Below are 54946 nucleotides of genomic sequence, written 5' to 3' on the forward strand. Positions count from 1 at the left end.
CGGTATAAACACCACCGTTTTGCATCATTGGGCCGGAAGCTGTCCATGTACCGGCCAGAAATTTGCGGAAGGCTGCAACACGTGCGGCTTTCTCTTCCTCGGCTTTGGCGATGGCTGCTTGGCGTTCTTCCTCGGCTTTTACAAGCGCGTCTTCATAGGCTTTCTTGAACTCAGCAGCTTCGTCTGTGCCCTCAAAGGCATAAGACCCCTCAGCATATTGGCTCAGCGCATTGCCTTGCACACGAGGGATATCAAACCGATCGGAGCTGACAGTCCAGCTTTCGCCTTTTAGCCGGGCCGATGAGATAAGCGTGCCTTTAAGCTCTTGGCCTTTCTCATACAGCTTTTTCAGGACGACTTTGTCGTCATAGCGCTCAACCGGCATGACAAAATCGTCGATGAATTCGAGTGTGATATTGGACCGGTTGCGGATCAGCGGCTCCACTTGCGAGCCCGCATTTTCCGTCACAAGAATTTCAACATCCGCAACTTCAAGGCCGCTTGGCAGGTTGAAAGCCACGGCGTTTTTGATGTCATCTTCACTTGGTTGATCACTGCCACCGGAACATGCGGCAAGGGTGATTAGGATCAAAGTGCTCAGAGCGGCCTTTGACCGTTTCATCCACTGGTTCATGATTTCCCCCATACTTCGCTTCATAGGTCTTCAAGTTAAAGCCGCCCCTGCTGAACCAAAAATGAACACGGACGGCGCTTGTGTATTCATGTTGCACAAATGTGCATGCAACTGCCTAATTTCACATATGAATTTCTACGATAGCACCTGTGACACCAATGGCAACCCAAAGTAGGGAGCGCGCCAACCACGGTACATGTTTTCGCGGTGCGTTGCCCGATTGTAGGGTGCTGTCCGGGGTCTGGCGGGCAGGGATGACAAGTCCGTTATGCACCGTCCAGAAAAGAAAAGGGCCCAGGAAATGTATCCTGAGCCCTCGGAATTCTTGGTGGAGCCGATCGGGATCGAACCGACGACCTCTACACTGCCAGTGTAGCGCTCTCCCAGCTGAGCTACGGCCCCATGTTAAAGAGGCCGCTGGAACATTCTGGCCTCTTGTAAATCTGGCGGCGAAATATCGCCGCCGGAACGGCGCGGACTATAGGCGGAGGCCCTAGTGCGCGCAAGCAAAAATTTGCCTCATATAGTGCTTCAATCGGCGCGTTGATCGCCGCTTGAAATCAAGGCTTAGCTGTCGTCATCCGACAGGGATGTATCAACGATGCCAGATACTTCGTCATCATCGTCGTCATCAAGGCTTACATCGCCGAGAACATCATCATCATCGTCGTCGAGGTCGATATCGTCGTCTGAATCCGTATCGTCGCCGTCTTCGTCGACTTTAGCCTTTTCTTCAACAACAATCGGCTGTTTGGCCTTCAGAACAGGCTCGGGAGCCCACTGGTTGCCACAGTCGATACAGGTTGCTGGATCGTCTTTTTGCAGATCATAAAAGCGTGTGCCACATTTCGGGCAGGTCCGCTTTGTGCCCCATTCGGGTTTCGCCACATCTCTCTCCTTGCGTTTGACCGCACTCATCAGGCCTTGCGCTCTGTGCACTTTTCGGCCAAGAATTCGGCGCATCCCTTGCCATGATCGGTAGCGCCTGTCAAAGCATTACTGTTCATATTACCTTCTAAAGCTGGAAATCTCCCTGTGCCAAGTCTTATTTCATCATCTCACACCGCTTTAACCGGAACCGCCCGTGTGCCGGGCGACAAGTCTATCTCTCACCGTGCCATCATGCTTTCGGCCCTAGCGGTGGGGAAAAGTGAGGTTACAGGCCTCCTTGAAGGTGAAGATGTTTTGGCCACAGCGGCTGCCATGCGGGCGATGGGCGCGCGCGTTGAGCGACTCGGCGCCGGGCACTGGGTGGTTGAGGGTGTGGGCGTGGGCGGTCTGATGACGCCCGATAATATTATCGACCTGGGCAACTCCGGCACCAGCACGCGGCTGATCATGGGCTTGATAGCGAGCCATGGCATCACAGTCACCATGACGGGAGATGCAAGTTTGCGTGGCCGCCCCATGGGACGGGTGATGGTGCCACTTGCCGGTGTGGGGGCAGAATTTAAGGCGCGGGATGACAAGTTCCTGCCGCTGACAATGACCGGCACCATGGACGCGATGCCTATCGATTACACAACGCCTATGGCAAGCGCGCAGGTGAAGTCTGCCGTGCTGCTGGCGGGGCTTAACGCGCCGGGCATCACCACTGTGCGGGAACGTGTGGCAACACGAGACCATACGGAGCGCATGTTGCGTGCCATGGGAGCAGAGGTTCAGACCACAGAAGAGGACGGACACTTTGTGGTGCGCCTCAAGGGCCAGCCTGAATTGAAGCCGGTAAACTTTGAGGTGCCAGGCGATATATCCTCAAGCGCGTTTCTTCTGGTGGCGGCAAGCATCATTCCAGGCTCAGATATCACGGTTGAAAATGTGGGCATGAACCCGCTCCGCACCGGTATTGTTTTTGCCCTGCAGGCCATGGGCGCTGATATTGAGGTACAAAACGAGCGAACCCTTGGGGGAGAGCCGGTTGCTGACCTGAGGGTGCGGGCCTCTGCACTGAAGGGCGTAACCAGCCTGCCGGTGGACCCTTCTACCATGATTGATGAGTTTCCGGTGCTTTTCTGTGCGGCTGCGGTGGCAGAAGGCACAAGCAGGTTTGAAGGGCTTGAAGAACTCCGGGTGAAGGAATCGGACCGCTTGGCCGTTATGGCATCCGGCCTCAAGGCATGTGGTGTTGACCTTACCGAATTTGACGACGGTATCGAGATCAGGGGCTGCGGCGGACAGGTGCCGGGCGGCGCAACGGTCGCAACCCACCTTGATCACCGCATCGCCATGAGCTTTTCCGTTCTGGGCCAGATGGCAGAGAGCAGCATCACCATTGACGATGCCGCCCCCATACAAACCAGCTTCCCGGTGTTTGTTGATTTGATGAAAAGCCTTGGCGCGGGCCTTGAGCTTGAGGGCTGATCAGCCTACGGCCTCTTCAGCAAACTGGGCAAAGGTCACCACATGCCCGCCGGGCTCACGGTAGCCAATCTCCCGCGCACCATAAAATGTGGTGCGCTCGGTCATGATCATATTGAAGCCTGCGAGCGCTTCCGCAATGGCATCAAGATCTGATACCGTGATGTAGATAAGCGCAGGCGTTCCGTCAGTCGCGTTCGGCAGCACGTCATGGTCGTCTTTGATGCTGGTGCGGGTCTGATACATGATCTGTATCTCCCCGTTCGCCAGAATAACAAAACCGAGATGATCGCCTTCAGGTACTTCGGTAATTTTCTCAAAACCGACACGTTCAAAAAACGCCATACTTGGTTCAATACGGTCCACCGGCAAAACCGGCGTCAGGCTGTTAATCATTGTCCCGTCTCCTCTTGTCATGACTTCATAATGTTCACTATTTGTTCTCATTTATCATGGGCGGAAAGAAGAGTCGAATCCTTTTCGGCTGGCGCTGGCGGGTGCAAATTTCTATAAGGCTGACAAGGACAGATGAAGGTGATTCGCAGTGATTATTGCAATTGATGGCCCTGCCGCCGCAGGCAAAGGTACATTGGCGCGCCGCCTGGCGGACGAGTTCGGTTTTGCCTATCTCGACACGGGCGGGCTCTACCGTGCAGTGGGCCTGAGTGTGCTGCGATCGGGCGGCAACCCGGCCGATGCAGGTGCTGCTGAGGTTGCGTCTGCCAACCTTGATCTCGCGCTCCTTGATGATCCTGCGCTTAGGGCTGAGGAAACCGGGAACGCGGCGTCCAAGGTTGCGGTCCTACCTGTTGTTAGGTCTAACTTATTGGATTTTCAAAGGAATTTTGCATCCAATCCGCCGGGCGATGCGGCGGGCGCAGTGCTTGATGGCCGGGATATCGGCACTGTGGTGTGCCCAGGAGCCGACCTCAAGCTCTTTGTCACGGCCAGCGCAGAGGTGCGTGCGAAGCGCCGCTACCGGGAATTGGAAGAGCGTGGCCTCGAGCCGGAATTCCATGTTATACTCACCGATGTTCGCGAGCGAGACGAGCGGGATATGAACCGCAAGGATGCGCCGCTTCGCCCCGCTGAAGATGCCCTCTTGCTTGATACGAGCAATTTGGATATAGACGCCGTGTTTTTAAGGGCGGCGGCACTTGTGAACGAGCACCGTTCGCCCCAATAACCGATGACGCTTTACGAGAGCGGCTCCCGGACCGGGTTTAACCTCGGCGCCGTGGGGCCAGAATTTGTTGGTGTTTGAGGCTTCCGGACCACAGAAAAGTGTGGGGTGGTCCCACGCTTGAGAAACCCGGAGGAAGACCGCCGGAGCCAACCGGCTGGCACGAATAGATATATACTTGAAAGGAAGACATACATGTCTGAAGCGGCAAAAATGCCGAGCCTCGAAGATTTTGAGGCACTGCTTAACGAAACTCTGCCTTCTGAAGACGACGGTTTTGAAGGCCGCGTTGTAAAAGGCACCGTCGTTTCCGTAGAAAACGACTTTGCGATTGTGGATATCGGGCTCAAAGCTGAGGGCCGTGTACCACTTAAAGAATTTGCGCCTGCTGGCAAAACGGCTGAGATCAAAGTTGGTGATACAGTTGAGGTATTTGTTGACCGCGTAGAGAACGCACTCGGCGAAGCCATCCTGTCCCGCGATAAAGCTCGCCGTGAAGAAGCTTGGGAGCTTCTCGAGAAAGCCTTCGAAGGCGACGCTCGTGTTGACGGTGTTATCTTCGGCCGTGTTAAAGGCGGCTTCACGGTTGACCTTTCCGGCGCTGTGGCATTCCTGCCGGGCAGCCAGGTTGACATCCGTCCGATCCGTGACGTGACCCCGCTCATGAACATCGAACAGCCATTCCAGATCCTGAAGATGGACCGCCGCCGCGGTAACATCGTGGTATCTCGTCGTGCGGTTCTCGAAGAAGACCGTGCTGAGCAACGTGCTGAGCTTATGGGTCAAATCCAGGAAGGCGACGCGGTTGATGGCGTGGTTAAAAACATCACCGATTACGGTGCGTTTGTTGACCTCGGCGGCATCGACGGCCTCCTGCACGTGACAGACATCAGCTGGCGCCGTGTGAACCACCCATCTGAAGTTCTCTCCATCGGTGAGACAGTGAAGGTACAGGTTGTTCGCATCAACCCAGAAACTCAGCGTATCAGCCTTGGCATGAAGCAGCTTGCTGCTGACCCATGGGACGGTATCGAGGCGAAATACCCTGTTGGCGCGAAATTCTCCGGCACAGTAACAAACATCACCGACTACGGTGCGTTTGTTGAGCTCGAGAGCGGCGTTGAAGGCCTCGTGCACGTATCTGAGATGAGCTGGGTGAAGAAAAACGTACACCCTGGCAAGATCGTATCCACCAGCCAGGAAGTTGACGTGATGGTTCTGGAAGTTGATCCTTCCAAGCGTCGTATCTCCCTCGGTCTCAAGCAGTGTGGTGAGAACCCATGGGAAGCGTTTGCTTCCAAGTTCCCACAGAACACGGAAATCGAAGGCGAAGTCAAAAACATCACCGAATTTGGCCTGTTCATTGGCCTCGACGGCGATGTGGACGGTATGGTTCACCTGTCCGATCTCGATTGGGAACGGTCCGGCGAAGATGCGATCCAGGACTACAAAAAAGGCGACATGGTCAAAGCTGTTGTCCTCGACGTCGACACCAAGAAAGAGCGCATCAGCCTCGGCATCAAGCAACTGGCTGGCGATCCTTTCTCCAACGTGTCCGCGAAGAAAAAAGGCGAGCAGGTTACCTGTGTTGTTAAAGCCGTTAACGAGAACGGTATCGAAGTTGAAGTTGGCGACACCGGCGTTACAGCCTTTATCCGCCGCTCAGACCTCGCCCGTGATCGTGGCGACCAGCGCCCAGAGCGTTTCGCTGAAGGCGACAAGGTTGACGCAATGGTAACCGGCATGGACAAAGGCAGCCGCAAGCTCAACCTGTCCATCAAGGCTCTTGAAGTTGCAGAAGAAAAAGCCGCTGTTGAGCAGTATGGCTCCGCCGATTCGGGCGCGAGCCTCGGCGATATTCTCGGTGCAGCTCTCGAGAAAGCCAAAGAAGACAAATAATCTGTTGATGCAGGTTAGAAATGCGAAAGGCCGTCCCATTTTGGGGCGGCCTTTTTGTATTCCGGCACAAAATTGACACGTAAAGGTCATGCCTTTTCCGCAAGCGCGATAAAACTTCTGTTAAAAGCCCTTTCCTTTGAAAGGCTTATCTTGACGTGGGCGTGATCAGGTGGCACGCTTGGCTTTCTGGACACGGGTAGCTTCGTTTAGAGTGATGCTGACAAAATTGCCCCGAGGGGAGGACATCGATGATAAAGTCCGAGTTGATTGCAAAAATTTCTGAAGCCAATCCCCACCTGTATTACCGGGATGTTGAGCGCATTGTTTCGAAGATTTTTGATGAAATCACCGCAGCACTCTCACGAGGAGATCGGGTTGAACTCCGCGGTTTTGGTGCCTTTTCAGTGAAAGAACGACCAGCTCGGGTCGGGCGCAATCCGCGCACCGGCGAGAAGGTCGAGGTTGCAGAAAAGCGCGTGCCTTACTTTAAAACCGGAAAAGACCTGAGAGAGCGCCTGAACAAATAAGCAATGCGGGCTTTACCGCCCGTTTCGCTGCCATCGCGCATCAGTAATTTTTTGAAAGAGTGTCATGGCAAAGTCGCTCATGTTGATGATTCGCCGCCTTTTCTGGCTTTTGCTGGCGGCGGTTCTCGTTATTTTTTCCATTGATAATCGCGCATGGTTGCCGCTTTCGTTCGAGCCGTTCGGCTTTTCGCTTGAATTGCCCGTGTACGGTATCCTCTTTCTTGGCATCTTCATTGGTCTATTGGTGGCGGCGGGTGTTACCGGTTGGTTGAGGCTCAAGGGTTTTGCCGCGAGGCGGCAGGCGGAGCGCCGCGCCGGTTACCTGGAAGATCAGGTTTCCGCGCTTTCGGAAGATGCACACAAGGCGCACGCCGATGTCGCACACGCGAGTGTGCGCGCAGCCACCGAGGTCTTGCCAAACAGCACCAAAGAGGGCTAATTGCTGGCAAGTTGAGGTTCACACCTGTGAGCCAGTCTCCAGAATGAAGGAAGCCCGCATGCAGCCCACGGCATCTCACCCAAAAGAGCGAATTTATTGTGCCCTTGATACGGTTGATGTGGCGGCCGCTGCAAAGCTTGCAAGAAAGCTTAAAGGAACCGTGGGCGGTATCAAGCTGGGGCTGGAGTTTTACTGCGCCAATGGTGCGGACGGATACAAGCGCGTGGCGGAAGAAGGCTTGCCCATCTTTCTTGACCTCAAGTTTCACGACATTCCCAATACTGTCGCGGGTGCTATTCGCGCGGTTGCGCCGCTCGCACCAAAGCTCTTTACCATCCACACCCAGGGCGGGCCTGAGATGATGCGCCGTGCGGCAGAGGCTGCACGGGAAGAGGCAGAGAAACACGGGCACACAAAACCCTGGGTGATTGGGGTGAGCGTGCTCACGAGCCTGGATGGCAGCGACCTGAATGCGATTGGTGTTAGGGATGCGGTCCCTGACCAGGTGGCTCGGTTGGCGGCCTTGGCTAAGGACTGCGGTATCGACGGCCTCGTGTGTAGCCCGAAAGAAATTACGCTGGCGCGCGCGGCTGCGGGTGCGGACTTCAAGCTGATTGTGCCGGGTATTCGGCCTGCGGGCGCGGTAATCGGTGACCAAAAGCGGGTGATGACCCCCTTGGACGCAGTGACGGCAGGCGCGGATGTTCTGGTGATTGGCCGCCCGATTACGCAAGCTGATGACCCTGCGGCGGCGGCAATGGCGATTGCGGAAAGCCTGAACGCCTAAATAACAGGAAGGCGGCCGATGTTTAAAACCTGCTATCTGCACATCGGCGGCGAGAAAACCGGCTCAACAACTATTCAGAAGTTTCTGGCTGACAATCGGGGGCGGCTCAGGGACCTTGGTGTGGTTTATCCCAAAGTGCCGGGGGAGCACACCCATATCCGCCTCGCAGCCTACGCGCAGCCGGATTTCGAAAATGCGGACTTTTTGCGCGGTGTGGGGGTGAAGGATGAAGCCGACCTCGCGCGTGTTCATGCGCGATTCCCTGAGCGATTCAGGGCGGAACTCACCTCTGTTGTCAGGCCGATGAGCGTTCTTTTGCTCTCAAATGAGCATTGCCAAACACAGGTTACCACGGAAGCTGGCGTCCGGCGGTTGCAGGAGCTGCTGCGCACAGTCGCAGAGAAAGTCCGGATTATCTATTATGTGAGGCGGCAGGACCATGCGGCGGTTAGCTTATATTCAACCGCGCTGCGGCGCGGTATGGCGATCCCGGCACCCGACCTTTCAGCCCCTGAGACATCTCATAGGTTCAATCATCTGCGCGTTTGTAAACTATACGCCGGTGTCTTTGGTGAGCAGGCGTTGGACGTTCGCCTCTTCGATGAAACCCGGTTTGCAGGAGGGAGCCTGATATCCGATTTCTGCGCTGCCACAGCCATTGACGGGAAAAATTGGCCCCGCGCCAGTGCTGAGAACACAGCGCTTGGTTCTGACGCGCAGCGGCTGCTGGTTTTTCTGAACAGCCTTCATGATGCCCCGTTCGCGCCCTTTGACGGTGAAAATCGCGATGCGCTAATCGCAGCACTTGAAAACGAAAAGTGCGACGGTGGGATAGTGCCCAGTTGCGCTGCGGCGATGGCTTTTGTCGAACGCTTTTCCGAGAGTAATGAAGCGGTGCGCGCGCAGTACTTCCCTCACATAGAAGGTCCGCTGTTTGGCGACGATTTCTCACGTTACCCTCAGGTGGCTGGTGATGCTGCTATGGAAAAGGTGGAAGCGATAGCCTATCTACGCCGTATACTGCCAACGCACAGTAGTGCGATCGACGTGCTGGAAGCGAGCCTAACGTAGCTCTTTGCGGATCACCAGCTTGAGGCCTGACCAGACCTCGTCAACGGCACATACTTTGACATCCACAAGCCCAAGCGGTAGCGCCACCTCGCGCACCACGTCTTCGGTCATGCTGGTTGGTACTTTGGACGCCCTTTTGGGCCAGGATATCCAGATCATGCCGTCACGTTTGATGGCATTCATCAGGCTTTGTATCTCTGAGGCGAAATCTGACCTTTCAATATAGAAGGCATGGATAAAATTGCAGCCTGTTTCTGCGTTTGTAACGCCGACCGGCAACGGCCCAAGAAGCTCGCCATAGTGCGCGGGTTCGTTGCGGGTCTGGATGTGAAAGCCATCCTTGATGCCAAGCTTCTTGATCAGGGGTGTGCCAGAGTAACCTGCCATCTCACGTGTCCCCTCAACGGCTATTGGATGCGGCTGATAACCGCGCCGCTCTTCTGTAGTAGGTCAATCACAGAGTTTTCGCCTACCAGATGGCCTGCCCCAACGGCCACGAAGTATCGCCCTGGCTGATCTAGCACCTGTGCGAGTTTTGAAGCCCAGTCTCGGTTCCGGTTTATGAGAAGGTGTTCTTCAAGTCCCGGCGCCAGTGAGAGCGAATCGTTTATGATCTGATCCAGAAGCTCAGTGTTGCCATAAAGCCAGGCCCCCTGCATCTGGGCATAGTAGACATCAAGTTCCGCGTTCTGTTTGAGGGTATCAACCAGAAGCGCTTTTTCCTGCAAGGGGTTCAGGGATGAAAAAAGGGCGACTTGCTGCTCTGCCACTTCAAGACCATAAACGGGCTTTCCGTCCGCTTCTGCCTGTGCAATGAAATATTTATCGGCGCCGCTTGCGGGATCAAAGCCGGCTTTCACGAGACCGATAACAGCCAGAGACATGCCCGCAAACCACGGTTTGCTTTGTGCAAAAGTCCCCGCTGGCACGTTGAGTTTTCTGCACAGGCGCTCCACATCGTTATAGATGCCGTTACCAACAAACGCGCGCAGGCTCTGGCCGTCCGGCAAACTCCCGGCTTCCGTAAACAAAGGACCAGCGCGGGAGATTTCGTCACCGCTCAGCTCCACGATCAATGCTTTTGAGCCCTCAAAGGCGGCCTTGGTTTCTATAGTCAGCCACTTGGTGTCAGCGCTCAAGACATGTAGCGTGCCGTATATATAGACCTCGGTATCGCTGTCGGCCATGCGCCACAGTGCGGGGTTCGCTGCCGCTGTGTGTGCGTGCGCGCCGTGCAATACCAGAACGGCCACAAAAACCCTAATAAAGGCAAGGGCTTGGCATCTGAGCGCGCTATGTAAAATTGATCTCATAACAGCACTTTCCCACGGAGGCACCCATGATGCAATATGCGTGACCTCGCGGACCCTCGAATCTGCTTGCAAACGGCGGCATCCGGCGCTATACACCCCACTTCATCGAACCGTCCGGCTATTTTAGGGCTGCCGCGCCGGTTCAAAAATGTCGAACTTGCAAGTAATAAGTGAGGACAAAATGCCCAAGATGAAAACGAAATCGAGCGTGAAGAAACGCTTCAGCTTGACCGCTTCTGGTAAAGTGCGTGCCAACCAAGCCAACAAACAGCATGGCATGATCAAGCGCACCAACAAGCAAATCCGTAACCAACGTGGCACAACTATCCTTGCAGATTGTGACGCTACGATCGTCAAGAAGTTCATGCCTTACGGCGGCTAAGCCCCGTTTAGGTCTTCAAGGTTAAGGAGAAAATACCATGGCACGTGTCACGCGCGGACTTACATCACACGCCCGTCACAAAAAGGTTCTCGAGCAAGCCAAAGGCTATCGGGGCCGTCGTAAGAATACAATCAAGGTTGCTCGTCAGGCTGTTGAAAAAGCCGGTCAGTATGCATACCGCGACCGTAAAGCTCGCAAGCGCACTTTCCGCGCTCTGTGGATCCAGCGTATCAACGCCGGTTCACGCGCTCTCGGTCTGCAGTACGGCCAGTTCATGCACGGCCTCAAGCTCGCTGGTGTTGAGCTTGACCGTAAGGTGCTGAGCGACCTCGCGATCACTGAACCAGCTGCTTTTGAAGCACTTGTCGAACAGGCTAAGGCCGCCCTCGCCAAGTAACGCTGGTTTCGCGACCACATCGCGACCACAAGATAATTGGGGGCCTGGCCGTCGGCGGGGCCCCTTTTTATTTGCGCCGCGCGTATTCCCTAGACATATTGTCGGCGCAGATATCACCAAATACATACTCGATCTGACCATCCCAAAGCGGAAGAGACATGCAGGAACAAATCTCAGCCCTCAGAGAGGACATCACAGCGCGCATCAAGGCTGCAGGCGATCTCGCCGCCCTTGAGGACATTCGTGTTGGTGCGCTTGGCAAAAAAGGTAGCGTTTCCGAGCTGATGAAAGGCCTTGGCCGCATGAGCCCTGAGGAGCGCAAGGAGATGGGCCCTGCGCTCAATGGCCTTAAGGCCGATGTGGCGAATGAGATCGCCAAAGCCAAGGAAGTGCTTGAGGAAGCAGCTCTTGAAGCACGGCTCAAGTCAGAGAAAGTGGATATCACCCTGCCGGTGTTTGATCACCCGGTGGGCAGCATCCACCCGATCAGCCAGGTGATGGACGAGATTGCAGAAATTTTTGCGGGCCTCGGGTTTGACGTTGCCGAAGGGCCGGATATCGAGAATGATTTCCATAATTTTACCGCACTCAATATCCCCGAAGAGCACCCTGCCCGGCAGGACCATGACACCTTCTACCTGAAGCCGGATGCAAACGGTGAGCGGAAGGTGCTACGCACGCATACAAGCCCCGTGCAGGTGCGGACCATGCTTTCAAAAGAGCCGCCTATTCGTATCATCGCGCCGGGCCGAACGTACCGCTCCGACTGGGATGCGACCCACACACCCATGTTCCACCAGCTTGAGGGACTTGTGATTGACCGGGACACGCACCTTGGGCACCTCAAGGGCACGCTTGAGGCCTTCCTTAAGGCTTTCTTCGAGGTGGACGCGGTAACGCTTCGCCTGCGCCCCAGCTATTTCCCGTTCACTGAACCCTCGATGGAAGTGGATGTGCAGTGCAGCTTTGAAGGCGGTACGCTCAAAATCGGTGACGGCAACGACTGGCTGGAGATTTTGGGCTCAGGCATGGTGCACCCTAAGGTGCTAACAGCCTGTAACCTTGATCCAAGTGTATACCAAGGCTTTGCTTTTGGTGTCGGCATTGACCGGCTGGCCATGCTGAAATATGGCATCAATGACCTGCGTGCTGTGTTCGATAGCGACCTCAGGTGGCTCAAACACTATGGTTTCCGCGCACTGGACTTGCCGACGATCGCAGGAGGGCTCAGCCGATGAAATTCACCCTAAGCTGGCTCAAGGACTATCTGGATACAGACGCAAGCCTTGAGGATATCCTCGCGAAACTGAACGCTATTGGCCTTGAAGTTGAAGATGTTGAAAACCCGGCTGAGGCGCTCGCGCCTTTCACCGTGGCACAGATCATTTCTGCAGAAAAACACCCGGACGCCGACAAGCTGAAGGTTTGCAAGGTGTCGGACGGCACAAATGAGATGCAGATTGTTTGCGGTGCACCCAATGCGCGTACGGGCATCAAGGTTGTGCTTGGGCAGCCGGGCGACTATGTGCCCGGGCTTGATGTAACGCTCAAAAAGGCGAAAATTCGCGGTGTCGAATCGTCTGGCATGATGTGCTCCTATCGGGAGCTTGAGCTTGGTGATGACCATGACGGCATTATCGAGCTTGCGGAAGACGCGCCGGTGGGTACGTCTTTTGTTGAGTATGCCAAACTTGATGAGCCAGTGATCGATATCGCCATCACACCAAACAGGCAGGACTGTCTGGGTGTTTATGGTGTCGCGCGCGATCTTGCCGCAGCGGGGCTTGGCGCGCTCAAGCACCCGTCGGATGAGAAGGTTGCGGGCACATTTAAAAGCGATGTTTCTGTTTCCATCAACCTGCCAGCGGGTCATGAAGCAGCGTGCCCTCATTTTGTTGGCCGCCGCTTCAAAGGTGTTAAAAACGGCCCGAGCCCGAAGTGGATGCAGGACCGGCTGAAAGCTATCGGCCTTCGTCCGATCTCTGCGCTCGTGGATGTTACCAACTATGTGTCCTACGACCTTGGGCGGCCGCTTCACGTCTATGACGCCACCAAGCTCAACGGCAACCTGCAGGCACGTTTGGCCGAAAAGGGCGAGAGCTTCCTGGCGCTTGACGGCAAAACCCATACCTGCAACGGCGGTGAAACCGTTATCGCTGACGACAAGGCTGTGCTTGGTTTTGGTGGTGTGATCGGCGGCGAGGATTCGGGCTGTGATGAAAACACCACGGACCTTGTGCTTGAGGCCGCGCTTTTTGACCCGATCTCAACCGCGATGACCGGCCGTACGCACGGCATCAACACTGATGCGCGCTACCGTTTTGAGCGCGGTGTGGATAGCCAGTTTGTGCGGCAGGGTATTGAGATTGCAACGCGTTTGATCCTCGATCTGTGTGGCGGTGAGGCAAGCGAGCCGTTTGAGGCTGGCGCCGTACCCACATGGGACCGCACGGTTCCCTTCCGCTCAGAGCGGGTGAAAACCCTTGGTGGTGTGGACCTGCGCGCGGAAACCAGCCTTGCGATCCTCGCGAAACTGGGCTTTACGGTCGTGGGCAATGATCCCTACACCGTGCATGTGCCGTCCTGGCGCGTGGATGTGGAAGGTGAGGCCGACATTGTTGAGGAAGTGCTGCGTATTCACGGGTACGACAATATCCCGAGCGTACAGCTTCCCGCCACCAACCATAAAGCAGGCACAACGCTAAGCCCAAGGCAGAAACAAAGCCGTGCGGCGAAACGTGCGCTTGCGGCGGCAGGCATGTGTGAAGCCGTGACATGGTCTTTCATGAAGCGTGAAGATGCCGTGTTGTTTGGTGGTGGTGATGAGATCCTCGTGGTTGATAACCCCATTTCAAGCGAGCTGGATTGCATGAGGCCCACGATTCTGGCCAATTTGATTTCCGCTGCTGGTCGCAACGCCGACCGTGGGGCATCAAGTGTGGCGCTCTTTGAAGTAGGCGGTATATACCGTGATGATACTGAGAAGGGTCAGCTTCTGACAGCAACGGGCATCCGCGCGGGCGACGCCATGGCGCGTCATTGGGAGCTTCAAAGCCGCAAGGTGAATGTATTCGACGCCAAGCGGGATGCTCTCGCGGCACTTGAGGCTGTGGGCGCGCCTGTAGCCAACCTGCAGGCGTTTGATGAAGCACCGGATTACTATCATCCGGGCCGGTCGGGCACCTTACGTCTTGGCCCCAAGAATATCTTGGCGAGCTTTGGCGAATTGCACCCGCGTATCCTGAAAGCGCTTGATGTGGATGGCCCTGTGGTGGGCTTTGAGGTTTTCCTCGATAATGTTCCTGCCGGGCGCAAGTCGGGCGCGGCGAAGGGTGCGCTTGAGGTTTCAAACCTGCAGTCGGTTGAGCGGGACTTTGCATTCCTTGTTTCAAAGGATGCCAAGGCGGGTGACCTTATTCGTGCGATCAAGGGTGCCGATAAGGTCCATATCGCTGACGTGCAGATATTCGACCTCTATGAGGGCAAGGGCGTGCCAGAGGGGCAGCGTTCTGTGGCGGTGTCGGTTCTTCTTGAACCAAAGGCCGAAACCTTCGCGGACAAGGACATTGAAGCCATTGCCGCTAAAGTGGTTGCTGCGGCTGAAAAGGCGGTCGGAGCGACGCTTCGGGGCTGATATGAGCCAATTTTACTAAAATTTTAATCGATCATGCTTGCAAAATGTTTCTGATCGGTTTTCATATCTAGGAGAGAAGAGACAGGACCCGATGGGGTGTGGTCCTGTTTCCATTGCGTGGGTGTGAGCATTGGCAGTTAAGCAGAAACCAAAAAAAGGTGCAGATGTACCGCTGAAATTGCGCTTGAAGGCCTGGTGGGAAGGCTATGATACGGAAGATATCAAAAAGCGTATCAGCAGCCGTGCGCCTGAAGCGCCAGCTGAGGAGCCAGCGAAAGCTGATGTGGCGCCGCCTAAAGCTGCGACTGCGGAAAACCTCGACCCTTGGGATACTGCGACCGTTGATATCGCCCAGTATATCTGGGGCAAGGGTTTTTGTGGCCCTGGAGGCCCGGACTATATCGTCTCCCTGTCCAAACTTCTGGCGCTGAGCCCTGAGATGTCCATGTTGCAGATCGGTGCGGGCCTTGGTGGGCCTGCGCGGGTGCTTGTGGACCGTTTTGGTGTCTGGATCACTGGTTTCGAAGAATCGCAAATGCTGGTGGACAAGGGCCGCAAGCTCTCGAAAATGTCCGGGCTCGAGAAAAAGGCGCAGCTTGAACAGTATAACCCTGAAGAATTTGACGGTTTCGACCGAAAGTATGACCGCGCCCTCTCTAAAGAAGCGCTCTACACCATCGAAGACAAAAATGCGATGGTGGCCAAGATTGAAGACAAGCTCAAACCCGGTGGGCTTTTCCTGCTGACGGAATATGTCATCTCAAGCGATGCTGTGTTGGGGAAAGACCGCTATAAAGAGTGGGTGGTGGGTGAGCGGCATCATCCTTATCCCGTTTTGTCGGACGATCTTGTTGAGATCCTGAAGAAGAACCGCCTGCAAGTGCGAGTCTCGGAAGATATCAGCATGCAATATGTTGAAATGATCAACAAGGCATGGGCGGGGGCAGATGAAGTCGCAGCCGCGCTTGCGAAGCGTGACGACGGCACCATGATGATCCAGACGCTGATGCGGGAAGCCGAGTTCTGGACCCGCCGCAAAAAGATGCTTGAGACGGGTGATCTGAAGCTGTGGCGGATCGTGTGCAACAAAAAATCCGGTGGCCCATCCATGATGTCTGACTGGTAGGCCTCAAGAACCAATCACATCCCTAGAATCGTGAAAATGACATCGTTGCCATAGTAGAGCTTGCAACGATTGCCTTCTGCCGTCATGATCCCCTCGGTTAACTGGCTCAGTTAATTGGAGGGAGTAAAGGTCATGAGCGAAGATTTAACGTTTCCGGTGCCACCAGCGGCACTTGATGGTACCCGTTGCACCAACGAAAAATATCTGGAGATGTATGAGCGTTCGCTTGTTGATCCGGAAGGTTTCTGGCGCGAAGAGGGAAAACGTATCGACTGGATCACTCCCTACACCCGCATCAAGAATACGAGCTTTGAGGGCGATGTTTCCATTCGCTGGTTTGAGGACGGCACGCTCAATGCTTCTGTGAACTGTATTGACCGGCACCTGCCGGAGCGCGCGGAAGACGTGGCCATCATTTGGGAAGGTGATGATCCGGCAGACCATAAACACATCACTTATGGTGAGCTATATAGCGAGGTTTGCCGGTTCGCGAATGTGCTGAAGGCACGTGGTGCCAAGAAAGGCGACCGCGTTACGATTTACATGCCGATGATCCCGGAGGCGGTATATGCCATGCTGGCTTGCGCGCGCATCGGTGCGGTGCATTCGGTAGTGTTTGGCGGCTTCTCCCCTGATGCGCTGGCGGGCCGTATCCTTGACTGCGAATCGACCCTTGTGGTCACCGCAGACGAAGGCCTGCGCGGCGCGAAGAAGGTACCGCTTAAAGCGAATGTGGATGCAGCACTTGAGAAATGCCCGAATGTGGCGAGCGTGGTGGTCGTGCGCCGCACCGGTGGTGCGGTTGAATGGACCAAGGGGCGTGACCTTTGGTATCATGAAGCGGCTGCAGGTGTGGACGCGGAGTGCGCGCCTGAGGAGATGAGCGCGGAAGACCCGCTCTTCATCCTCTATACCTCCGGTTCAACCGGTAAGCCGAAGGGTGTGTTGCATACCACGGGCGGCTATATGGTTTGGGCGTCGATGACACACGACTATGTGTTCGACTATAAGAAGGGCGAAGTTTACTGGTGCACGGCTGACGTGGGCTGGGTTACGGGCCACAGTTATATCGTCTATGGCCCCCTCGCGAACGGCGCCACAACGCTTGTGTTTGAAGGCGTACCAACCTATCCGGATGCGGGTCGTTTCTGGCAGGTGTGTGACAAGCACAAGGTCAATATCTTCTATACTGCACCAACGGCGATCCGGGCGCTTGAGCGTTTGGGCGATGAGCCTGTATTGAAGCATGACCTTTCATCCATACGCTTGCTGGGTAGCGTGGGCGAGCCAATCAACCCGGAGGCCTGGCATTGGTATCACCGTGTTGTGGGCAAGGAAAAATGTCCCATCGTGGATACGTGGTGGCAGACTGAAACCGGCGGGGTGATGATCTCACCACTTCCGGGCGCGACCGCCCTCAAGCCTGGCTCAGCCACCCGCCCGTTTTTTGGCATTCAGCCCGCGCTCGTGAATGAGAAGGGAGCGTACCTTGACGGGGCAACATCCGGCAATCTGGTGATCAAGGATAGCTGGCCTGGGCAGGCGCGCACGCTTTATGGGGACCATGACCGGTTCATTCAGACTTATTTCTCCACCTATAAGGGGCTCTATTTCACCGGTGATGGCTGTCGTCGCGATGAAGACGGCTACTACTGGATTACAGGCCGTGTAGATGACGTGATCAACGTGTCCGGCCACCGTATGGGCACAGCCGAGATTGAAGCCGCGCTTGATGAGCATGAGGCGGTTGTTGAAGCGGCCGTTGTTGGTTTCCCGCACGATATCAAAGGTCAGGGCATCTATGCCTATGTGACACCGCCGCACGGCGTGGAACCAAGTGAAGAGCTTCGGGCGGCGCTTGTGGCTTTTGTGCGCAAGGAAATTGGCCCGGTGGCAACACCCGATCATATCCAGTTTGCGCCCAGTTTGCCCAAAACCCGGTCAGGCAAGATTATGCGACGTATCCTGCGCAAAATTGCGGAGAATGATTTCAGCAACCTTGGTGACACATCAACGCTCGCCGACCCCAGTGTTGTTGATGACCTGATTGAAAACAGGTTGAATAGGTGAGGGTTTAAGGGGGCGCAAAAGCGCCCCTTGTTCTTTCTGGTTGAGTAGCTCAGCGATTAATCTGTACTGGTGTGCGCAGAAATTTCACGGATCAAGATATCGAACTTGATCGGTTTACTGACAAAACCGTTTATGCCAGCTTCTTTGGCCATCTGGCGCGTTTCAACAGATGTGCTCGCGGTCAGGGCAATCACCGGGGTTTGTTTCGCGAGGCCAAGCCCGGCTTTTTGCCTATTAAATTCAAAACCATCCATATCTGGCAGGTTGATATCCAGCAGAATCACGCCGAATGTGTCTGTTTTCAACTTCTCCAGCGCGGATTTGCCGTCACCCGCAAAATCAAGCCGGGTTATGCCCGCTTTCATGAGCATGCGGCGGACAATTTCCTGATTGAGCTCGATATCCTCAACGCACAGCACCTTGATGTCCTTGAGGTGTGAGGAATCTATGCTAGAGCCAACCTCTTTCTTGACCGGTTTTTCAACTGCTTCTGCTGAAAGATGTAGAGGCAGGCGAAACCAGAAACGACTGCCCGCGCCGAGCGTGCTTTTGACCCCGATCTCACCATCGAGGGCTTCGACAATCTTGCGTGAAAAAGCGAGGCCAATGCCAGAGCCTTCAACTTCGCTTTGTTCTGCGCCGAGCCGGGTGAACGGCTCCCACAGTTTGCTCATGTCTTCCTCTGCGATGCCGCGACCGCTGTCTTCTACGCTGAAGAAAGCATACTTCGCTTCAAGCGTGACCTTCACTGTCACTGTGCCGCCGCGCCGATTGTATTTTACGGCGTTGGACAGCAGGTTGAGCAGAACCTGCCGCAGTCTCGTGACATCCGTCCAGATTTGAGGCATCTCTTCAAAGGCGGCACCTCGATACTCGATTGTGACATGCCGGTCGGCGGCCAATTTTTCGACCATTTTGATTGTGCTTGCTACCACTTCCCCGACGTGGGTACGGCCGTAGTTAAAAGACAATGCACCAAGATCCAGCTTTGCAAACTCAAGCACTTCATCGACAAGCGCCAAAAGGTGCTCCCCGCTTGTGTGAATATGTTTGATCTGTTCCCTGTGCTCAGGGTTGCCTTGCACGGTTTTCTCGTCCAGTAGCAGTTGCGAAAACCCGATAACAGCATTGAGCGGTGTCCGCAGTTCATGGCTCATGGAAGACAGGAACACCATCTTGGCCTGATTAGCCTGTTCTGCCTGATCCAGTGCTTTGAGGACTTCAAGTTCCTGCGTCTGCCGTTTGCGGCGATTTCGGTGCTGCGCATAGGCCAAAAGCATAATCATGACTACGGTACAGGCTGCAAAAGTGCGGATAGTTGCCACGCTGGCTTCAAGCACGCCGTATGCCTCATCACTCGCCATTTCCGTTGCGATGCCAATGCCGAGGTCATCGTCCCATGCCCAGGTGCCAATAACATTCAGGCCATAATAGTTGCGGTAAGGTGTAAGGCTGGTGCCCGCATTGCCTTCTAGTGCACTTGCCGCCATCAGTGTGGGAGGTTTCGCAGCCATGTTGACCTCGCCGGAGCCGTCAAAAGCATTAAAACCGGGGTCGTGCACCAAGACGTTAAGCGTGCTGGTCTCGTTCGTGCTGACAAGCCCCAGGAACCGTAATCGGTCGATCGCACGGCTCTCGCTCAGCATGGTGCCGTTTCTATCAAATGCATAGGTTTCACCGGTCAGGCCGGTTTGGCCGCGTGCGAAAATAGGCGAAAACTCGGTCAGCGGGTTCATACGCAAGGTGAAAACCGCAATCACGTCGCCGGCTCTGTTGCGAATGGGCGCGAGCGAAAACATGGTTGGCGCCGCTTTGGAAACCACGCCACCTGCGCCTACGACAGGCACGTCTGTTTGCAATGGATGGGTGATGGTTGCTGAGCCGCTAACGGCTTGTTCAAACCGCTCGCGCGCGAGGGTTGCGATCAGGTTGGTCGTGCCGATGTTGCTGTCTCGCATGGACGCGAGGCTTGCGCCATCAGGCGTGATGATAAAAAAGCCAAGATAACCATAATTGGTAAGCAGCCGGGACAGATGCGAGCGTAGATTGGAAAGGGCTGAGGACTGCAGAATTTCCTCAGTAGTACTGAGCCTCATAAGAGCCTCGGTGCCTTCCAGAATTTCGATATTCTGGGCAATTGCCGATATCTGTGCGGTGTGGGTTTGATGCCATTTTCGCGCGGCAAGTTGGCTATCTTTAAGGGTGTTCTCAAGCGTTCCTTGAACCTGCCCCTGAAGGACCTTGGTCAGGTTATTTTCCTGCCACGCCGCAAAGATAGCGACAATAACAGCGAGTATGAGTGGCGGCAGTACTGCCCGCCAACTACGCTTGGTCATAAAATCTCTTTTTATTTCCACGCTACAACTCAACTATATCGCAAATAAGATGAAAGTATAGATTGTCCTTATACGTGACCGCATCGATCGCTTTTCAGAGAGGCTTCTAGGCGGCTATTGATGCCAGAAATGTTATCGTGTGTGACCTTTAATTCACCTGCAATACGGCTATCTTATCCACGCCTAAGCTTTTTTCTTAAACTCAGGAAGGCCCAAAACCATGATCACGCTTTATACAGCGGCAACGCCAAACGGGTACAAAGCCTCAATCGCGCTTGAGGAAATGGGCGTGCCTTATGAATTGAAGGTTCTGAGCCTGAGCGACGGGGAGCAGAAGAAGGACGCTTATCTCAAGATTAACCCAAATGGCCGGATTCCAGCCATTGTCGACCATGAAAACGATGATTTTGCGGTGTTCGAATCGGGCGCCATTCTGGTTTATCTCGCAGAGAAATACGGCAAGCTTATGCCGCAGGATGCTAAAGGCCGCTCAGTGGTCATGCAGTGGCTGATGTTCCAGATGGGCGGGGTGGGGCCGATGCAGGGGCAAGCCAATGTGTTTTACCGGTATTTCCCGGAGAAGATTCCTGCGGTGATCGAGCGATATCAGAACGAAACACGTCGGCTATACGGTGTGCTTGATAAACGCTTGCAGGCAAGCCCGTACCTTGCCGGGGAAGACTATAGCATCGCCGATATTGCCAATTGGTGCTGGGTACGTGCGCATGCCTGGGCAGGTGTTGAGCTGGATGGCCTTGATGCGCTGAAAGCCTGGCTTGATAAAATTGGTGAGCGTGAGGCCGTGAAGGCGGGCCTGAATAAGCCGCCGCGCCCTGACCTGGGCCAGAAGGATGCGAGTGAGAAGTTTGTAAAAGCCGCCCAGCAGATGCTGCAGCGGTAGACGTAATATTGAGGGATAAGGGAGAGACCTGATGAAACAGATGATGAAATGGGCCGTTGGCGCTGCCACAGCTGTTAGTTTATCCGTAGCGGCCTTCGCAGACGGGCATGAAAAAGATGCCATCTGGAAGGCAGTGCATGAAAACCCGGCGCGTGCGGAAGGTGAAGCCGCCCGTGACACCGCGCGTCACCCTGAAGAGTTGCTGCGGTTTTTGGGTATCACGCCCGAGATGACAGTGGCTGAGGTGAACCCGGGTGGCGGCTGGTATAGCCGTATCCTTGGCCCACTTCTCAAGGACAATGGTCGCTACGTTGGCCTTGAGCACCACCCGGAAGAATATAAGGAATACGCCAACTATTCTGCGAACTTGCGGGCCTATCCGGAGAAATTTGAAGCCCAGCGTGAAGTGTTTGGCCCAAACGCTGTTGCAACATGGATTCCGGCACAGGAGGGACTGCCTGTTGAGGCGGAGAGCCTTGACGCTATTATTATCGTGCGTGCTCTTCATAACTGGTTGCGGCGGGACTTTTTCGACCGTGGTTTTGATCAGGCTTGGTCCATGCTGAAGCCGGGCGGTGTTATTGGCGTGGTGCAGCACCGTATCGGTGAAGACTTTGACGGTGACCGTTTGGCGGCGGCTGGCAAAGGCCGCTGGAAACAAAGCGAGCTGGTCGCGGCAATTGAAGCCCATGGCTTCAAGCTGGTGGAATCGTCCGAGATGAATGCCAACCCGAAGGATGAAGCCAATTATCCGCAAGGTGTCTGGACATTGCCACCTGTACTTGCCCTCAAAGAGGTGGACAAGGAAAAATATGAAGCCATTGGTGAAAGCGACCGCATGACCCTCAAGTTCATGAAGGTGGCGAAATAAATTTTTAGCTGAAATGGGCGGCGATGGCATCCATCGCCGCGTTCCAGTTGCTTTCAGCCGTATGGCCCGATGCTTTTCTGGGGCTCAGGTCATGGTTACCATCTGGCGCCCAGTGCAGTTGGAAGTTTTTGGGTAAGTCTAAGCCGTTAACAAGGGCGCGGCCTCCAAAGGGGTCGCGCTCTCCTTGTATGATGAGGGTCGGCGCAGCAATATCGGCCAAGTGATCGGTGCGCAATTTTTCAGGCTTGCCTGGCGGATGGAAAGGGTAGCCAAGGCACAAGAGCCCGTCACAGAGGCCAGCCTCTTCGGCCGCGAGCATGCTGGCGATACGTCCGCCCATTGATTTGCCGCCGATGATAAGCTTACGGGTATTGGATGCCTGCGAAATCGCGGCTCGGAACGCTTCCATCAGTTTTGGCGCGCGGTCTGGGGGTCTTTTTTTCCCGTCTACCCTGCGCGCCGCCATATAGGGAAATTCGAATCGCACGACCCGAAAGCCACGGGCTGCAAGGCCAGCGGCGAAAAATTTCATAAACGGGCTTTCCATGCCAGCCCCTGCGCCATGGGCAAAAAGGAAGGTGGCTTTTTCCCCAGTGCCGTCGATCAAAAAATCTGTCATCATAGGAAAGCTCCGTCACCAAGGGTGGCATGTTGGGCGCGAACAATGAGACAGGAGATGGGCATTGGCAAATCTTTATTTGTTGCGGCACGCGAAGTCTGATTGGGAGGACATGAGCCTTTCGGATCATGACCGTCCGCTTAGCCCGCGCGGCGAGAAGGCCGCCGCGAACATGGGGCGTACGTTGGCCCGCCAAGGGCTTGCGCCGGAGATTGTTCTTTGCTCAACAGCCCTTAGAGCGCGTGCAACGCTTGATTTGGTGATGGAAGCGGGTGATTTTTCCTGGCCGGTACAGTTTGAACCAGCGCTTTACGGCGCGAGCGTGCAGGCGATCCTCAGTATCATCCGTGCGGATGCCGGGCCGTTCAGCCGCGCGCTTCTGGTGGGGCATAACCCGGGGTTCCACTATGTTGCAAAACATCTGGTTTACACAGGCGAGAGCGAACTTCTGACAGCGCTTGATTATAAATATCCAACCGGAACGTTTGCGGATATCGAATTTCCGGACGCTAGGCTCAACGATGTTTCACCTTCAACTGGTGTATTGAAACAGTTTTTGCGTCCAAGGGACCAAACCAACGCTTAGTTGCCTCACAACCAAAATGGTTATAGTGTAACCATTGCGCGATACTGTGCGCCACAAACATGAGCCAGATGCACGAACGGGGAAATAGTGCTATAGTGATGGTGTGCGTGGGGCGAGGAAGTGCGGGGAGCAGTGAAGTGGAGGTCCTTATGTACCAATTAATTCGTCCGGTCCTTTTTGCGGCTTGTGCGCTGGGTTTTGCCACGGCGGCGAACGCAGACAGGTTAGATTCTGGCAGTGCAATGAAGTTTGAAATCGTGATGCGGGCTTCAGAAAGCCTTGCGCGGGCTCACGATCTGATTCTGACTGGAGATAGCGCCGGCGCGCGGAAGATCTACGAACGTACGCTCGACAATAACCTGACCACAATGCAGCTCGCCCGCGTTCACAACGGTCTTTGTGTGACCTATATCATGGACGAGGAATGGGAAAGCGCGATGAAACATTGCGATAACGCCATCCGCATCGTTCCCAACAACTGGCGCTTCTACAATAACCGCGGCAACATCTATCTAGAGACCGGTGATTTTGACCGCGCTTATGAGCAGTATAAAGAAGGCCTGCGCTTTGCGCCCCGGTCTATGGTTATTCAACACAATATTGATCTGGCTGATGGCCGTCGTGCTGGGAACCAGTCGGGCAAACCGCAAGACGCCAGGCCGACCTAAAAGCTGACGCCCAAACAGAAAAAGAGCCGTGCCTGATCAAGCACGGCTCTTCCCACTTATAAGAATGGGTGATATGACGGGCATGAGGATAGATTGGGAGACAACCGCGTGCCTATGGTAACGCGCCTTTGTGTGGCTTTAACATTGGTGTTTCTGGCAGCGTGCGACCCGGTTGCGCGCGCCCCTGCTACGCCGAGCGCAATCGTCGGCACAAGGGCTGTCATCCAGCGTCACGGGCAGGAGCTTTTCGCCGAGGTCACCAAGGTTGCCGACAAGCTTGTCACCACCGAATATTTCTGGAACGACGAACGGGTAGTTGTGCACAACTATTATCGCGGGCTTTATAATGTCAGCGGTATCGAGTTTGGTTATCAATATGAAGCCGATTTTGATTACAGCACGCTCGAGAAACTGTTTCCGCTCAAGGTTGGTAAGGAAGTCAGCTTCAGCGGCAATACCAAGAATATCAACCGTGGCACCGCCATCGATTTCTGGGCCAATATCCATGTGATTGGTGAAAAAACCATTTCGCTCTCAAGCGGGGATCGGAAGGTTTTTGTGGTGGATATTGTGACGGAATACAAGAAGGGTAACGAAGCGAAGCGCAAAACCAACACGGTTTATTATGACCCTGAATTCTCCATGGTGCTGAAGTCTGTGATTCATGAAGACGGCTATCAGAGCTATTGGCGGGCGGTGTCTGTTGAACTGCCGGGCAATGCCCGCAAGCCCTCACCCACACAACAGCGTCGTGCTGGCACGGTGATGATCTAAACCCAATATTCGCTACAGGCTGTAAATAGCCCCGTCTCTGATCTCAATAGCCACAGCCCGAAGGTGGTCGCCCTTACAGGGGCCGCGTACGCAGCGGCCATCCTCAATCTCAAACAGTGCACCATGCGTGCGGCACAGAAGCCTTCTGCCGGTTATATCAACAAACTTGTCGTCAAACATATTGAGCGGCGTGCCCGCGTGCGGGCAGCGGTTCTCATACACGACCGCGCCGCCACCAAAACGTTGCACCAGAAGCCTGAGCACAAGGGTACCGTCTTTGAACACAAGCTCCTTGCCGCCATGCGCGGGTAGATCCTCAAGGCGGGCGAGCAGGGTCCCAGCCGGTGGCCCAGCGGGCACATCCTCGAGCTCTAAAGGGGAAGGTTTTAGCATGAAGCGTCCGGCCTAAAGGCCACCCTTTGCACAGATCAACTTCCAACTCTCTGCATCAATTTCAGAAACCGAAAGCCTGGATTGGCGCACGAGCGCAAGGTGGTGCAAACGGTCATCGGCTTTAATGTCGGCAAGGCTGACGGGTGCGGGCATTGGCTTCACGGCCTTGAGGTCCACAAGGCAAAAACGGCCTTTTTCATCGGATGGGTCATCATAAGGACCAACCGCAACCGTGCAGATGCCGACAATTTCACGCGCTTTGCCGGAGTGATAAAAAAACACCTCATCACCCGCTTTCATGGCACGCATGTTTTTTTGCGCCTGATGATTCTTAACCCCAGTCCAGGGTTCTTTATCCACGCTCAACTGGTCCTGCCAGGACCAATCCTCGGGTTCCGATTTCACCAGCCAGTAAGCCATGCCTGCCTCCTGTTTTGTGCCGATTATGCTTTTTTAGGGACCCAGTCGCCAAGCACGCCCAGCCAGTGTTGAATTTCAACGCTTTCAAAAAGCCCGGCAGTTGCGTATGGGTCATTGTCAGCAAAAAGGCGCACCGCACCTTCCGATGCCGCATCAATCACAATCATGCTGCCGATTGGTTTGGGCTCATCTGCGCCGTCAAGAAGGGGACCCGCAGCTTTCACTCTGTCGCCCGCGCCGCCCAGATACTTCAGGTGTGCTTCCCGGTTGGCCATGCGTACATCAAGGCTACCCGGTTTGTCTTTCGCCAGAATAACGAACAGCATGGCTGTCTCCTCGTGGTTAGGTGTTTTCACTTGTGAAGGGGCGCGCCATCAGGTCATCCATCACCTGACGCACATCCTTGCCTTCCTTCAAAATACGGTAAACGGCAGTGGTAATCGGCATGTCGAGCTTCTTCTCCGCCGCGATTTTATAGACAATCTCAACCGTATGAGCGCCTTCCGCGACCGACCGTCGGCCAGCCATAATCTCTTCAAGCGTTTGCCCCTCGCCAATGGCTTTGCCGAGCGACATGTTGCGAGACTGGGTGCTTGAGCAAGTGAGGATCAGGTCACCAAGGCCCGAGAGGCCCATCAGGGTTTCTTCCCGCGCACCATAGAGTTTGCCAAAGCGGATAATTTCGGCCAAGCCGCGTGTGATCACGGCCGCACGGGCATTTTCACCCACACCTAATCCGGCTGAAATACCGGTCGCGATTGCGAGCACATTTTTCACCGCGCCACCGATCTGCGCGCCAACAATATCGGCATTATAATAAGGGCGGAAGGTGGGACGCCCAAGCGCTTCCACAAGTTTCATGCCGGTAGTTTTGTCTTCGGTCGCAAGCGTCAGCGCACAGGGCAGGCCGCGCGCCACTTCAATCGCGAACGTCGGGCCAGAGAGAACCGCCACAGGGTTTCCCTGCGCTTCTTCCGCAACGGCCTGGCTCAGCAATTTGCCAGTCGCCACCTCAATACCTTTGGAGCAGATCACCAGCGGCACACCGTCCGGCACATGCTCCTTCAGGTCCCGCACCATGGTGCGCAGATGCTGCGCGGGTGAAACGAGCAAAATGGCGTCACGGTCCGCGAGGTCACTGAGTTCGCCGGTTGCTTTAAGCTTTGGGTCGAGCGTCACACCGGGCAGGAACGGTGTGTTCTCATGGGTCTTGGTGATGGCATCGACAACCTCAGCCTCCCGCGCCCACAGTACCGTGTCGCGGCCAGCGGCGGCTGCCGCAGCGGCGAGCGCTGTACCCCAGGCACCGGCCCCTAAAACACCAATTTTCTGCACGCTTGCTCTCCTGCCTGAATTCTTGTTCTAGATTGCCCGCAACGGACCGCGCGGGCAAGGGTGCTTATGCCTTTGCCCCTTTTTTTCCTTTGCCCACCATGGGTTTGGCGTCACCGTCCAGCGGCCAGCGTGGGCGGACAGAAACGTCCATGTCGTTGATCATGGGGTCCATCATAAAACGCTCTAATCCTGCCCATGCGATCATGGCCCCGTTGTCGGTGCAAAGTGCCATGGGCGGCGCGAAGAACTTAAGGTTTTCACGGTTCGCGAGCGCTTCCAGCTCGCCCCGCAGGTAGCTGTTCGCGGCCACGCCACCCGCCACCACAAACGGGAGTTCACCCGACCCCGCTTCTTCGCGGAAAAGCGCAATCGCTCGGGTGAGGCGGTCAACAAGGCAGGCGGCCAGCGTTTTCTGGAACGCGGCACAAATATCGGCTCTGTCTTTGTGGGTCAGCACACCCTCATGGGCCACACAGTCTTCCGCCAACCGGCGCACCGCTGTTTTAAGGCCCGAGAAAGAGAAGTCACACCCCGGTTTGCCAACCATGGGTCTAGGGAGCGTGAACCGCTCTGCATCACCCTCGCGCGCGGCGGCCTCAACGGCGGGGCCACCCGGGTAACCAAGCCCCAGAAGCTTCGCGGTTTTGTCAAATGCCTCGCCTGCGGCATCATCAATGGTGGTGCCAAGCCGCCGGTAGTTGCCGACCCCGGTGACGGACAAGATCTGGCAGTGCCCGCCGGAGACCAGCAACAACAGGTACGGGAACGGTACATCGTCAGCCAGCCGAACTGTGAGCGCGTGCCCTTCCAGATGATTGACGGAGACAAAAGGTTTGCCCGTCGCCTTGGCGATGGCTTTGGCGGTCATCACCCCCACCATCAGGCCCCCGACCAGCCCCGGGCCGGTGGTGGCTGCAACCGCATCCAGCTGTCCAAAGGTGAGGCCCGCGTCTTTCATCAGGGCGTCAAGCAGATGATCCAGGTGTGAGATATGCTGCCGTGCGGCGATCTCTGGCACCACACCGCCAAACTCCGCATGGTCATCAATTTGCGAGAGTACCCGGTGCGCGAGCAAGGTTTTATCAGCCGCAACGATGGCGGCGGCGGTTTCGTCGCAGCTTGTTTCAATCCCCAGCACAATAGGGCGGGCGAACGCCTTGGCATTTTGGCTTGGGGGTTGGGTCATGCGAATTCCTGTGTTTGGGGCTTGGGCGTCACGCTCTTACGCTCTATAAGCCATATCTTGAAGAGCATCAAAGAGAAGCGGCACCTGTTTGCCGCGTCCGATACCACTGAGAGAGGGTCTCGTGCAACAAAGCATTAAAATCGGTACAAGGGGTAGCCCACTGGCGCTTGCGCAAGCGAATGACGTGAAAGCACGGCTTCTCGGCGCGCATGACGACCTTACGGACAGTGACATTGAGATCGTGGTGATCAAAACCACAGGCGACCGTATCCTTGACCGGCACTTGATGAACGCGGGCGGCAAAGGCCTTTTCACCAAAGAGATTGAAGACCAGCTACTGGACGGCAGTATCGACTGTGCCGTGCATTCCTCAAAAGATATGCCGACCAAATTGCCTGATGGGCTTGAGCTTAAGGCTTTCCTGCCGCGTGAAGATGCCCGGGATGTGTTTATCAGCACCCAGTATGGCTCGTTTGATGACCTGCCACAGGGGGCAAACCTGGGCACTGCGTCGCTCAGGCGGCGCGCAATGGCGCTGAGGCTCAGGCCGGACCTCAAGGTGGTGACCTTCAGGGGCAATGTACAAACCCGGCTGAGGAAGCTGGGGGATGGTGAGGCGGACGCCACTTTCCTCGCGCTCGCGGGCCTCAACCGGCTTGATATGCGCGATGCTGCCACTGAAATCCTGCCACTGGATAATTTCCTGCCTGCACCAGCACAAGGGGCTGTGACGGTTGAGATCAGAAGCGCAGATGATGTGATGGCTTCGCGCCTTGCCCCGCTTCATTGCAGTAAAACGGCGCTGGCGGTAACGGCGGAACGGGCCTTCCTTGCCGCACTTGACGGCTCCTGCCGTACACCCATCGCGGCCTATGCCGAGATGCAAGGCGGTAGGCTCGCGATGCGCGCGATGCTGCTTTCCCTTGATGGCCGCACGGTGTTTGAGAAATCAGGCACATGCGAGCCAGAGCTTGATGCCGCCCGCGCTCTCGGGCAGGATATGGGAACCGCGATCCGGGGGGATGCGGGCGAGGCATTTTTCAAAGACCTCGCAAGCGCAATTGAAGCGGAGATCGAATGAGCACCGTACTTGTCACAAGACCGATCGATGAAGCCAATCCAACGGCTGAGAAGCTCGAAGCGATGGGCCACACGGTTATCATCGCGCCCATGATCCAGATCGATCCGGTTTCGTTTGAAATCCCGTCAGAAGATCGCAGCCTGATTGTCACCAGCAAAAACGGCGCGCGGCTTGGCCTCGCCAACATCGGCAACAAGGGGCGCCCCATCTTTGCGGTGGGTGAGCAAACCGCTGAGGAAGCGCGGGCGCTTGGGTTCACCAACGTCACCGTCGGCCCCGGCACCGCACGCCAGATGGTGCCGATCCTGCTGGAGTGTGGTGTTAGTGAAAAGCGCAAATATACTCATCTTGGCGGTACCAATATCTCCTATAACATCGCGGACGTGCTTCGCGGCGAAGGCATAGACGCCGAATATACCGTGACCTATCAGGCGCGGCCCATGCGCAGCTTCTCAGCCGGGGTGCAGGAAGCCATGGAAGAAGGCGAAATTGACATGGCACTCTTTTATTCGCCGCGCACAGCCACCATCTTTGAGGAAGCGGCAGCGGAATATGGCCGCTCGGACTGGCTGAACAAGATGGACGCCGCGTGCCTTTCAACGCGGGTGGCGGAAAACCTCATCGGGCCATGGCGGTCTGTGCGCTATGCCATTATTCCGACGGAAAAAGCGCTGTTTTCCCTGCTCAGCTAAGGCCGGGTAGATATCAGGATCAAGGGAGCTTTCTGTGGTCACAGAGCCCAAAAACACATCATCCGATCAGGAAACACCAGAGGCCCGCGAGCCGGAAACCGGCAAGCCAGAGCCCGAGTTTATCGACGCGGAAGTGATCGCGGAGCATGAACCGCCAAACCCTGCTGCCAAGCCAAAAAAGACAGGCATGTCCTGGGGCGCGAAGGCTGGTTGGCTCACCGCACTTGGCCTCAGCACCTTTATGGCGGGGGTGTATGTTGCGCCCACGTTCGACCCCGGCCTTACGTATCTTGGCCTCCGGCATGAACCGCCGCCACCACCGGCAAATGCAGCGGATACGGCCGGGCTGCAGCAAGGCGTTGAAGCCCTGACAGATGGCCTGAAGCGGCATCAGGAGATACTGGCCCAGCATGAGGAGGCGCTTCAGGCCGCGGATGACGCGCGGGCGCAACTGCGGGCGGATATATCTCAAGTGGCGGCGAGTGCAGCGGGCACTGGTGCGCCCAGCATGGCACCGGAGGAAATCGCCTCCCTTCAGGCGGATATCGCGCGCCTGCAGGGGGATATCACGCGGCTCTCCGATATTAGCACAACAGACGACCCAAAAGTTGAGGAGCTGAGCGGTGCGCTCGCACTCGCGCGGGCGGAAAGTACACACCTCAAAAACCGGCTGCAAGCGCTTGAGGGCGCGATGAAAGCGGTGGAAGCGGGTGCGTTGGAAGCCAACCCGCGGGGGCGGCTTGTGCTATCGCTCGGGCGGCTCAAGGACAGGGCCATCGCGGGCCTGTCGTTTGGTAGCGGGCTGGACGCGCTTAAAAGCGATTTTGCCGCCCTTCCGGCGCTTGACCAGCAACGCATTGGCGCTGACCTCGTAACGCTGGAGCGCTTGGGCGCGGGCATTGTGCCTTATACCCAGCTGGTGAGCGACTTTGACGCCATGGCCGCCGCCGCCCTTAAGGCGACCGAAAAGGCAGACGGCAATTTCCTCACCAAGCTTTTCACCGTGCGCCGCACGGATGCGGGCGCCACCGGGCTTGACGCTGCCCTTTTGAAGGCGGAGCGCGCGCTGGCCGCCCGCAATATCACCGGTGCGGTTGAAATTCTTGAGGGTTTAGAAGGCCCTGCCCTTGGCGCGAGCGAGCCTTGGCGCCATGCTGCCAAAGCGCATATCGAGACGCTTACGGCGTTTGATAACCTCATCGCGGGTGTGGCGGACGTGGGGCCAATGCGGGGCGAAGGTGTGGCGGTGCCAAATGCGGAAGGAAATGGCGCGTGACAAGGCTTTTGCTGTTGTTTGTGGGCATTTTGGCTGTGGCGGCAGGTGCGGCGTGGCTTGCGGACCACCCCGGCAATGTCACGATCGACTTTCAGGGCATGCGTTTTTACACCAGTTTTGCTGCCCTCACCGGCTTTGCGGCGGGGCTGATGGCGCTCGCGGCCCTTACCGTGTGGTTATATGGCTGGCTCAAGCGCGATATGCCGTTTTTTGGCAGCAACTCGGTGATCAAACGCCAGGGCCGTGGGCTCAAGATGCTGAACCAGTCGCTGGTAGCACTCTCTGCCGGAGACCACAAGCTCGCCGCCAAACTGGTGGAGCAGGCGGAGGTACTGCTGCCGCCCCAACCCATGGTGCATCTGATCGCCGCCGAAGCAGCCTCCCGCGCGGGCGATTACGCACGCGCCGCAAAACGCTATCAGGCGCTTGAAGCCTCAGACGACGGGCGTTTCCTTGGCCTGCGCGGCCTTGTGGGCGAAGCCCAGCGGCTGGGCCGGGAAAGCGAAGCCCTGCACCTTGCCCGCACTGCGTTTCAGGAAAACCGCAAAAGCCCATGGGTTCTAAAAACCCTGTTCTCGCTTGAGGTTGCCGCGGGCAACTGGGCTGAGGCAACCGCCGCCCTTGATAAAGTGGCCAAAGAAAAACTGATGAACGACAGCCGCGTTAAGAAACACCGCGGTGCGCTCGCGTTTGCGGAGGCCACGGAAGCTAACCTCAAGGGCGATGCTGCGACTGCTAAAAAAGGCTTCAAACGGGTGCTGTCGCTCCGGCCGGATTTTGCGCCCGCCACAGCCGCGCTCGTGAAGCTTGAGATGGCCTCGGGCAACAAGAAGCGCGCCACCAAGCTTATTGAGGATGCCTGGGCCGCGTGCCCGCACCCAACCCTTGCCCGCGTGTTCAAGGAGCTGGACGCCGCCGAAAGCGCAACAGACTGGCTCAAACGCGTGAGCACGCTCACCGCCCGCAAGCCGGATGATAGCCAGTCCATGCTGCTGCTGACCGACGCGTTGATGGACGCACGGCAATATGACGCCGCCAAACCGGTGCTGGAGAAGCTTATCAAGCTCGCACCCACCCGTGCTGCGTGGCAATACCGCCTGGCCCTTGCCCATGCTTTGGGTGAAAACCCTGACCCTATCGAAAGCGCGCTCAACCACGCTGAAGAGGGCGAAGGCTGGCTTTGTGAACCTTGCGGGCACACACCGCACGCATGGTCGCCGCTCTGCCCCAACTGCGGGGGGTTTGATACCGTTGACTGGCACGCCCGCACCGGCCACGCGGGCCCGCGCAAAAGCTATACGGCGGAGCAAACAATCTCGCTTCTCGCCAGCAGCGGGAGCGATACTGAGCCCATGGGCCGGGACACCCACACCCGGGATGAATAAGGTGGCTTTGAGCCGCTGAATTCTGCGCTTCCAGCGCACCTTTGGGGCAGCTTTCCAGCGGCTTTTGCGGGCGCGGCTGATGCCAAAAAACGCTTGCCCACACCCCGGCCATCCGGTATACAGCCCGCCTGTAGCGGCCCTCGCGCCGCCGCCTTCCCGTTCGGGACGCCGCTTTAGCTCAGTTGGTAGAGCACATCATTCGTAATGATGGGGTCACGTGTTCGAGTCACGTAAGCGGCACCACTTACCTGTGATTGTACTTGTAGCTATGGATTTATCTTCTTATATATCAATAGCTTACGATGCCGCAGTATGCAGAAATAACGCAAGTTTCGGTTATTTTTGGCCTGTTAGCCTTGACCAAAATAGATACTTTTCCACGAATTTCCGCTTTTGTACCTGAATTGTACCTTAAATTGGCCCTTGATACTGGTCCATATATTGTTCTGGTATGACAGTTCTAGCAAGAAAAAGGCCCATTATGTGGGCCTGCGGGAAATGTTCACTCAACAGGTCCTTTGCCGCCCGAAAGTGACTCCCCATAGACAGAACGTCATCCACGATCATTATGGTTGTAGGGGTGGGATGAATGAGTTCATGGTCAATGGTATATATATTTCGGAGCTCGTCCGGCCGTAGGCGCCGGGCGCCTTGTTCGTGCGATGCTGCGGTACTTTGGGTTTGGCGAATGAGGTTTCGCACGTCGATTGGAAACTCTTTCTGAATACCGTTCAAGACGGTTGACATTCTTTCGTCGTACTCGGGGTGGTCCGACGCTTTCGACGGCGGAATAGGAACGTAGGTTACTACTCGATGCCATTCGTCAGGAATAAGTTCTGAAATCAGCTTTGTAGCAAGGCGCATGGCACGAACTTTATGCTGCCATTGGTTTGTACCACGCGTGTTGGGCTTTTTTTTCAGATTTGTAATGAAGCGGTTACCTTGGCTGAAGTTCCAGGTGAGGCCATTAGTGTGCCTAAAAGGCGTGTACTCATACATATAACCGCATTCGTCATCCTCACCTAAATAGTGGTGAATATTTACGGTCTGGAGTGAGAGCCTAATAATGCGCATTTATTTTAAAGGTGTTTCCAGATATCGCTAAAATCTCTCACCCGAATTGCACCTTGTTTCAAGAAGCGCTCGGGCCACGAAATATCATCCCGCTCAAAACAGGAATTCAGAATAAATAATTTACGTTTTTGGTGTAACGCTTCGCGTGCTTGTACCAACGTGCCCGATGTATCGCTGGCTTCGACAATAATGGTTGCTTGAGAGATAGCGCTCATCGTCGCATTTCGTTCGGGAAAGAATATGCGATTGGATGCCCAGTGTTGCTCATAATACCGCAAGACCGGTACTTGGGAGATCAATAGGTGCTCGGTGGCAATTTTCTCCTGCAAGCTACGGCTTTCTTTCGGGTAGTAATCGCATATGGGGGTGCCGATTACTCCTACAACCCGACCGCCACATCCCATCGCGGCATCTAAGGCGGCTGAATCGATGCCAAGTGCTAGGCCCGATACGACGGTATAGCCTCGCTCCACCAATCCATGAGCTAATCGGCGTGCGCGCGCTTTCCCAGCATCGCTAGCTTTTCTACTGCCAACAACGGCTATGGATTTGGAATCCATGAGTTCCCATAGGCCCCGGAAATACAGTAGTTCCAATGGGTGTCTGGCTTCTCTTAGTCGAGGTGGGTAGTTAAGTGTTTGATTGAGCCTGACACCAAAAGCATGCAGCTCCTTCTTCTCGAAAATCTCTAAGATCTTCTTAAAACATTCCATAGCCTCAGACCGACTAACAAAATCGCTAGGAAGTGCTGTGGGATCATTGCGAAAACGATCAGCGATCTTTTTGAATGTAGCGCCCTGCTGCAGCCATAGAGCTTCATAAGCTCCGAGTTCTAAATCGGGTTCGACAGCTGCCTCAAAGGGCGAGTTTGTAGGTGGCGCAATTAGGTTCATTTAAACAGTATATACCGCCCGTATAAGTTATCAATTGGTTGCTGGTGGCCAAGGTAGATTGCCGGCCATCCGAGTCATTCCTGACGCACCATATGCTTTGCGACCTACTTTACAAACTGACCTGTGCCACTCACAATGTGTACAGAGTTTTGTTCCGAAACTCGGTTTTCGAAAAAGCGCGGAAAACCATATAAGCATTTGATAAACAATGATTTTCCGCAAAGTCGTTGCTATACCTAAATTGTACCAGAAAGGCTGTAAATCATTGAAAGTAAAGGGAGGTCTGCTGCACGTAAGCGGCACCACCTTCTTACCTCCCCCTCAGCAGCCAAACGCTTTCGGTTGACGGGCAGCGGCCTTTGAGGCCGCCGGGCACGTCTGCGCTGGTGAGTAGTTTGATCTCATAGGCTCCGCCATAATGCTGGGCGATTTCCGTACTGCTTACGGAAAACGGTGGACCGTCCATTCGGGCTTGGTCATATTCATAACTGATGAGCAGTTGCGGGGCTTTGTTTGTGATCATGCTCAGGTGCCCAGTATAGCGCGTGCGGGTGTCTTTCGGGAGCGCCACCAGCGCTGCGCGGTCGTATACCGCGTCAACGGCCCCAAGAAGCTCAGCGTTCAGGTTGAAGATATCCCCCACGTAAATGTCGATATCCTTCGCGCTATAGCGCGTGAGCGCGCCGTGGTTCGAGATGGTGGGCTGTATGCCAAGCTCAGCAAAAAGCTGGTCAACGGCGGTGCCGACAAGCTCAACTCCCGCAACCCTATATCGGCGCGCCAGCAGCCAGGCGATATCCCGCGTTTTACCGCACAGCGGCACAAACACACGGGCGGGCGCGGGCAAGGCGAGCGTATCAAAATACCCGGCCAGGAACCGGTTCGGGTTGCCTTCATGAAAGGCGATCTCGCCCGTTTGCCATTTGTTTACCCAGAAATCTGCTTCCATCATGCCACCAATCATTTGTTCATTTTTGCGAGTGTGATTAGGATACAAATTCAAGTTAACTTGAGGTCAAGCGTTAAATGAAGGCACAGCAAAATCTGGATATCGGGCAGGTGGTGAAGCGCTCGGGCCTGCCAGCTTCCACCCTGCGGTTTTATGAAGAGCGCGGGCTTATTCGCGCGGTTGGCCGGCATGGCCTCAGGCGTGTGTTCAGCACGGGCGTGGTGGATGAGCTGGCGCTTATCACCCTTGGGCGCAACGCGGGCTTCACGCTCGATGAAATCGGGGAGATGTTCAAGGCGGGCGAGGGGTTGGCGATTGACCGCACCATGCTGCGCACCAAAGCCGATGAGCTTGACCATAAAATCAAACAGCTTACCGCCATGCGCGATGGGCTGCGCCACGCAGCAGACTGTGGAGCCCCCAGCCACCTAGAATGCCCCACCTTCCGCCGGTTTATGGCGCTCGCGAGCAAACGCAACAAAGCGCGGCCGGGGCGAGCGCCCAAAAAGTAACACCCCCGCGAGCGGTCAGCACGCGAGGGTGTTTGAGGAGGAATGGGGAGAGGTTTTGGGGGTTGCTCAGCCTTGCTGTGGCTTAGGCCGCTTCCGCGTAGCGCTTGAAGCTGTTGAGGATGGCTTGCCAGCCGTCCCGCTGCATCTCAAGCGGGTTTTCGCTTTCCGGGTCAAACACGGTTTTCACCGTGGTAGCGCCGGAGGCCCCTTCAAACGTGGTGGTCACCACCCGGCCGTCGGGCATGGTGTAGGTCATGCTTTTCTCGGGTGTCACCTCGTCATAGGTGGCTTCAAAATCGAAACCGAAGCTGCCGTCTTTTGCTTCCATGCGGGCAGAATATCTGCCGCCTACACGAAGGTCGTTTGAGGCACTTGGGCAGCACCAGTCATCTGCCGCGAAGTTCCATTTGGTGATGTGGGCCGGGTCTGTCCATGCGGCCCAAACCTTCGCAGCCGGGGCGGCGATGGTGGTTTCAATGGTAATGGGTGTCGTGCTCGGGGTCATTTGTCGTTCCTTTATTTATTGAGTAGTTCGAGAAGCTCATCAAGCCGCTCGAGCGTGGATTTCAGGCCTTCTTCCATGCCCATGCCGATCACGGTTTCAAGGTCCTGAAGCGAGCCATATTGCACGAGGGTTTCCACCACGGTGCGCTCGGCTTTATCCTTGAACTGTGTGTCCCATGTTGCGCGCGGCAGGTCGGGGTTGATAGCGCCGGTCTCGTCCGAGAAACCGTCATAGGCCGTGTACCCGTCGATCGCGCTGATGGTTTTATAGTCCATGCGGCACCAGTATTCTGTGCCCTCCGGGTCTACCATCGCATAGTGCCAGTGCCCGCCCTCACTAAAGTCCATCGACTTGGTTTTGGTGGTGAAAGGCTTTGGGGCGAACCACCGGTCCAGAAGCTCGCTTTTTGTGTAGCAGTCCCACACCATCTGGCGCTCTGCATCAAATTCGCGCGTGACGGTGATGGTGTTTTTTGCCTTGTCTGCGACAAAGTCAAATTGAAGATCAGGTCTCATTTTTTTCCGCTTTCATTTCGGCCAACAGGCCATCTAGTTGGTTGAAACGGTTCTCCCAAAGCTTTCGAAATTGTTCTAGCCACATGTCTATCTCGCTCATCTTTTCAAGCTTGAGTTTGTAGTAGATTTCCCGTCCCGCCTTTTCCTGGTCCAGAAGCCCGCATTCATTGAGGATGCGGATATGCTTCGATGTTGCCTGACGGGTTATCTCAAAATGATCCGCCAGCGCGTTGGGTGTCATGGCGTTGATGGCTATCAGCACCATGATGGCTCTTCTTGTTGGGTCGGCTATCGCCTGGAATATATCTCGTTTCATGGGTCAAACTCACTTTACGCAACCAATTGGTTTCTTATAAATACATGAAACCGTTCGGTTGCGCAATAACTTTTTTTGCGAAAACGCAGATTGTGAGATTTGTTAGGCTGGCTTACAGTCCGCCCATGATTGAAATTGCAGGGCATATCCAGATTGATGAAGCTGAAATTCAGCTGAGCGCCAAGCGGGCATCGGGCCCCGGCGGACAGCATGTGAACAAGGTTTCGACCGCCATTGAGCTAAGGTTTGATGCGAGCGCCAGCCCCGCCATCAGCGCGGAGATGCTTGTGCGCCTTCGCAGTGTTGCGGGCAGCCGCATGACCCAGGCAGGTGTGATTGTGCTGACAGCCGACAGCAGCCGCAGCCAGATCGACAACAAACGCGCGGTGACAAAACGCCTTGTTGAGCTTTTGCGCGCCGCGACCAAGAAGCCCAAGTTTCGGGTGGGTACAAAACCCACCAAAGGCGCCAAGGAGCGCCGCCTGACCACCAAGAAGACCATGGGCGAGCGCAAGAAGATGCGCGGCAAGCTGAAACTGATCGATTGAGTGCCCACACGCCAGTTTTTTGGCGCATGCGCTTGACAGGCGCGGCCGCTTTCCTCATTACCCCCCGTAACGATTGTGCCTGCGAAGACATGCGGGCGTTTTGCTGACGGAGGTGAGGCAAGTGACAGACTGGCCTATTTATGCGCCGATCAAGGGTGCGCTCGTGATTGTTGGTTTTGGCTCTATCGGGCAGGGTGTGCTGCCGCTGATCCTTCGGCATTTTGATATTGAGCCCACGCGCATCACCATTATCAGCGCTGACGAAAGTGGCCGGTCGGTTGCGGAAGAATATGGTGTCTGTTTTGTGCATCAGGCGATTACGCCGGATAATCTGGAACAGATTCTGTCTCCGCTCTTTACCCGCGAGGGCGGTTTCCTTGTGAACCTGTCGGTTGATGTATCGTCCCTTGCGCTGGTGCGTTTCTGCCGCACGGTTGGTGCCTTCTATCTTGATACCTGTATTGAGCCGTGGAGCGGCGGGTACACCGACCCGGACAAGGAGATGTCTCACCGCACCAATTACTGGTTGCGGGAAAAATCGCTTCGCCTCGCGGAAGAGCTTGGGGCCGGGCCAACAGCGGTGATGGCGCACGGTGCCAACCCGGGCCTTGTGAGCCATTTTGTGAAACAGGCGCTGGTGAATATCGCCAAAGACACTGGTGTGGATGTGGATACACCCCGGACCCGTACTGAGTGGGCTGCGCTTGCATCAAAGCTGAACGTGCAGGGCATCCATATTGCGGAGCGTGATACGCAGGTGTCTGATATCCCCAAGGTGCCGGGTGAATTTGTGAATACATGGTCGATTGACGGTTTCCTCTCGGAAGGTATGCAGCCGGCGGAGCTTGGCTGGGGCACGTTCGAGGATACACTGCCCGAGGATGGTGGTGAGCATGAAGAAGGCTGCGGTGCGGCCATTTACCTCAAGCGACCCGGCGCCAATACGCGCGTGCGTACCTGGACCCCGCTTGCGGGCCCTATCCTCGGTTATCTGATCACCCACAATGAAGCGATCTCCATCGCTGATTATTTCACGGCGCGCGAGGAAGATGGCACGGTGGCGTACCGGCCAACGTGCCACTATGCTTATCATCCGTGCGACGACGCGGTGCTATCGCTGCATGAATTTGTCGGGGGCGGTTTTGTGCCACAGGCAAACTTCCGCCTGATGGGGGATGAGATTACCAAGGGGTTGGATGAGTTGGGCGTGCTGCTTTATGGGCACGCAAAAAACGCTTACTGGTTTGGCTCCCAGCTTGATATCCATGAAACGCGCGAATTGGTGCCTTACCAGAATGCAACAGGCCTGCAGGTGAGTGCGGCGGTGCTTGCGGGTATGGTGTGGGCGCTTGAAAACCCGAATGAAGGCATGGTGGAAGCGGAAGCCATGAACCATGAGCGCATTCTGGACGTGGCGGCTCCTTACCTAGGCCCTGTGGTGGGCAGCTATACGGACTGGACGCCGGTGACAGGCCGCACCGATGATCTCTTCCCCGCCGACTATGACACCAGCGAGCCATGGCTCTTCAAGAATGTAATCTGCCGCTGATCGTACCGTTTGGCGCGGTGATTTAATCGCGCCAGAAATGCGGGTCAAACAGCAAGAGAAGCGTGAAGATCTCAAGCCGCCCCAGAAGCATGGCGAAGCACAGGATCCACTTGGCCGCATCCGGCAACGGGGCGAAGTTGCCAGCGGGGCCGATGATGGGGCCAAGCCCCGGGCCTACGTTGGTGATCGCAGTTGCGCTGGCGGTCAGTGCCGTCACAAAATCGATATCGAGGGCGGCGAGCAACACGGTGATGACAGCCACAGAGGCCAGAAACACCGCCAGAAACGCCAGCACAGAAACAGGCAGTTCCGGCGGCAGGCGGCTGCCGTGATAGCGCATGACCACCACCCGGTTTGGGCTCCTGAGCTTTGAGAGTTGCTCCCTGATCGTGACCCAAAGTACCTGAAAGCGGTATATCTTGATGGCGCCTGAGGTTGAGCCCGCGCAGCCGCCCACGAAGGTGAGCATGAAAAATACGGCTGCAACCGCTGGCCCCCATGTGGTGTAGTCAGCGGAGGCAAAGCCGGTGGTGGTGACAACCGACACCACGTTGAAGGCTGTGAGCGTCAGCGCTTCAAAGAGATACATATCCTCTTCAAGCATCAGCCAAAGCGTGAGGGCAGAGATGGTGAAGGCGAGGAACTTGAGGAAGGTCCGAATTTGGGGGTCGGCCAAAAACGGTTTGCGGTGCCCGCGCACCACCTTGATGTAGCTGATAAAAGGCAAAGCACCCGCGAGCATAAAGATGGTGCCCGCCCACTGTGTTGCGGGGTGGGTGAAATAGCTGAAAGATGCGTCGTGCGTGCTGTAGCCGCCTGTTGAAACGGCCGTCATGGCATGGTTGATGGCGTCAAACCCTCCCATGCCGGTTATCATGAAGACAGTGGCGGCCAGCAGCGTGATGCCCGCATATACCCCCATGATCCATTTCACCATGTCGGTTGCCTGCGGCATGATCTTCTCGGATTTGTCCGAGCTTTCGGTTTTGAAAAGCTGCATGCCACCAATACGCAGGAAAGGCAGCATGATGATGGCCATAACGATGATGCCAACCCCGCCTATCCACTGCAGAAGCGAGCGCCACAGCAGTAGGCCGGGCAACAGCTCGTCAAGCCCGGTCATCACCGTAGAGCCGGTGGTGGTAAGCCCGGACACCGTTTCAAACACCGCATCCGTGAAGGTGAGGCCAATTTCGGGTGAGAGACCAAGCCCCAGAAGCGGCATGGCGGCAAACACCGGCAGCACAAGCCAGGACAGTGCCGTGAGGATGAACGCCTGGCGAACGTCAAGACTGAAGGGCTCATTATCGCGGGTGGCAAAGGTGGCAAGGAGGCCGATGATGGCACAGAAAGCGGCGGAGAAGATGAACTCAAGCGGCATCTGCTCGGTGATCACTTCTTCAACCACAGCGGGGATCGCCATCATCACGGCCAAGGCCGTCAGCATAAGCCCAAGCACATGGATGATGGGGTTGAATTTAACCGCGAGTGTCATGGCGCTCAGTTATTCCTGATCCCTGCCGTAAAAGCCATACTAGGGTGTAACCGGCTGGCCCAATTGTCAAATTTTAGCTGGTGGGTCAAGGTGCGAGAAAGCTTCAGGAGGTGATCTCGGGGAACTGTTCACGCAAGCGCTTGTTGATCTCTGCGCGGTTCTCCCACAGCTCTTTGTACCAATTGATGCGCTTGTGGATATGCTGCATCAGCATGCGGTTCTCGCGCACATAGCGGTTTGCGTTTCGAGCCATGCGCTGGCGGTATGGTGCATCAGTGATGAGCTTTTCAAGGCAGCCTGCCCACTCGGTCGGGTGATCGGCGATAAGGCCTGTCTCGTCATGGATGATTGTGTTGCCATAGACGGTAGGGCTGGCAATGGTGGCGGCTTCACAGATGCTGGCTTCAAGAAACTTAATATCGCTTTTGCAGGCAGTGAAGGGGCTCTCGTTGAGTGGCATCAACACAATATCATTCTGTAGAACAGCATTGAGATAATCATCATACCCGGGCGTATAGCGAAGTGTCTTTTTCTTGGTTTCAAGCGCATCAAAAAACTCGCGGTCCTGCAGCACCGTGACGTGGACGTTGTCGTGCTTTGCGATAACAGCGTTGAATGTTTTTATAAGGGGCGCCCAGGCATCGCGCCTGTTGAGGGCACCATAAAGTATGCGTACGTCTTTCGATTCTGGTTTGGGAGACAGGGGATAGCGGAACACCTGGTTCTGGAAGGCGGCCGTATAGGCGTTTTGGGCCTTAAATGTTTCGGCAAGCAGGGGCATGCTGGTTTGCACGCCGTGGCAGGCGGAAAATGCTTCAAGCCCCATCTCCGACATGAAACGCTCGCGCACACTTTCGGGCAACAGGTCAGGGTGATCGTCAAACTCATGAATGACGAGAAGATCGCGCTCAAGCGCCAGTTTCAGCACCTGAATAGCCGTGTTGCGGTCAAAAATAGCGCGCTGAATAATAACGGCTCGAATACTGCTTCTGGGCCAGATGCGCGGGATCATAACCTGTTTTGAGTAGCTGCGAACCTGACAACCAAGTGCCGCAAGGGCGCTATCGGGGTCCTGCACCCGCACATGCATAAAGTCCGGGCTCATGGCGCAACTGACGATGCTGAGGTTCTGTGGCACGCGAAAATCCCGACTAGGTTCAAGGCATTAGTTCCAATGCCATAAGCCGGAGGGGTGGGATTGTCAAAATATTCTCGGCATCGCCGTCAGAGTAACGATGACGTCAAAAGTACTAAACGTGGAAGCTTTCGCCGCAGCCGCAGCGACCCTTCTCGTTGGGGTTCGAGAATTTGAAGCCGGTTGAGAACATGCTGTCTTCCCAGTCCATCTCTGTACCCAAAAGGAACAAGAGGGATTTGCGGTCCACAAACACCTTTACGCCCTTGTCCTCCACAATTTCATCATCGGTGGAAGGTTCTTCAACATAATCAACCGTATAGCCAAGGCCCGAGCATCCATGGGTGCTGGTGCCGAGCTTGATGCCGACAGCTGCCTCGTTTTTCGCGAGGAGAGCGCGGATACGGTCCGCCGCCTTATCGGTGATGTTGATCACTGCCATTCTTAAAACATCCTCGGTTTCATAACCATTATCTGGGGTTAAAGCAGCCCCAGTTCAAGCCGTGCTTCGTCTGTCATTTTAGACATGTCCCACGCAGGTTCCCACACCAGCGCCACGTCACAGCCGTTCACACCCGGCACTGTGTTGACCTTAAGCTCAACCTCGCCCGGCATGCTTTCCGCCACAGGGCAGTGCGGGGTCGTAAGCGTCATGGTCACGCGCACGCGCCAGTCATCATCAATGTCCACACCATAAATCAGGCCAAGCTCATAGATGTTGACAGGGATTTCCGGGTCGTAAATTTCCTGCAGCGCCGCAACGATATTGGCCTCAAGCACCTCTTTGCTTTCGGGCACGTCGCCGGTGGTTGTTGCTTCCGCGTTGGTTGCCTCGGCCTCGGCGGCATCAGCGGCTTTTTTTTCCGCGTCGCCTTCAAGGAATTTATTGAGGAAATAACCGCCTTCCTGCGGGCTTACCCCAGCATCAAGGCGGGGTCGGCTGACGTCCGATTTTGGCATGTTTTCTTCCGGGTAGTCCGCCGTCTTTGGCGCGCCCACATCCAGTATGTCTCTTTTGTTTTTGTTATCCATCATCCAAAGATGTCCACTACTTTCTTGAGGCCCGCAACCAGGCGGTCCACATCCGATTTATCGTTATAAATGCCGAAGCTGGCCCGCACGGTGCCGGGTACGCCGAAACGGTCCATTACCGGCTGTGCACAGTGGTGGCCCGCGCGCACGGCAATGCCCTGCCGGTCGAGGATGGTGCCAATATCGTGCGGGTGCGCATGCGGCATGGTAAAGCTGATCAGGGCACCCTTGTCTGGGGCCGTGCCGATGATGCGCAGGCTGTTGAAGGCGGAAAGCTCTTTAGTGGCATAGCTGAGCAGTTCTTCCTCGTGCGCCGCGATATTCTCAAAGCCAAGCGCGGTGATATAATCAAGGGCCACTTTCATGGCGATGCCGCCAGCGATATTGGGCGTGCCAGCCTCAAACTTGTGCGGCAGGTCGTTATAGGTGGTTTTCTCAAACGTGACGGTTGAGATCATATCACCGCCGCCCTGCCATGGCGGCATGGCATCAAGGTGTTTTTCCTTGCCGTAAATCACGCCAATGCCTGTGGGACCATAAGCCTTGTGGGCGGAGAAAGTATAAAAGTCAGCGTCGATATCGCGCACGTCAATTTTCATGTGCGGCGCGGCCTGGCAACCATCGATCAGCACCAGCGCGCCCGCATCATGCGCGAGGCGTGTGATCTCTTTCACCGGGTTTTTAACCCCGATCGAGTTTGAGATATGCGCAACAGCCACGATCCTGGTGCGGTCGTTCAGGAGTTTCACATAGGCTTCAATATCCAGTGCCCCATCATCAAACATGGGGATCACACGGATCTTGGCGCCCTTTTCTTCTGCCAGCATCTGCCACGGCACGATGTTGGAATGGTGCTCCATATGGCTGAGGATGATCTCGTCACCCTCGCGCACATTTGCCCGGCCCCAGGTTTGAGCCACAAGGTTGATGCCCTCTGTTGCGCCGCGCACAAAGATACATTCTTTGGCTTTTTCGGCGTTCAGGAACGCCCGCACGGTTTCCCGGTTGGCCTCATACGCCTCGGTGGCATCCTGGCTGAACTTATACACACCGCGGTGAATATTGGCGTAATAGCCTTCATAAAGGGCGGTCTCGGCCTCGATGACCGCACGCGGCTTTTGTGCGCTCGCGGCTGTATCAAGAAATGTCAGCGGCTTGCCGTACACCTCTTGCGAGAGGATGGGAAAGTCCGCCTTGATTTTCTCTACATCGAGACCCGGCTTTATGGGCGTGTGTGTGTTCATCTTGCCTTCTAACTTATGCCTGTTGTGTGCCAGCAATGGCGCGGTCTTTACGGTCTGCCATCCATGCGCTGATACGGTCTGTCATGGCGTCTTTGACACCTTCATCGGCAATACGCTCAAGCGCGTCGGCGGTGAAAGCTTCCACCAGCATCTGGCGTGCTGTCACGGGGTCAATGCCGCGCGAGGTGAGATAAAAGATCGCTTTGGCGTCCAGCTCGCCTACGGTAGCGCCGTGGCTGCATTTCACATCATCCGCAAAAATTTCAAGCTCGGGCTTGGCGTTTGCTTCGGCGGTGCGGTCAAAAACCAGCGCCTTGAAGCTCTGGTCCGCAGCGGTGCTTTGTGCGTCTTTCTCAACCGTTACCTTGCCCTGGAACGCGGTTTTGCCGCGCGCATCTGCCACAGTACGGAAGATTTGGTCGCTGGTGGCAAACGGCACCACATGGCTCACGTGGGTCAGGGTGTCATGGCTTTGCCCGGTGGCTGCAAGCGCCACGCCGTCTACACTCGCGCTCGCCTCTTCACCCAGCAGGCGAACATGTGCTTCAAAACGCCCGGTTTTGCCGCCTAGGGAGAGGTTGGTGCACAGATACTCACCCTCTGTATCCACATTCACATATGTTTTGGCGGTGTGGAGGGCGTTGGCGCCTTCTTCCTGCAACCGTGCATGGTGCAGTTTGGCGCCCTGTGTGATGCGCGCCTGCACGATCACATTGCTCCAATAGGCGCTGTCATCACCGACGAAACGCTCAACGAGAGATAGTTTGGCACCCTCACCAAGCTCAATAACATGGCGCAAATGTGCGGCTTTGGCGCCCGCGTCGGTCATCAGGTGGATGATCTCGACCGGGTCATCAATCTCGATCCCCGAAGGCACGGAAATTACAATGCCGTCGCGCAAGAGTGCAGTGTTGAGAAGCGATACACCGTCTTGCCCGCGCACAATCTCGTCCACGCGGTCAGCGTTCGACATGAAATGATTGGCGAGCGGGCGGATCGATGCTGCCTGCCACAGGTCACCAAGGTCAGACAGTTCTTCCGCGTAACGGCCGTTAATGAACACAAATCGCGCCGCGACATCAGCAAGCGGGGCTGGCACATCGGGCGTTTTGCTGGCGGCTTCAGCGAGGCCAAAAACCTGCGCCCTGAGCGGACGCATGTCGCTATAGCGCCAGTCTTCCGTCTTGGGGGTAGGAAAACCGTGAGAGCCCAGCTCCTTCAGCGCTTTTGCGCGCAGGGCATCTGCACCTGGCACAGTACCGTTTAGCGTACCTGCCTGCGCTTCATATCCTGTTATCAGCTCGTCTTGCATGTCATTTCCTTTGGCCGGTCCCCAACCGTGTACTTCAGCACTAAGCGACGTCCGCGTAGCCTTTTTCCTCAAGCTCAAGCGCAAGTTCCTTACCGCCCGATTTCACGATGCGGCCATCAATCATCACATGCACCACGTCTGGCTGCACGTAGGAGAGGAGCCGCTGATAGTGCGTGATCAAGAGGATCGCCGTATCTTCGCGGCGCTGGGCATTGATGCCGTCCGCCACGGTTTTGAGCGCATCAATATCAAGGCCGCTGTCGGTCTCATCCAGCACAGCGAGCTTGGGGTCAAGCACGGCCATCTGCACCATCTCGTTCCGCTTTTTCTCGCCGCCCGAGAAGCCAACATTCACGAACCGCTTGAGCATTTCAGGGTCCATGTTCAGGGCTTTGGCTTTCTCGCGTACGAGCTTCATGAATTCTGCGGCGGATACTTCATCCTCACCCCGGTATTTGCGCACGCTATTGAGCGCGGTGCGCAGGAAGTTGAGGTTTGAAACACCTGGAATTTCCACCGGATACTGGAAGCCGAGAAACAGACCTTCGCCCACGCGCTCGTGCGGCTCCAGCTCCAGAAGGTTTTTGCCTTCAAACTCGATGGAACCGGAGGTTACCTCATAGTCGTCGCGGCCAGCGATGGTGGCGGCAAGCGTGGATTTACCCGCGCCGTTCAGGCCCATGATTGCATGCGTTTCGCCCGGCTTGATCTCAAGGCTCAGGCCCTTGACGATCTCTTTTTCAGCGACATTGATGTGGAGGTCTTTGATCTTAAGCATCACTTTTTCCAACTTTAACCAACACTGCCTTCGAGCGAAATGCCGAGAAGCTTCTGGGCTTCCACAGCAAATTCCATCGGCAAGTGTTGCATAACTTCCTTACAGAAACCGTTAACGATCATGGCGACCGCTTCTTCTTCATCCAACCCCCGCGCGCGGCAATAAAACATCTGATCTTCGGAGATTTTTGAGGTGGTTGCCTCATGCTCGATCTGCGCGGTTGGGTTTTTCACTTCAATATAAGGCACCGTATGGGCACCACATTCACTGCTCACCAGAAGCGAATCGCACTGGGTATAGTTGCGTACATTCTCAGCGCCAGACATCACGCGCACCAGCCCGCGGTAGGTGTTCTGGGACTTGCCCGCAGAAATACCCTTCGAGATGATGGTTGAGCGCGTATTGGGCGCCATATGGATCATCTTGGTGCCGGTATCCGCTTGCTGATAGTTGTTGGTAACCGCAACAGAATAGAACTCACCCACGCTGCCTTCGCCCGCTAGCACGCAGCTTGGGTATTTCCAGGTCACAGCAGAGCCGGTTTCAACCTGCGTCCAGCTCACTTTCGAGTTTTTGCCTTTGCAGAGTGCGCGCTTGGTCACGAAATTATAGATGCCGCCTTTGCCGTCCTTGTCGCCGGGGTACCAGTTCTGCACGGTGGAATATTTGATCTCGGCATCATCAAGCGCCACAAGTTCAACCACTGCGGCGTGGAGCTGGTTTTCGTCCCGCATTGGTGCGGTGCAGCCCTCAAGGTATGAGACGTAAGAGCCTTCATCCGCCACAATCAAAGTGCGTTCAAACTGGCCGGTGTTTTCTGCGTTGATACGGAAGTAGGTGGAAAGCTCCATCGGGCAGCGCACACCTTTTGGCACATATACAAAGGTACCGTCGGTGAACACAGCGCAGTTGAGGGCCGCGAAATAATTGTCCCTGACCGGCACAACGGTCGCGAGGTATTTTTTCACCATGTCCGGATATTCGCGCACCGCTTCGGAGATCGACATGAAGATCACGCCGGCTTTTTTAAGCTCTTCCCGGAAAGTGGTGGCAACGGATACGCTATCAAACACAGCATCAACAGCCACTTTGGCGGACCCCTGAACGCCCGCAAGCACTTCCTGCTCGCGGATCGGGATGCCAAGCTTCTCATAGGTGCGCAGAAGTTCCGGGTCCACCTCATCAAGGCTTTTCGGCCCGTCTTTCTTCTTGGGCGCGGCGTAATAGTAGATGTCGTTATAGTCGATCTTTGGGTAGTTGACCTTGGCCCAATCAGGCTCTTCCATCTTCAGCCACGCACGGTAAGCCTTCAGCCGCCATTCAAGCATCCATTCAGGCTCTTCTTTTTTGGCGGAAATGAAACGGATCACGTCCTCAGACAGGCCTTTTGGTGCCATATCCATGTCGATATCGGTGACAAAACCATACTTATAGTCACCGGTGACTTCTGCAATCTGTTTCTGGGCTTCAGCGGTTCCAGCCATGATGGCGGCTCCTTGACAATGTTTAAACTATACTCAGGCCGATTTTGCGCGTTTCTCGAAACGCTCGACCATTTCTTCCGGGGTTCCAAACGCGGCGATGGAAGAAAGCTTCACATCCGCGAGCGCGTTTTTTACCGCGCTATTGATCACCTGCCAGCGCGGACGCATCTGGCAAATCTCGTCATAGCAGCAGTCGCTTGTGCCGGTGTCGGCACAGTGGGTTAGCGATATTGGGCCGTCTATGGCCTCAATGATATCGGCGACAGTGATATCGTCCGCACTTTTCGAAAGCGCAAAACCGCCCTTGAGGCCCCGGTGAGACTGCAACAGCGCTGCCCGGCCCAGCGCGTTCAATATCTTGGCAACCGTCGGTGCCGGTATACTGGTCGCTGCTGCGAGGTCCTGCGCGCTGACACGGCCATCGGTGTGCGTCATCTCGCACATCAATACCACAGCGTAATCTGCTAAGTTGGTTAGCCGAATCATGATGATCGGTCCTTACTGGCTGCTTCTCTATCTTTGGGGTTTGATTTATGGCAGAAAACTGCCGTTTTTACCGACCAAAGAAGCAGGCCTTATAAATCATACCAAATTGCTCAGGATTTACATATGGGCAGTGATACCCTTGAGTCAATGCCGGAGTAACACAATCCGGTGAAGTCCGCCGCTTTTGGGCTGTTTTGCCGCACCTGAAGGGGAACTTGGGGGCTTATGGCGCATTTTCATCTCAATTGCACCAATTTCTTGATGCCGATCACGGCAGATACCCAAAAATGTCATGCACGCAGCCGATGACAGAGACCGTACCGTGCTGTTATACATGCCGGGATGAACCTGACAGATTTGAAAATATTATACGAGCGCGGCCATTTTATGCGCGCATTTGAGGAACGCATAGCCAAAGCGAGTGACGCGGGGCATGTGCCCGGCCTCGTGCATCTGGCATCCGGGGCTGAGCTTGTTGAGCTTGCCATTATTCACCAGCTTACTGGCCCCATTGATCAGGTCAGCGGCTCGCACCGCAGCCATGGCCTTGCAATTGCCTGCGGGGTTGACCCTCTTGCGCTGGCGCGGGAGATTTTGGGCCGGGCCGGTGGGCTTTCAAATGGGCTTGGTGGCACGCAGCACCTTCTGGCACCCGAAGACGGATTCCTGACATCAAACGGCATTGTGGGCGGGCAGGTGCCCTTGGCTGCGGGTGCGGCCCTTTCCGCCAAGACACTGAAAACAGGAGGCATTGCCGTCGCCTTCATGGGGGACGGTGCAGTGAATCAAGGTGCTGTGTTCGAGACCATAAATTTGGCGGTCAGCCTGCAGTTGCCGCTTCTGTTTGTCGTTGAAAACAATGGCCTCGGCCAGTCAACCGGTGCGAGCTATGCCACAGCCGGGTCGTTGATTGGTCGCACCCGTTCTTTCGGGATTGCCGCAGAGCAGGTGGACGGCAGCGATATGCCGCTTCTGTTACGTACCGCAGACAGGCTCATTGGCTGGGTGCGTAAAACCTGTAGCCCCGCCTTTATTGAAGCCAAGGTGCCGCGTATCAGCGGGCACTATCATGGTGACGGGCAAGGCTATCGCGGCGCTGAGAAGGTCAAGGACCCGCTTGATAGTTTCCGTGAAATTCTCATCAAAACCGGGTCTGAGGAAGAAGAGCTGAAGGAGTTGGAGCTGGGCGCGAGGTTGCGCGCAGAGGATGTCGTCGGCAAAGCTGAACGCTCAAAAGACAAAAGCGACACTGGGCTCAAGGCGTGGCAACAGGGCGGAGGGTTCTGATGGCCAGCATGACAATCGCGCAAGCCCTCAATAAGGCAATGCACCAGATCATGAAGGTGGACGCTTCCGTTGTGGTCATCGGGGAAGATGTTGTTGGCGGCAGTGGCCTGTCCGGCGGTGAAGAACTGGGCGGCGTTTTTGGGGTCACCAAAGGCCTCGCGCAAGCGTTCGGCCGCGAGCGGGTGATTGACACCCCCATATCTGAATCCGCTTTTGTTGGTATGGCGACAGGTGCCGCGATGACGGGCCTCAAGCCTATAGTTGAGGTCATGTTCTGTGACTTCTTTGGCGTGTGTTTCGACCAGGTTTTCAACCAGGCGGCAAAAGCACGTTTTCTCTCCAATGGACGGATAAAGTTGCCACTGGTTATTCGCACCACCATGGGGGCGGGAGACGGTTCCGGTGCCATGCACAGCCAATCGCTGCATGGTTTACTCGCGAGCGTGCCGGGGCTTGCTGTGGTGTGCCCCTCAACGCCCGCCGATGCGGCAGGGCTGCTGAAAAGCGCGGTGGCGGCTGACGGCCCCGTGGTGATTTTTGAACATAAGGGTCTTTACGGTGTGAGCGGTGAGGTGAAAGCTGCGCTGCCCGCTGTGCCGCTCGGCAAAGGCAATATTGCTCAACCCGGTGATGACATCACGCTGGTGGCGCTTTCCGCCATGGTGCCAAAAGCGCTTGAGGCCGCAGCAACCCTGAAGGCAGACGGTATATCTGTCGAGGTGATCGACCCCCGTACGGTACACCCGCTTGATTCGGATATGATTCTCGCGAGTCTCGCCAAGACCGGACGGCTTCTGGTGGTGGATGAAGGCGCGGCGTTCATGGGTTTTGCAGACCGGGTGTTGAGCCTTGCAGCAAGTGAGGGTTTTGCGTCCTTGAAGGCCGCGCCGCAAAAACTCACCCCGCCACATACACCGGTGCCTTATGGCCGAAAGGCGGAAGAAGAGTGGTTGCCTGCGGCAACTGATATTGTCGCGACCGTTAAATCCATGCTCATGTGAGGTGCATTGTGGCTGAGGAACAAAACCAACAGGTGAAGGTGTGGGACGCTCCGGTGCGTATTTTTCACTGGTTGCTGGTTATCGCTTTCGCGCTATCGGCTTATTCCGCGTTTCAGGACAAGTTTGATATCCATGCAGATATTCACCTCTATGCTGGCCTGAGTGTTTTGGCGCTGGTGATCTGGCGGGTTCTGTGGGGGTTTGTGGGGAGCGACACCGCCCGCTTCAGTCAGTTTGTCAAAGGCCCCAAGGCGACAGCCGCCTATTCCAAAACCGCCTTTGGCAGCGCACCCTATAAAAGCACGGGCCACAACCCGTTGGGCGCGGTGTCCGTTGTGCTGATGCTTCTTCTTCTTCTGGTGCAGGCCGGGCTTGGGCTTTTTGCAACCGATGCCATGTTTTTTGAGGGGCCTTTTGCGGGTGACATTTCCTCCCGCCTTTCAGAGGACCTGACGGAAATCCATGAATGGACCGGGTATACGCTTCTCGGGCTTATTGGCCTGCATATCCTGGTGATTGCATTTTACGGCCTCGTGCGGCGGGTGAACCTTGTGATGCCCATGATCACGGGCAGGAGCCGTCATGCGGCTACCACCCCTAAAATGGCGAGCTGGGTATTTGGTCTGACGCTCTTAATTCTGGTCGCTGGCTGTGTATGGTGGTGGGTGTTCGGCTGAGTAGCCTTAACGAATAAAGGCGCACCGTTGGCACGCCTTCTCCTCATTCATTGAACTAAAACCTGACAGCCGGTTATTTGCGATACTCGTCATGACAGGATTTGCAGTTGCCCATGGTTTTCTTGAACGCCGGGCCAATCTCGCTCATATCGCCGCCCTCTGCGGCGGTTGCGAGCGCTGCGGCATCAGCTTCAAATTTATCCATGCGGGTGGCAAAATCGTCCCAGTTTTCCCAGATCTCGTCGCGTGCGTCGGTTGCACCTTCCATACCGCGGGTGTCTTTCTCGAACGCGGTTTTTGCCATTGAGGCAGCCGTTGCCATGATCTGTGCATGTTTCGCGAGATGGCCGTCGTGCTCGGCGGTGCCTTTCATGAGCTGTGCGATATTGCCGTAAGCATATTTCACAAACTCCATCACATCGTGGCGATACTGCGATTCAGGGAAGCGCTTTTCTTCATCACCATGCGCGAAGGATACGCTTGAGATTGCGATGGCTGAACAGGCTAAAGCCCCTATGAACAACGAGCGGGCACGGTTTACTTGCATATGATCTCTCCCCTGATAACAACGCCTGTAACCACTGTATGCGGTGACCTTAAAGTGACGCAAGATAGACTTTATACGTAATCTAGGCCGCACAAGATTAGCGCTCGCCCAATTTTGGGCAAGCGCGATTTCCTGACAAATTTGTGATTGAAGCCTGCGGCCCCGACTCGAATCAGAGAATCGGTGGGCGTGGGGTCTGGCGGCGATCACGCCGTGGCGGTTGTGCCTGATAGGCTTCCGCACAGTGGCCGGCACAGTAAGGCATGCCCGGCTCAGACGCCTTGCCACAGAAGTGGAAGTCAGCATCACCAGGGTGCCCAAGCGGCCATTTGCACATGCGGTCGGTCAGGTCCAGAAGCGAGACAAGCTGCTTGTCTGCCTTCTTAACCACCCGTTTTGGCGCGGCTTTTTTCTTTTCTTTATCGGTCTTTACCGGTGACGGGCGGGATTTAAGCCCCAGCCTGTGCGCTTTGCCGATCACAGCGTTGCGTGTCACGCCTTCGCCCAGTTCCTTTGCGATCTGGCTTGCGCTCAAGCCGTCGTCCCAAAGTTTCTTGAGCTGATCGATGCGATCGTCCGTCCATGCCATGATGTTATCCTTGTCTTTATCTGGGGGCGGTGATCACACACGCCCGAGTCTCTCCCCGCTTATATCGCCCATGGCACCCTCTTGCCAAGGGAACAATCGACCCCATATGGTGAAGCCGGGTACTGCCCACCCATCTTTTTCTGTTATAAGCCTGATCGAGTGCACCAAATCTGACCCTTGAGGAGCCCTTATTTATGCCCGCGACTTTGCATACAAGCGATGAGCCTGATTTCCCGGTCCTTGGTGCCCGGACCATTGGTGCCGTTAACTGGGTTGGCCTGTGGACGCTATACCAGCGCGAAACCCGCCGTTTCATGAAAGTGTGGGCGCAAACGCTGGCTGCACCTGCCGTGACCACCATTCTGTTCATGATCATTTTCACGCTGGCACTTGGCGGAAACGGGCGTCTGGTGGCCGATATGCCTTACGCGCAGTTTCTCGCACCCGGCCTTATCGTGATGGCCATGCTGCAAAACGCATTTGCCAACACCTCAAGCTCGATCCTGATCTCCAAGGTTCAAGGCAACATCGTTGATACCTTGATGCCGCCTCTCTCTGCACTTGAGCTTACCATCGGTTTTGTGGCGGGCGGGGTAACCCGTGGCCTTATGGTAGGGCTGTCCGTTGGCCTTGCGTTCGCGGCCATGCCGGGCGTGCCGATGGTGATCGATCATGTCTGGTCGATCCTGTATTTCTCGGTTGCGGCTTGTACCATGCTCTCGCTTGTTGGCGTGCTCACCGGCGTCTGGGCCGAGAAGTTTGATCATGCCGCCGCCATCACCAATTTTGTGATCGCGCCCTTGAGCCTGCTTTCGGGTACTTTTTATTCGATTGAGCGTTTGTCCACCAGTTGGCAGGTCTTCTCCCACGCCAACCCGTTTTTCTATATGATTGACGGCTTCCGCTATGGTTTTATCGGTCGTGCCGATAGCGACCTCTGGGTTGGTTTTGCCTATACGCTCGCGATCAATCTGGTGCTCACGCTCATAGTGTACCGTGTGTTTAAAACCGGCTACCGCCTGAAAGCATAAGCTGGGCTTTGGCTGGCCATGAAAATTTAACTGGAAAAAGCCTGCTTTCAGCGGGTTAGACCCATTGACTTAAGCCATCCGTAGCGGCATCCTCACCTCCTGTTGAGCCGGGCGCTAAATGCTGTCCGGCCAATGCCTTTTTTAGAGCTTGCGAAAAGCCACCAAGGTCCCCAAGGAGAGAGAAGTGATTACGCCCCTGATGCCAGTTTATGCCCGTATTCCCGTTGCGTTTGAGCGCGGCGAGGGCATGTACCTCTATGATACCAACGGCAAGAAGTATCTCGATTTTTATTCAGGCATCGGTGTGATGTGCCTGGGCCATAGCCACCCGACACTTGTAAAAGCGCTGCAAGATCAGGCGGCCAAGCTGTGGCACACCGCCAACACCTATGAGATCCCGCATGGCGCGCGGCTGGCGGAAAGGCTTTGCGCTGCGTCTTTTGCCGATACGGTTTTCTTCACCAACTCGGGTGCGGAATCGATCGAATGTGCGATCAAGATGGTGCGCAAGTACCATTATGATAAAGGCAACAAGGGCAAATACCGCTTGGTCACCATGTCCAACGCCTTCCATGGCCGCACGCTTGCGGGCATTGCTGCGGCAGGCCAGGAAAAGCTCACCAAAGGGTTTGAACCACTGCCGGACGGTTTTGACGTGGTGCCATTTGGCGATATTGAAGCGGTGAAAGCAGCCATTAGCGATGAGACTGGCGGCATCATGGTTGAACCTGTGCAGGGGGAAGGTGGTATTCGTCCACTCTCAAACGAGCAGATGCAGGCGCTGCGTGACATCTGTGACGAAAACGGGCTCCTCCTGGTGCTGGACGAAATTCAGTGCGGCATGGGCCGGACCGGCAAGCTCTTTGCCCATGAATGGTCTGGCGTGAAGCCCGATATTGTGACAGCGGCCAAAGGCATTGGCGGTGGCTTCCCGCTCGGCGCGTGCCTCGCCACCGAAGAAGCAGCCTCCGGCATGGTTGTTGGCACCCATGGCAGCACCTATGGCGGTAACCCGCTTGGCATGGCTGTTGGGAATGCCGTGCTTGATGAAATGCTCAAACCTGAGTTTCTGCCTCGTGTGGCGGAGATGGGTGACTTGTTGCAAGCGCGCCTTGGCGCACTGCAGCAGCGTCACGGCGATTTCATCAAGGAAGTACGCGGTGTTGGCCTTATGGCGGGTATCCGCATGCCTGATGTGCCGACACGCGGCGCTGTGGTGGACATGATTGAGCGCGGCATGTGCCCTGCTGTTGCGGGTGATATGGTCATGCGCATGTTGCCGCCGCTGATTATCAACGAGGACCATATCGATGAAGCGATGGAGCTTCTCGATAGCGCCATGAATGATTGGCGCGACAAGGGCGTGCCAGCTTAAAGGCTGGCATGGGAAGGCCCGGCGATTGTCGGGCCTTTGTTAATTTTGACGTTTATAGGGATTTGACACCATGACACTTGCGCAGAGTTGCAACCACTTTCTCGATTTGAAGGATATTCCCGCGGCAACGCTTCGGCATATTCTTGAAGTAGCGAAAGAGTGGAAAGAAGCGCGACGTGGCATGCCAAAAGGCATGGTGGACGCTGGCGCGCCGCTTTCGGGTTATACGCTTGCGATGATTTTTGAGAAGTCATCCACCCGTACTCGCA

General features: G+C 55.8%; 60 protein-coding genes and 2 tRNA genes (2 of these 62 running past the window's edge). 32 read left to right on the top strand and 30 right to left on the bottom strand.

From position 1 onward, the window contains the following. The 3 genes from ACN0XZ_RS04395 to ACN0XZ_RS04405 all read right to left on the bottom strand — a co-directional run. On the bottom strand, window positions 1-634 hold the 5' portion of the coding sequence (locus tag ACN0XZ_RS04395; RefSeq protein WP_417456496.1) for an LCCL domain-containing protein. Its footprint begins 689 nt before the window's first position; the window shows 634 of its 1323 coding nt (coding positions 1-634); its start codon is at window positions 632-634; the stop codon falls past the left edge of the window. Between the two features lie 326 nt (window positions 635-960). Beyond that, window positions 961-1036 (bottom strand) — tRNA-Ala (locus ACN0XZ_RS04400). Window positions 1037-1201: 165 nt separating this feature from the next. After that, a complete protein-coding gene (locus ACN0XZ_RS04405; protein ID WP_417456497.1) occupies window positions 1202-1522 on the bottom strand; it encodes a TIGR02300 family protein in 321 nt (106 codons plus the stop codon). A gap of 147 nt (window positions 1523-1669) precedes the next feature. Here ACN0XZ_RS04405 and aroA point away from each other — a divergent pair, with 147 nt between their 5' ends. Continuing rightward, window positions 1670-2995 carry a 3-phosphoshikimate 1-carboxyvinyltransferase gene (gene aroA, locus ACN0XZ_RS04410; protein WP_417456498.1) on the top strand — a complete coding sequence of 442 codons (1326 nt, stop codon included), beginning with the start codon at window positions 1670-1672 and terminating at the stop codon, window positions 2993-2995. Here aroA and ACN0XZ_RS04415 read toward each other — a convergent pair whose 3' ends face one another. Beyond that, window positions 2996-3388 carry a VOC family protein gene (locus ACN0XZ_RS04415; protein WP_417456499.1) on the bottom strand — a complete coding sequence of 131 codons (393 nt, stop codon included), beginning with the start codon at window positions 3386-3388 and terminating at the stop codon, window positions 2996-2998. It abuts the gene before it with no gap. A gap of 148 nt (window positions 3389-3536) precedes the next feature. Between ACN0XZ_RS04415 and cmk the strand changes: the two genes are divergently transcribed. The 6 genes from cmk (at window position 3537) to ACN0XZ_RS04445 (ending at window position 8898) form a co-directional block, all read left to right on the top strand. Further along, window positions 3537-4178 (top strand): (d)CMP kinase, encoded by a 642-nt coding sequence (gene cmk, locus ACN0XZ_RS04420; RefSeq protein WP_417456500.1) that lies wholly within the window; start codon window positions 3537-3539, stop codon window positions 4176-4178. Between the two features lie 192 nt (window positions 4179-4370). Further along, window positions 4371-6074: a 30S ribosomal protein S1 gene (gene rpsA, locus ACN0XZ_RS04425; protein WP_417456501.1), complete on the top strand. Its 1704-nt coding sequence runs from the start codon at window positions 4371-4373 to the stop codon at window positions 6072-6074. 248 nt (window positions 6075-6322) lie between these two features. After that, window positions 6323-6601 (top strand): integration host factor subunit beta, encoded by a 279-nt coding sequence (locus tag ACN0XZ_RS04430; RefSeq protein WP_417456502.1) that lies wholly within the window; start codon window positions 6323-6325, stop codon window positions 6599-6601. Window positions 6602-6665: 64 nt separating this feature from the next. Then, window positions 6666-7040: a hypothetical protein gene (locus ACN0XZ_RS04435; protein ID WP_417456503.1), complete on the top strand. Its 375-nt coding sequence runs from the start codon at window positions 6666-6668 to the stop codon at window positions 7038-7040. 58 nt (window positions 7041-7098) lie between these two features. Next, on the top strand, window positions 7099-7827 hold the full coding sequence (gene pyrF / locus ACN0XZ_RS04440) for an orotidine-5'-phosphate decarboxylase (protein ID WP_417456504.1): 729 nt from the start codon (window positions 7099-7101) through the stop codon (window positions 7825-7827). Between the two features lie 18 nt (window positions 7828-7845). Continuing rightward, the gene (locus ACN0XZ_RS04445; protein ID WP_417456505.1) at window positions 7846-8898 is read left to right on the top strand and encodes a hypothetical protein; all 1053 of its coding nucleotides are present in this window, start codon (window positions 7846-7848) and stop codon (window positions 8896-8898) included. Here the strand turns inward: ACN0XZ_RS04445 and ACN0XZ_RS04450 are convergent. Beyond that, window positions 8890-9285, bottom strand: a complete 396-nt coding sequence (locus ACN0XZ_RS04450; RefSeq protein WP_417456506.1) for a DUF3052 domain-containing protein — start codon at window positions 9283-9285, stop codon at window positions 8890-8892. The two genes, ACN0XZ_RS04445 and ACN0XZ_RS04450, sit on opposite strands and share 9 nt — an antisense overlap. 20 nt (window positions 9286-9305) lie before the next feature. Then, the gene (locus ACN0XZ_RS04455; RefSeq protein ID WP_417456507.1) at window positions 9306-10211 is read right to left on the bottom strand and encodes a TraB/GumN family protein; all 906 of its coding nucleotides are present in this window, start codon (window positions 10209-10211) and stop codon (window positions 9306-9308) included. A gap of 181 nt (window positions 10212-10392) precedes the next feature. On the opposite strand from ACN0XZ_RS04455, the gene rpmI reads away from it, so the two are divergent. The 6 genes from rpmI to acs all read left to right on the top strand — a co-directional run bounded on the left by rpmI (window position 10393) and on the right by acs (window position 17820). Further along, complete coding sequence (gene rpmI / locus ACN0XZ_RS04460; protein WP_417456508.1) at window positions 10393-10593, top strand: 50S ribosomal protein L35; 201 nt, start codon at window positions 10393-10395, stop codon at window positions 10591-10593. Between the two features lie 37 nt (window positions 10594-10630). Next, entirely contained in the window at window positions 10631-10990 is a 360-nt protein-coding gene (gene rplT / locus ACN0XZ_RS04465; protein WP_262692603.1) for a 50S ribosomal protein L20, read from the top strand. 158 nt (window positions 10991-11148) lie between these two features. Beyond that, a complete protein-coding gene (gene pheS, locus ACN0XZ_RS04470; RefSeq protein WP_417456509.1) occupies window positions 11149-12228 on the top strand; it encodes a phenylalanine--tRNA ligase subunit alpha in 1080 nt (359 codons plus the stop codon). Continuing rightward, window positions 12225-14624 (top strand): phenylalanine--tRNA ligase subunit beta, encoded by a 2400-nt coding sequence (gene pheT / locus ACN0XZ_RS04475; protein WP_417456510.1) that lies wholly within the window; start codon window positions 12225-12227, stop codon window positions 14622-14624. The genes pheS and pheT overlap by 4 nt, the downstream gene beginning before the upstream one ends. Before the next feature lie 130 nt (window positions 14625-14754). Continuing rightward, entirely contained in the window at window positions 14755-15750 is a 996-nt protein-coding gene (locus ACN0XZ_RS04480; protein ID WP_417456511.1) for an SAM-dependent methyltransferase, read from the top strand. Window positions 15751-15882: 132 nt separating this feature from the next. Continuing rightward, entirely contained in the window at window positions 15883-17820 is a 1938-nt protein-coding gene (acs, locus tag ACN0XZ_RS04485) for an acetate--CoA ligase (protein WP_417456512.1), read from the top strand. A 56-nt stretch (window positions 17821-17876) separates the two neighbouring features. On the opposite strand, the gene ACN0XZ_RS04490 is transcribed toward acs, so the two are convergent. Continuing rightward, window positions 17877-20156 (bottom strand): ATP-binding protein, encoded by a 2280-nt coding sequence (locus ACN0XZ_RS04490; protein ID WP_417456513.1) that lies wholly within the window; start codon window positions 20154-20156, stop codon window positions 17877-17879. 220 nt (window positions 20157-20376) lie between these two features. Between ACN0XZ_RS04490 and ACN0XZ_RS04495 the strand changes: the two genes are divergently transcribed. Next, the gene (locus ACN0XZ_RS04495; RefSeq protein WP_417456514.1) at window positions 20377-21057 is read left to right on the top strand and encodes a glutathione S-transferase family protein; all 681 of its coding nucleotides are present in this window, start codon (window positions 20377-20379) and stop codon (window positions 21055-21057) included. Between the two features lie 31 nt (window positions 21058-21088). Next, a complete protein-coding gene (locus ACN0XZ_RS04500) occupies window positions 21089-21928 on the top strand; it encodes a class I SAM-dependent methyltransferase (protein WP_417456515.1) in 840 nt (279 codons plus the stop codon). Between the two features lie 4 nt (window positions 21929-21932). Here the strand turns inward: ACN0XZ_RS04500 and ACN0XZ_RS04505 are convergent, their stop codons facing one another. Further along, the gene (locus tag ACN0XZ_RS04505; protein WP_417456654.1) at window positions 21933-22547 is read right to left on the bottom strand and encodes an alpha/beta fold hydrolase; all 615 of its coding nucleotides are present in this window, start codon (window positions 22545-22547) and stop codon (window positions 21933-21935) included. 64 nt (window positions 22548-22611) lie between these two features. Between ACN0XZ_RS04505 and ACN0XZ_RS04510 the strand changes: the two genes are divergently transcribed. The 3 genes from ACN0XZ_RS04510 (at window position 22612) to ACN0XZ_RS04520 (ending at window position 24575) form a co-directional block, all read left to right on the top strand. After that, window positions 22612-23133 carry a SixA phosphatase family protein gene (locus ACN0XZ_RS04510; RefSeq protein WP_417456516.1) on the top strand — a complete coding sequence of 174 codons (522 nt, stop codon included), beginning with the start codon at window positions 22612-22614 and terminating at the stop codon, window positions 23131-23133. Window positions 23134-23282: 149 nt separating this feature from the next. Continuing rightward, window positions 23283-23801 carry a tetratricopeptide repeat protein gene (locus tag ACN0XZ_RS04515; RefSeq protein WP_417456517.1) on the top strand — a complete coding sequence of 173 codons (519 nt, stop codon included), beginning with the start codon at window positions 23283-23285 and terminating at the stop codon, window positions 23799-23801. A 108-nt stretch (window positions 23802-23909) separates the two neighbouring features. Then, the gene (locus tag ACN0XZ_RS04520; protein ID WP_417456518.1) at window positions 23910-24575 is read left to right on the top strand and encodes a hypothetical protein; all 666 of its coding nucleotides are present in this window, start codon (window positions 23910-23912) and stop codon (window positions 24573-24575) included. A 12-nt stretch (window positions 24576-24587) separates the two neighbouring features. On the opposite strand, the gene ACN0XZ_RS04525 is transcribed toward ACN0XZ_RS04520, so the two are convergent. The 5 genes from ACN0XZ_RS04525 to tsaD all read right to left on the bottom strand — a co-directional run bounded on the left by ACN0XZ_RS04525 (window position 24588) and on the right by tsaD (window position 27909). Next, a complete protein-coding gene (locus tag ACN0XZ_RS04525) occupies window positions 24588-24968 on the bottom strand; it encodes a Rieske (2Fe-2S) protein (protein WP_417456519.1) in 381 nt (126 codons plus the stop codon). A gap of 12 nt (window positions 24969-24980) precedes the next feature. After that, window positions 24981-25388 carry an EVE domain-containing protein gene (locus ACN0XZ_RS04530; RefSeq protein ID WP_417456520.1) on the bottom strand — a complete coding sequence of 136 codons (408 nt, stop codon included), beginning with the start codon at window positions 25386-25388 and terminating at the stop codon, window positions 24981-24983. 23 nt (window positions 25389-25411) lie between these two features. Then, window positions 25412-25714 (bottom strand): YciI family protein, encoded by a 303-nt coding sequence (locus ACN0XZ_RS04535; RefSeq protein ID WP_417456521.1) that lies wholly within the window; start codon window positions 25712-25714, stop codon window positions 25412-25414. 16 nt (window positions 25715-25730) lie between these two features. Beyond that, window positions 25731-26723 (bottom strand): NAD(P)H-dependent glycerol-3-phosphate dehydrogenase, encoded by a 993-nt coding sequence (locus ACN0XZ_RS04540; RefSeq protein ID WP_417456522.1) that lies wholly within the window; start codon window positions 26721-26723, stop codon window positions 25731-25733. 64 nt (window positions 26724-26787) lie between these two features. Then, window positions 26788-27909: a tRNA (adenosine(37)-N6)-threonylcarbamoyltransferase complex transferase subunit TsaD gene (tsaD, locus tag ACN0XZ_RS04545; protein ID WP_417456523.1), complete on the bottom strand. Its 1122-nt coding sequence runs from the start codon at window positions 27907-27909 to the stop codon at window positions 26788-26790. Window positions 27910-28030: 121 nt separating this feature from the next. Between tsaD and hemC the strand changes: the two genes are divergently transcribed. The 5 genes from hemC (at window position 28031) to ACN0XZ_RS04570 (ending at window position 32586) form a co-directional block, all read left to right on the top strand. After that, complete coding sequence (gene hemC / locus ACN0XZ_RS04550; RefSeq protein ID WP_417456524.1) at window positions 28031-28990, top strand: hydroxymethylbilane synthase; 960 nt, start codon at window positions 28031-28033, stop codon at window positions 28988-28990. Continuing rightward, entirely contained in the window at window positions 28987-29682 is a 696-nt protein-coding gene (locus ACN0XZ_RS04555; protein WP_417456525.1) for a uroporphyrinogen-III synthase, read from the top strand. The genes hemC and ACN0XZ_RS04555 overlap by 4 nt, the downstream gene beginning before the upstream one ends. Window positions 29683-29716: 34 nt before the next feature. Then, window positions 29717-30958, top strand: a complete 1242-nt coding sequence (locus ACN0XZ_RS04560; protein WP_417456526.1) for a COG4223 family protein — start codon at window positions 29717-29719, stop codon at window positions 30956-30958. Next, the gene (locus tag ACN0XZ_RS04565) at window positions 30955-32343 is read left to right on the top strand and encodes a heme biosynthesis protein HemY (protein WP_417456527.1); all 1389 of its coding nucleotides are present in this window, start codon (window positions 30955-30957) and stop codon (window positions 32341-32343) included. Before ACN0XZ_RS04560 ends, ACN0XZ_RS04565 begins: the two co-directional genes overlap by 4 nt. A 167-nt stretch (window positions 32344-32510) precedes the next feature. Continuing rightward, window positions 32511-32586: transfer RNA gene (locus tag ACN0XZ_RS04570), tRNA-Thr, on the top strand. 168 nt (window positions 32587-32754) lie between these two features. Here ACN0XZ_RS04570 and ACN0XZ_RS04575 read toward each other — a convergent pair. From ACN0XZ_RS04575 to tmpT, 3 genes are all read right to left on the bottom strand, one after another. Beyond that, complete coding sequence (locus ACN0XZ_RS04575; protein WP_417456528.1) at window positions 32755-33417, bottom strand: hypothetical protein; 663 nt, start codon at window positions 33415-33417, stop codon at window positions 32755-32757. Window positions 33418-33422: 5 nt separating this feature from the next. Then, window positions 33423-34310, bottom strand: a complete 888-nt coding sequence (locus ACN0XZ_RS04580) for a DNA-processing protein DprA (protein WP_417456529.1) — start codon at window positions 34308-34310, stop codon at window positions 33423-33425. 310 nt (window positions 34311-34620) lie between these two features. Continuing rightward, the gene (gene tmpT, locus ACN0XZ_RS04585; protein ID WP_417456655.1) at window positions 34621-35259 is read right to left on the bottom strand and encodes a thiopurine S-methyltransferase; all 639 of its coding nucleotides are present in this window, start codon (window positions 35257-35259) and stop codon (window positions 34621-34623) included. Window positions 35260-35336: 77 nt separating this feature from the next. Between tmpT and ACN0XZ_RS04590 the strand changes: the two genes are divergently transcribed. After that, window positions 35337-35771 (top strand): helix-turn-helix domain-containing protein, encoded by a 435-nt coding sequence (locus ACN0XZ_RS04590; protein WP_417456530.1) that lies wholly within the window; start codon window positions 35337-35339, stop codon window positions 35769-35771. Window positions 35772-35853: 82 nt separating this feature from the next. On the opposite strand, the gene ACN0XZ_RS04595 is transcribed toward ACN0XZ_RS04590, so the two are convergent. The 3 genes from ACN0XZ_RS04595 to ACN0XZ_RS04605 are packed head-to-tail and all read right to left on the bottom strand — an operon-like array spanning window position 35854 to window position 37107. Then, the gene (locus ACN0XZ_RS04595; protein ID WP_417456531.1) at window positions 35854-36276 is read right to left on the bottom strand and encodes an SRPBCC domain-containing protein; all 423 of its coding nucleotides are present in this window, start codon (window positions 36274-36276) and stop codon (window positions 35854-35856) included. An 11-nt stretch (window positions 36277-36287) separates the two neighbouring features. Beyond that, complete coding sequence (locus ACN0XZ_RS04600) at window positions 36288-36791, bottom strand: SRPBCC family protein (protein WP_417456532.1); 504 nt, start codon at window positions 36789-36791, stop codon at window positions 36288-36290. Continuing rightward, window positions 36781-37107, bottom strand: coding sequence for an ArsR/SmtB family transcription factor (locus tag ACN0XZ_RS04605; protein WP_417456533.1), 327 nt, complete (start codon window positions 37105-37107; stop codon window positions 36781-36783). The genes ACN0XZ_RS04600 and ACN0XZ_RS04605 overlap by 11 nt, the downstream gene beginning before the upstream one ends. Window positions 37108-37232: 125 nt before the next feature. On the opposite strand from ACN0XZ_RS04605, the gene arfB reads away from it, so the two are divergent. Both arfB and ACN0XZ_RS04615 read left to right on the top strand, forming a co-directional pair. Next, window positions 37233-37655: an alternative ribosome rescue aminoacyl-tRNA hydrolase ArfB gene (gene arfB / locus ACN0XZ_RS04610; protein WP_417456534.1), complete on the top strand. Its 423-nt coding sequence runs from the start codon at window positions 37233-37235 to the stop codon at window positions 37653-37655. 121 nt (window positions 37656-37776) lie between these two features. Beyond that, a complete protein-coding gene (locus ACN0XZ_RS04615) occupies window positions 37777-39204 on the top strand; it encodes a homospermidine synthase (protein WP_417456535.1) in 1428 nt (475 codons plus the stop codon). Between the two features lie 22 nt (window positions 39205-39226). On the opposite strand, the gene ACN0XZ_RS04620 is transcribed toward ACN0XZ_RS04615, so the two are convergent. The 9 genes from ACN0XZ_RS04620 to ACN0XZ_RS04660 all read right to left on the bottom strand — a co-directional run bounded on the left by ACN0XZ_RS04620 (window position 39227) and on the right by ACN0XZ_RS04660 (window position 48170). After that, window positions 39227-40699, bottom strand: a complete 1473-nt coding sequence (locus ACN0XZ_RS04620) for a TrkH family potassium uptake protein (protein WP_417456536.1) — start codon at window positions 40697-40699, stop codon at window positions 39227-39229. Between the two features lie 103 nt (window positions 40700-40802). Further along, window positions 40803-41837 (bottom strand): glycosyltransferase, encoded by a 1035-nt coding sequence (locus ACN0XZ_RS04625; protein ID WP_417456537.1) that lies wholly within the window; start codon window positions 41835-41837, stop codon window positions 40803-40805. 112 nt (window positions 41838-41949) lie between these two features. After that, window positions 41950-42276: a HesB/IscA family protein gene (locus ACN0XZ_RS04630; RefSeq protein ID WP_417456538.1), complete on the bottom strand. Its 327-nt coding sequence runs from the start codon at window positions 42274-42276 to the stop codon at window positions 41950-41952. Between the two features lie 38 nt (window positions 42277-42314). Continuing rightward, the gene (locus tag ACN0XZ_RS04635) at window positions 42315-42869 is read right to left on the bottom strand and encodes an SUF system Fe-S cluster assembly protein (protein WP_417456539.1); all 555 of its coding nucleotides are present in this window, start codon (window positions 42867-42869) and stop codon (window positions 42315-42317) included. After that, window positions 42866-44110 carry a cysteine desulfurase gene (locus ACN0XZ_RS04640; RefSeq protein ID WP_417456540.1) on the bottom strand — a complete coding sequence of 415 codons (1245 nt, stop codon included), beginning with the start codon at window positions 44108-44110 and terminating at the stop codon, window positions 42866-42868. Before ACN0XZ_RS04640 ends, ACN0XZ_RS04635 begins: the two co-directional genes overlap by 4 nt. 13 nt (window positions 44111-44123) lie before the next feature. Beyond that, window positions 44124-45422 carry a Fe-S cluster assembly protein SufD gene (sufD, locus tag ACN0XZ_RS04645; RefSeq protein WP_417456541.1) on the bottom strand — a complete coding sequence of 433 codons (1299 nt, stop codon included), beginning with the start codon at window positions 45420-45422 and terminating at the stop codon, window positions 44124-44126. Window positions 45423-45462: 40 nt separating this feature from the next. After that, window positions 45463-46200, bottom strand: coding sequence for a Fe-S cluster assembly ATPase SufC (gene sufC, locus ACN0XZ_RS04650; protein WP_417456542.1), 738 nt, complete (start codon window positions 46198-46200; stop codon window positions 45463-45465). 14 nt (window positions 46201-46214) lie between these two features. After that, a complete protein-coding gene (sufB, locus tag ACN0XZ_RS04655; protein ID WP_417456543.1) occupies window positions 46215-47684 on the bottom strand; it encodes a Fe-S cluster assembly protein SufB in 1470 nt (489 codons plus the stop codon). Window positions 47685-47717: 33 nt separating this feature from the next. After that, window positions 47718-48170, bottom strand: coding sequence for an SUF system Fe-S cluster assembly regulator (locus tag ACN0XZ_RS04660; RefSeq protein ID WP_417456544.1), 453 nt, complete (start codon window positions 48168-48170; stop codon window positions 47718-47720). A gap of 387 nt (window positions 48171-48557) precedes the next feature. On the opposite strand from ACN0XZ_RS04660, the gene ACN0XZ_RS04665 reads away from it, so the two are divergent. Genes ACN0XZ_RS04665 through ACN0XZ_RS04675 form a run of 3 tightly spaced genes read left to right on the top strand, consistent with a single transcriptional unit; the run spans window position 48558 to window position 51135 of the window. Further along, window positions 48558-49457, top strand: a complete 900-nt coding sequence (locus ACN0XZ_RS04665) for a thiamine pyrophosphate-dependent dehydrogenase E1 component subunit alpha (protein WP_417456545.1) — start codon at window positions 48558-48560, stop codon at window positions 49455-49457. Next, window positions 49457-50458 (top strand): alpha-ketoacid dehydrogenase subunit beta, encoded by a 1002-nt coding sequence (locus ACN0XZ_RS04670; RefSeq protein ID WP_417456546.1) that lies wholly within the window; start codon window positions 49457-49459, stop codon window positions 50456-50458. Before ACN0XZ_RS04665 ends, ACN0XZ_RS04670 begins: the two co-directional genes overlap by 1 nt. Window positions 50459-50466: 8 nt before the next feature. Beyond that, on the top strand, window positions 50467-51135 hold the full coding sequence (locus ACN0XZ_RS04675; protein WP_417456547.1) for a cytochrome b/b6 domain-containing protein: 669 nt from the start codon (window positions 50467-50469) through the stop codon (window positions 51133-51135). Between the two features lie 73 nt (window positions 51136-51208). On the opposite strand, the gene ACN0XZ_RS04680 is transcribed toward ACN0XZ_RS04675, so the two are convergent. Continuing rightward, window positions 51209-51682, bottom strand: a complete 474-nt coding sequence (locus tag ACN0XZ_RS04680) for a c-type cytochrome (protein WP_417456548.1) — start codon at window positions 51680-51682, stop codon at window positions 51209-51211. Between the two features lie 172 nt (window positions 51683-51854). Further along, window positions 51855-52271 (bottom strand): GcrA family cell cycle regulator, encoded by a 417-nt coding sequence (locus ACN0XZ_RS04685; RefSeq protein WP_417456549.1) that lies wholly within the window; start codon window positions 52269-52271, stop codon window positions 51855-51857. A 194-nt stretch (window positions 52272-52465) separates the two neighbouring features. Between ACN0XZ_RS04685 and ACN0XZ_RS04690 the strand changes: the two genes are divergently transcribed. The 3 genes from ACN0XZ_RS04690 to argF all read left to right on the top strand — a co-directional run. Beyond that, on the top strand, window positions 52466-53302 hold the full coding sequence (locus ACN0XZ_RS04690) for an ABC transporter permease (RefSeq protein WP_417456550.1): 837 nt from the start codon (window positions 52466-52468) through the stop codon (window positions 53300-53302). A gap of 184 nt (window positions 53303-53486) precedes the next feature. Continuing rightward, window positions 53487-54677 (top strand): aspartate aminotransferase family protein, encoded by a 1191-nt coding sequence (locus tag ACN0XZ_RS04695; RefSeq protein ID WP_417456551.1) that lies wholly within the window; start codon window positions 53487-53489, stop codon window positions 54675-54677. 70 nt (window positions 54678-54747) lie between these two features. Beyond that, a protein-coding gene (gene argF, locus ACN0XZ_RS04700) for an ornithine carbamoyltransferase (protein ID WP_417456552.1) crosses the window boundary here: on the top strand, window positions 54748-54946 show its 5' end (the start). 743 nt of this gene lie beyond the right edge of the window; the window shows 199 of its 942 coding nt (coding positions 1-199); the start codon lies at window positions 54748-54750; its stop codon lies off the right edge, out of view.

Origin of the sequence: Kordiimonas sp. (assembly GCF_048264555.1) — a bacterium.
Classification (GTDB): domain Bacteria; phylum Pseudomonadota; class Alphaproteobacteria; order Sphingomonadales; family Kordiimonadaceae; genus Kordiimonas.

What these genes read in the sequence shown, in the direction of transcription:
- ACN0XZ_RS04595 (WP_417456531.1), bottom strand. Translation starts at nt 36,276, where the DNA reads ATGACCCCGAGCACGACACCCATTACCATTGAAACCACCATCGCCGCC.
- ACN0XZ_RS04490 (WP_417456513.1), bottom strand. Translation starts at nt 20,156, where the DNA reads ATGACCAAGCGTAGTTGGCGGGCAGTACTGCCGCCACTCATACTCGCT.
- ACN0XZ_RS04495 (WP_417456514.1), top strand. Translation starts at nt 20,377, where the DNA reads ATGATCACGCTTTATACAGCGGCAACGCCAAACGGGTACAAAGCCTCA.
- ACN0XZ_RS04635 (WP_417456539.1), bottom strand. Translation starts at nt 42,869, where the DNA reads ATGATGGATAACAAAAACAAAAGAGACATACTGGATGTGGGCGCGCCA.
- ACN0XZ_RS04455 (WP_417456507.1), bottom strand. Translation starts at nt 10,211, where the DNA reads ATGAGATCAATTTTACATAGCGCGCTCAGATGCCAAGCCCTTGCCTTT.
- ACN0XZ_RS04665 (WP_417456545.1), top strand. Translation starts at nt 48,558, where the DNA reads ATGCGCGCATTTGAGGAACGCATAGCCAAAGCGAGTGACGCGGGGCAT.
- ACN0XZ_RS04515 (WP_417456517.1), top strand. Translation starts at nt 23,283, where the DNA reads ATGTACCAATTAATTCGTCCGGTCCTTTTTGCGGCTTGTGCGCTGGGT.
- ACN0XZ_RS04630 (WP_417456538.1), bottom strand. Translation starts at nt 42,276, where the DNA reads ATGGCAGTGATCAACATCACCGATAAGGCGGCGGACCGTATCCGCGCT.
- ACN0XZ_RS04590 (WP_417456530.1), top strand. Translation starts at nt 35,337, where the DNA reads ATGAAGGCACAGCAAAATCTGGATATCGGGCAGGTGGTGAAGCGCTCG.
- ACN0XZ_RS04530 (WP_417456520.1), bottom strand. Translation starts at nt 25,388, where the DNA reads ATGGCTTACTGGCTGGTGAAATCGGAACCCGAGGATTGGTCCTGGCAG.
- ACN0XZ_RS04680 (WP_417456548.1), bottom strand. Translation starts at nt 51,682, where the DNA reads ATGCAAGTAAACCGTGCCCGCTCGTTGTTCATAGGGGCTTTAGCCTGT.
- rpsA (WP_417456501.1), top strand. Translation starts at nt 4,371, where the DNA reads ATGTCTGAAGCGGCAAAAATGCCGAGCCTCGAAGATTTTGAGGCACTG.
- tmpT (WP_417456655.1), bottom strand. Translation starts at nt 35,259, where the DNA reads ATGGAAGCAGATTTCTGGGTAAACAAATGGCAAACGGGCGAGATCGCC.
- rpmI (WP_417456508.1), top strand. Translation starts at nt 10,393, where the DNA reads ATGCCCAAGATGAAAACGAAATCGAGCGTGAAGAAACGCTTCAGCTTG.
- ACN0XZ_RS04620 (WP_417456536.1), bottom strand. Translation starts at nt 40,699, where the DNA reads ATGACACTCGCGGTTAAATTCAACCCCATCATCCATGTGCTTGGGCTT.
- pheS (WP_417456509.1), top strand. Translation starts at nt 11,149, where the DNA reads ATGCAGGAACAAATCTCAGCCCTCAGAGAGGACATCACAGCGCGCATC.
- ACN0XZ_RS04670 (WP_417456546.1), top strand. Translation starts at nt 49,457, where the DNA reads ATGGCCAGCATGACAATCGCGCAAGCCCTCAATAAGGCAATGCACCAG.
- ACN0XZ_RS04435 (WP_417456503.1), top strand. Translation starts at nt 6,666, where the DNA reads ATGGCAAAGTCGCTCATGTTGATGATTCGCCGCCTTTTCTGGCTTTTG.
- pyrF (WP_417456504.1), top strand. Translation starts at nt 7,099, where the DNA reads ATGCAGCCCACGGCATCTCACCCAAAAGAGCGAATTTATTGTGCCCTT.
- ACN0XZ_RS04535 (WP_417456521.1), bottom strand. Translation starts at nt 25,714, where the DNA reads ATGCTGTTCGTTATTCTGGCGAAAGACAAACCGGGTAGCCTTGATGTA.
- ACN0XZ_RS04580 (WP_417456529.1), bottom strand. Translation starts at nt 34,310, where the DNA reads ATGAACCTAATTGCGCCACCTACAAACTCGCCCTTTGAGGCAGCTGTC.
- ACN0XZ_RS04575 (WP_417456528.1), bottom strand. Translation starts at nt 33,417, where the DNA reads ATGCGCATTATTAGGCTCTCACTCCAGACCGTAAATATTCACCACTAT.
- sufD (WP_417456541.1), bottom strand. Translation starts at nt 45,422, where the DNA reads ATGCAAGACGAGCTGATAACAGGATATGAAGCGCAGGCAGGTACGCTA.
- ACN0XZ_RS04415 (WP_417456499.1), bottom strand. Translation starts at nt 3,388, where the DNA reads ATGATTAACAGCCTGACGCCGGTTTTGCCGGTGGACCGTATTGAACCA.
- ACN0XZ_RS04685 (WP_417456549.1), bottom strand. Translation starts at nt 52,271, where the DNA reads ATGGCATGGACGGACGATCGCATCGATCAGCTCAAGAAACTTTGGGAC.
- ACN0XZ_RS04505 (WP_417456654.1), bottom strand. Translation starts at nt 22,547, where the DNA reads ATGACAGATTTTTTGATCGACGGCACTGGGGAAAAAGCCACCTTCCTT.
- ACN0XZ_RS04430 (WP_417456502.1), top strand. Translation starts at nt 6,323, where the DNA reads ATGATAAAGTCCGAGTTGATTGCAAAAATTTCTGAAGCCAATCCCCAC.
- arfB (WP_417456534.1), top strand. Translation starts at nt 37,233, where the DNA reads ATGATTGAAATTGCAGGGCATATCCAGATTGATGAAGCTGAAATTCAG.
- ACN0XZ_RS04605 (WP_417456533.1), bottom strand. Translation starts at nt 37,107, where the DNA reads ATGAAACGAGATATATTCCAGGCGATAGCCGACCCAACAAGAAGAGCC.
- ACN0XZ_RS04525 (WP_417456519.1), bottom strand. Translation starts at nt 24,968, where the DNA reads ATGCTAAAACCTTCCCCTTTAGAGCTCGAGGATGTGCCCGCTGGGCCA.
- ACN0XZ_RS04450 (WP_417456506.1), bottom strand. Translation starts at nt 9,285, where the DNA reads ATGGCAGGTTACTCTGGCACACCCCTGATCAAGAAGCTTGGCATCAAG.
- acs (WP_417456512.1), top strand. Translation starts at nt 15,883, where the DNA reads ATGAGCGAAGATTTAACGTTTCCGGTGCCACCAGCGGCACTTGATGGT.
- ACN0XZ_RS04660 (WP_417456544.1), bottom strand. Translation starts at nt 48,170, where the DNA reads ATGATTCGGCTAACCAACTTAGCAGATTACGCTGTGGTATTGATGTGC.
- ACN0XZ_RS04640 (WP_417456540.1), bottom strand. Translation starts at nt 44,110, where the DNA reads ATGAACACACACACGCCCATAAAGCCGGGTCTCGATGTAGAGAAAATC.
- sufC (WP_417456542.1), bottom strand. Translation starts at nt 46,200, where the DNA reads ATGCTTAAGATCAAAGACCTCCACATCAATGTCGCTGAAAAAGAGATC.
- ACN0XZ_RS04600 (WP_417456532.1), bottom strand. Translation starts at nt 36,791, where the DNA reads ATGAGACCTGATCTTCAATTTGACTTTGTCGCAGACAAGGCAAAAAAC.
- ACN0XZ_RS04690 (WP_417456550.1), top strand. Translation starts at nt 52,466, where the DNA reads ATGCCCGCGACTTTGCATACAAGCGATGAGCCTGATTTCCCGGTCCTT.
- tsaD (WP_417456523.1), bottom strand. Translation starts at nt 27,909, where the DNA reads ATGACCCAACCCCCAAGCCAAAATGCCAAGGCGTTCGCCCGCCCTATT.
- ACN0XZ_RS04445 (WP_417456505.1), top strand. Translation starts at nt 7,846, where the DNA reads ATGTTTAAAACCTGCTATCTGCACATCGGCGGCGAGAAAACCGGCTCA.
- ACN0XZ_RS04555 (WP_417456525.1), top strand. Translation starts at nt 28,987, where the DNA reads ATGAGCACCGTACTTGTCACAAGACCGATCGATGAAGCCAATCCAACG.
- pheT (WP_417456510.1), top strand. Translation starts at nt 12,225, where the DNA reads ATGAAATTCACCCTAAGCTGGCTCAAGGACTATCTGGATACAGACGCA.
- ACN0XZ_RS04500 (WP_417456515.1), top strand. Translation starts at nt 21,089, where the DNA reads ATGAAACAGATGATGAAATGGGCCGTTGGCGCTGCCACAGCTGTTAGT.
- rplT (WP_262692603.1), top strand. Translation starts at nt 10,631, where the DNA reads ATGGCACGTGTCACGCGCGGACTTACATCACACGCCCGTCACAAAAAG.
- sufB (WP_417456543.1), bottom strand. Translation starts at nt 47,684, where the DNA reads ATGGCTGGAACCGCTGAAGCCCAGAAACAGATTGCAGAAGTCACCGGT.